The organism is Aeromonas allosaccharophila (assembly GCF_000819685.1).
Lineage (GTDB): Bacteria > Pseudomonadota > Gammaproteobacteria > Enterobacterales > Aeromonadaceae > Aeromonas > Aeromonas allosaccharophila.
The window spans coordinates 1-56,828 of sequence record NZ_CDBR01000095.1 but is presented as its reverse complement, the minus strand read 5'-3'; the positions used below and the strand labels follow the sequence as shown (position 1 = coordinate 56,828).

Annotated in this window: 48 protein-coding genes, 6 tRNA genes, 1 pseudogene and 1 riboswitch; of the genes and pseudogenes, 29 read left to right on the top strand and 26 right to left on the bottom strand. The window is 60.7% G+C overall.

Annotated features, from left to right (window positions below; genetic code table 11):
* The first annotated feature begins 49 nt into the window (after positions 1-49).
* Entirely contained in the window at positions 50-982 is a 933-nt protein-coding gene (locus BN1115_RS17015) for a LysR family transcriptional regulator (RefSeq protein WP_042658079.1), read from the top strand.
* Between the two features lie 63 nt (positions 983-1,045).
* Here BN1115_RS17015 and BN1115_RS17010 read toward each other — a convergent pair whose 3' ends face one another.
* The 4 genes from BN1115_RS17010 to BN1115_RS16995 all read right to left on the bottom strand — a co-directional run bounded on the left by BN1115_RS17010 (position 1,046) and on the right by BN1115_RS16995 (position 4,588).
* Positions 1,046-1,369 (bottom strand): DUF1820 family protein, encoded by a 324-nt coding sequence (locus BN1115_RS17010; RefSeq protein ID WP_042059647.1) that lies wholly within the window; start codon positions 1,367-1,369, stop codon positions 1,046-1,048.
* A 138-nt stretch (positions 1,370-1,507) separates the two neighbouring features.
* A complete protein-coding gene (locus BN1115_RS17005; RefSeq protein ID WP_042658078.1) occupies positions 1,508-2,410 on the bottom strand; it encodes a YjjW family glycine radical enzyme activase in 903 nt (300 codons plus the stop codon).
* A gap of 10 nt (positions 2,411-2,420) precedes the next feature.
* Entirely contained in the window at positions 2,421-3,947 is a 1,527-nt protein-coding gene (locus tag BN1115_RS17000; RefSeq protein WP_042658077.1) for a YjjI family glycine radical enzyme, read from the bottom strand.
* 164 nt (positions 3,948-4,111) lie between these two features.
* Entirely contained in the window at positions 4,112-4,588 is a 477-nt protein-coding gene (locus BN1115_RS16995; RefSeq protein WP_042059638.1) for a L,D-transpeptidase family protein, read from the bottom strand.
* 279 nt (positions 4,589-4,867) lie between these two features.
* Here BN1115_RS16995 and BN1115_RS16990 point away from each other — a divergent pair, with 279 nt between their 5' ends.
* Positions 4,868-8,050, top strand: coding sequence for a S41 family peptidase (locus BN1115_RS16990; protein ID WP_042658076.1), 3,183 nt, complete (start codon positions 4,868-4,870; stop codon positions 8,048-8,050).
* A 15-nt stretch (positions 8,051-8,065) separates the two neighbouring features.
* Here the strand turns inward: BN1115_RS16990 and BN1115_RS16985 are convergent, their stop codons facing one another.
* A complete protein-coding gene (locus BN1115_RS16985) occupies positions 8,066-9,364 on the bottom strand; it encodes a ferredoxin reductase family protein (RefSeq protein ID WP_042658075.1) in 1,299 nt (432 codons plus the stop codon).
* Positions 9,365-9,515: 151 nt separating this feature from the next.
* Here BN1115_RS16985 and BN1115_RS22815 point away from each other — a divergent pair, with 151 nt between their 5' ends.
* Entirely contained in the window at positions 9,516-9,905 is a 390-nt protein-coding gene (locus tag BN1115_RS22815) for a hypothetical protein (protein WP_244152293.1), read from the top strand.
* Between the two features lie 437 nt (positions 9,906-10,342).
* On the opposite strand, the gene BN1115_RS16975 is transcribed toward BN1115_RS22815, so the two are convergent.
* The 4 genes from BN1115_RS16975 to BN1115_RS16960 form a co-directional block, all read right to left on the bottom strand.
* Positions 10,343-11,392, bottom strand: coding sequence for an HlyD family secretion protein (locus BN1115_RS16975; RefSeq protein ID WP_042658073.1), 1,050 nt, complete (start codon positions 11,390-11,392; stop codon positions 10,343-10,345).
* On the bottom strand, positions 11,392-12,732 hold the full coding sequence (locus BN1115_RS16970; RefSeq protein ID WP_042658072.1) for a glycosyltransferase family 2 protein: 1,341 nt from the start codon (positions 12,730-12,732) through the stop codon (positions 11,392-11,394). The genes BN1115_RS16975 and BN1115_RS16970 overlap by 1 nt, the downstream gene beginning before the upstream one ends.
* Positions 12,725-14,068, bottom strand: coding sequence for a TackOD1 domain-containing metal-binding protein (locus tag BN1115_RS16965; RefSeq protein WP_042658071.1), 1,344 nt, complete (start codon positions 14,066-14,068; stop codon positions 12,725-12,727). The genes BN1115_RS16970 and BN1115_RS16965 overlap by 8 nt, the downstream gene beginning before the upstream one ends.
* A gap of 616 nt (positions 14,069-14,684) precedes the next feature.
* On the bottom strand, positions 14,685-16,529 hold the full coding sequence (locus BN1115_RS16960; RefSeq protein WP_042658070.1) for a M3 family metallopeptidase: 1,845 nt from the start codon (positions 16,527-16,529) through the stop codon (positions 14,685-14,687).
* Positions 16,530-16,813: 284 nt separating this feature from the next.
* Between BN1115_RS16960 and BN1115_RS16955 the strand changes: the two genes are divergently transcribed.
* Complete coding sequence (locus BN1115_RS16955; RefSeq protein ID WP_042658069.1) at positions 16,814-18,511, top strand: methyl-accepting chemotaxis protein; 1,698 nt, start codon at positions 16,814-16,816, stop codon at positions 18,509-18,511.
* A gap of 270 nt (positions 18,512-18,781) precedes the next feature.
* Positions 18,782-18,867: riboswitch (cyclic di-GMP riboswitch) on the top strand.
* A gap of 67 nt (positions 18,868-18,934) precedes the next feature.
* Positions 18,935-20,359, top strand: a complete 1,425-nt coding sequence (gene gbpA, locus BN1115_RS16950; RefSeq protein ID WP_042658068.1) for an N-acetylglucosamine-binding protein GbpA — start codon at positions 18,935-18,937, stop codon at positions 20,357-20,359.
* A gap of 60 nt (positions 20,360-20,419) precedes the next feature.
* Here the strand turns inward: gbpA and cbl are convergent, their stop codons facing one another.
* The 6 genes from cbl to BN1115_RS16920 form a co-directional block, all read right to left on the bottom strand.
* Positions 20,420-21,367, bottom strand: coding sequence for an HTH-type transcriptional regulator Cbl (cbl, locus tag BN1115_RS16945; RefSeq protein WP_042658067.1), 948 nt, complete (start codon positions 21,365-21,367; stop codon positions 20,420-20,422).
* A gap of 123 nt (positions 21,368-21,490) precedes the next feature.
* Entirely contained in the window at positions 21,491-22,558 is a 1,068-nt protein-coding gene (locus BN1115_RS16940; protein ID WP_042658066.1) for a sulfate/molybdate ABC transporter ATP-binding protein, read from the bottom strand.
* A 23-nt stretch (positions 22,559-22,581) separates the two neighbouring features.
* Entirely contained in the window at positions 22,582-23,472 is an 891-nt protein-coding gene (gene cysW / locus BN1115_RS16935) for a sulfate ABC transporter permease subunit CysW (RefSeq protein WP_042658065.1), read from the bottom strand.
* Entirely contained in the window at positions 23,469-24,308 is an 840-nt protein-coding gene (cysT, locus tag BN1115_RS16930; RefSeq protein WP_042658064.1) for a sulfate ABC transporter permease subunit CysT, read from the bottom strand. The genes cysW and cysT overlap by 4 nt, the downstream gene beginning before the upstream one ends.
* Before the next feature lie 272 nt (positions 24,309-24,580).
* Positions 24,581-25,156, bottom strand: a complete 576-nt coding sequence (locus BN1115_RS16925; protein ID WP_042658063.1) for an RBBP9/YdeN family alpha/beta hydrolase — start codon at positions 25,154-25,156, stop codon at positions 24,581-24,583.
* Between the two features lie 63 nt (positions 25,157-25,219).
* The gene (locus BN1115_RS16920; protein WP_042658062.1) at positions 25,220-26,221 is read right to left on the bottom strand and encodes a sulfate ABC transporter substrate-binding protein; all 1,002 of its coding nucleotides are present in this window, start codon (positions 26,219-26,221) and stop codon (positions 25,220-25,222) included.
* Positions 26,222-26,436: 215 nt separating this feature from the next.
* Here BN1115_RS16920 and BN1115_RS16915 point away from each other — a divergent pair, with 215 nt between their 5' ends.
* The 4 genes from BN1115_RS16915 to BN1115_RS16900 all read left to right on the top strand — a co-directional run bounded on the left by BN1115_RS16915 (position 26,437) and on the right by BN1115_RS16900 (position 29,088).
* Positions 26,437-27,699, top strand: coding sequence for an MgtC/SapB family protein (locus BN1115_RS16915; RefSeq protein ID WP_042658061.1), 1,263 nt, complete (start codon positions 26,437-26,439; stop codon positions 27,697-27,699).
* A gap of 86 nt (positions 27,700-27,785) precedes the next feature.
* A complete protein-coding gene (locus BN1115_RS16910; protein WP_042658060.1) occupies positions 27,786-28,376 on the top strand; it encodes a sugar O-acetyltransferase in 591 nt (196 codons plus the stop codon).
* The gene (locus tag BN1115_RS16905) at positions 28,373-28,711 is read left to right on the top strand and encodes a DUF1294 domain-containing protein (RefSeq protein ID WP_042658059.1); all 339 of its coding nucleotides are present in this window, start codon (positions 28,373-28,375) and stop codon (positions 28,709-28,711) included. Before BN1115_RS16910 ends, BN1115_RS16905 begins: the two co-directional genes overlap by 4 nt.
* Positions 28,712-28,875: 164 nt before the next feature.
* Positions 28,876-29,088 (top strand): hypothetical protein, encoded by a 213-nt coding sequence (locus BN1115_RS16900; protein ID WP_005348798.1) that lies wholly within the window; start codon positions 28,876-28,878, stop codon positions 29,086-29,088.
* A gap of 68 nt (positions 29,089-29,156) precedes the next feature.
* On the opposite strand, the gene yrfG is transcribed toward BN1115_RS16900, so the two are convergent.
* Positions 29,157-29,837 (bottom strand): GMP/IMP nucleotidase, encoded by a 681-nt coding sequence (gene yrfG / locus BN1115_RS16895; RefSeq protein ID WP_042658058.1) that lies wholly within the window; start codon positions 29,835-29,837, stop codon positions 29,157-29,159.
* A gap of 144 nt (positions 29,838-29,981) precedes the next feature.
* Between yrfG and nudE the strand changes: the two genes are divergently transcribed.
* From nudE to BN1115_RS16880, 3 genes are all read left to right on the top strand, one after another.
* Positions 29,982-30,590, top strand: coding sequence for an ADP compounds hydrolase NudE (gene nudE, locus BN1115_RS16890; protein WP_042059576.1), 609 nt, complete (start codon positions 29,982-29,984; stop codon positions 30,588-30,590).
* A 37-nt stretch (positions 30,591-30,627) separates the two neighbouring features.
* Positions 30,628-31,440: a 3'(2'),5'-bisphosphate nucleotidase CysQ gene (cysQ, locus tag BN1115_RS16885; protein WP_042658057.1), complete on the top strand. Its 813-nt coding sequence runs from the start codon at positions 30,628-30,630 to the stop codon at positions 31,438-31,440.
* 437 nt (positions 31,441-31,877) lie between these two features.
* Positions 31,878-33,149 (top strand): aromatic amino acid transport family protein, encoded by a 1,272-nt coding sequence (locus BN1115_RS16880; protein WP_042658056.1) that lies wholly within the window; start codon positions 31,878-31,880, stop codon positions 33,147-33,149.
* A 75-nt stretch (positions 33,150-33,224) separates the two neighbouring features.
* Here the strand turns inward: BN1115_RS16880 and metJ are convergent, their stop codons facing one another.
* Positions 33,225-33,548 carry a met regulon transcriptional regulator MetJ gene (metJ, locus tag BN1115_RS16875; RefSeq protein ID WP_005343046.1) on the bottom strand — a complete coding sequence of 108 codons (324 nt, stop codon included), beginning with the start codon at positions 33,546-33,548 and terminating at the stop codon, positions 33,225-33,227.
* A 210-nt stretch (positions 33,549-33,758) separates the two neighbouring features.
* Here metJ and metB point away from each other — a divergent pair, with 210 nt between their 5' ends.
* Both metB and BN1115_RS16865 read left to right on the top strand, forming a co-directional pair.
* Entirely contained in the window at positions 33,759-34,931 is a 1,173-nt protein-coding gene (metB, locus tag BN1115_RS16870) for a cystathionine gamma-synthase (RefSeq protein WP_042658055.1), read from the top strand.
* Complete coding sequence (locus BN1115_RS16865) at positions 34,931-37,387, top strand: bifunctional aspartate kinase/homoserine dehydrogenase II (protein WP_042658054.1); 2,457 nt, start codon at positions 34,931-34,933, stop codon at positions 37,385-37,387. The genes metB and BN1115_RS16865 overlap by 1 nt, the downstream gene beginning before the upstream one ends.
* A 91-nt stretch (positions 37,388-37,478) precedes the next feature.
* Here BN1115_RS16865 and BN1115_RS16860 read toward each other — a convergent pair whose 3' ends face one another.
* Positions 37,479-38,744 carry an inorganic phosphate transporter gene (locus tag BN1115_RS16860; protein ID WP_042658053.1) on the bottom strand — a complete coding sequence of 422 codons (1,266 nt, stop codon included), beginning with the start codon at positions 38,742-38,744 and terminating at the stop codon, positions 37,479-37,481.
* Between the two features lie 25 nt (positions 38,745-38,769).
* Positions 38,770-39,450 carry a TIGR00153 family protein gene (locus tag BN1115_RS16855; RefSeq protein WP_042059563.1) on the bottom strand — a complete coding sequence of 227 codons (681 nt, stop codon included), beginning with the start codon at positions 39,448-39,450 and terminating at the stop codon, positions 38,770-38,772.
* Positions 39,451-39,619: 169 nt separating this feature from the next.
* Between BN1115_RS16855 and BN1115_RS16850 the strand changes: the two genes are divergently transcribed.
* Positions 39,620-40,588, top strand: a complete 969-nt coding sequence (locus tag BN1115_RS16850) for a CYTH domain-containing protein (RefSeq protein WP_042658052.1) — start codon at positions 39,620-39,622, stop codon at positions 40,586-40,588.
* 78 nt (positions 40,589-40,666) lie between these two features.
* On the opposite strand, the gene dapA is transcribed toward BN1115_RS16850, so the two are convergent.
* On the bottom strand, positions 40,667-41,539 hold the full coding sequence (gene dapA / locus BN1115_RS16845) for a 4-hydroxy-tetrahydrodipicolinate synthase (RefSeq protein WP_042658051.1): 873 nt from the start codon (positions 41,537-41,539) through the stop codon (positions 40,667-40,669).
* 280 nt (positions 41,540-41,819) lie between these two features.
* On the opposite strand from dapA, the gene rsmC reads away from it, so the two are divergent.
* The 9 genes from rsmC to BN1115_RS16800 all read left to right on the top strand — a co-directional run bounded on the left by rsmC (position 41,820) and on the right by BN1115_RS16800 (position 46,821).
* Complete coding sequence (gene rsmC, locus BN1115_RS16840) at positions 41,820-42,848, top strand: 16S rRNA (guanine(1207)-N(2))-methyltransferase RsmC (protein WP_042658050.1); 1,029 nt, start codon at positions 41,820-41,822, stop codon at positions 42,846-42,848.
* Between the two features lie 151 nt (positions 42,849-42,999).
* Entirely contained in the window at positions 43,000-44,217 is a 1,218-nt protein-coding gene (glgC, locus tag BN1115_RS16835; protein ID WP_042059554.1) for a glucose-1-phosphate adenylyltransferase, read from the top strand.
* Complete coding sequence (gene glgA, locus BN1115_RS16830; RefSeq protein WP_042658049.1) at positions 44,207-45,667, top strand: glycogen synthase GlgA; 1,461 nt, start codon at positions 44,207-44,209, stop codon at positions 45,665-45,667. The genes glgC and glgA overlap by 11 nt, the downstream gene beginning before the upstream one ends.
* A gap of 128 nt (positions 45,668-45,795) precedes the next feature.
* A tRNA-Leu gene (locus BN1115_RS16825) sits at positions 45,796-45,881 on the top strand.
* A gap of 53 nt (positions 45,882-45,934) precedes the next feature.
* A tRNA-Leu gene (locus tag BN1115_RS16820) sits at positions 45,935-46,020 on the top strand.
* 44 nt (positions 46,021-46,064) lie between these two features.
* A tRNA-Leu gene (locus BN1115_RS16815) sits at positions 46,065-46,150 on the top strand.
* 46 nt (positions 46,151-46,196) lie between these two features.
* Positions 46,197-46,282: transfer RNA gene (locus tag BN1115_RS16810), tRNA-Leu, on the top strand.
* 71 nt (positions 46,283-46,353) lie between these two features.
* Positions 46,354-46,439 (top strand) — tRNA-Leu (locus tag BN1115_RS16805).
* Positions 46,440-46,548: 109 nt separating this feature from the next.
* A complete protein-coding gene (locus BN1115_RS16800) occupies positions 46,549-46,821 on the top strand; it encodes a late competence development ComFB family protein (RefSeq protein ID WP_042658048.1) in 273 nt (90 codons plus the stop codon).
* On the opposite strand, the gene BN1115_RS16795 is transcribed toward BN1115_RS16800, so the two are convergent.
* On the bottom strand, positions 46,816-47,025 hold the full coding sequence (locus tag BN1115_RS16795; protein WP_042658047.1) for a hypothetical protein: 210 nt from the start codon (positions 47,023-47,025) through the stop codon (positions 46,816-46,818). The two genes, BN1115_RS16800 and BN1115_RS16795, sit on opposite strands and share 6 nt — an antisense overlap.
* A 301-nt stretch (positions 47,026-47,326) precedes the next feature.
* On the opposite strand from BN1115_RS16795, the gene nhaC reads away from it, so the two are divergent.
* Positions 47,327-48,736, top strand: a complete 1,410-nt coding sequence (gene nhaC, locus BN1115_RS16790; RefSeq protein WP_042060692.1) for a Na+/H+ antiporter NhaC — start codon at positions 47,327-47,329, stop codon at positions 48,734-48,736.
* A 139-nt stretch (positions 48,737-48,875) separates the two neighbouring features.
* Here nhaC and erpA read toward each other — a convergent pair whose 3' ends face one another.
* The 3 genes from erpA to clcA form a co-directional block, all read right to left on the bottom strand.
* Positions 48,876-49,226, bottom strand: coding sequence for an iron-sulfur cluster insertion protein ErpA (erpA, locus tag BN1115_RS16785; RefSeq protein WP_005340225.1), 351 nt, complete (start codon positions 49,224-49,226; stop codon positions 48,876-48,878).
* 87 nt (positions 49,227-49,313) lie between these two features.
* Positions 49,314-50,009 (bottom strand): DUF6776 family protein, encoded by a 696-nt coding sequence (locus BN1115_RS16780; RefSeq protein ID WP_042658046.1) that lies wholly within the window; start codon positions 50,007-50,009, stop codon positions 49,314-49,316.
* A 91-nt stretch (positions 50,010-50,100) separates the two neighbouring features.
* Complete coding sequence (gene clcA / locus BN1115_RS16775) at positions 50,101-51,489, bottom strand: H(+)/Cl(-) exchange transporter ClcA (protein WP_042658045.1); 1,389 nt, start codon at positions 51,487-51,489, stop codon at positions 50,101-50,103.
* A gap of 244 nt (positions 51,490-51,733) precedes the next feature.
* Between clcA and hemL the strand changes: the two genes are divergently transcribed.
* Complete coding sequence (gene hemL / locus BN1115_RS16770; protein ID WP_042658044.1) at positions 51,734-53,020, top strand: glutamate-1-semialdehyde 2,1-aminomutase; 1,287 nt, start codon at positions 51,734-51,736, stop codon at positions 53,018-53,020.
* A 216-nt stretch (positions 53,021-53,236) separates the two neighbouring features.
* Entirely contained in the window at positions 53,237-54,052 is an 816-nt protein-coding gene (locus BN1115_RS16765; protein ID WP_042658090.1) for a hypothetical protein, read from the top strand.
* On the opposite strand, the gene BN1115_RS16760 is transcribed toward BN1115_RS16765, so the two are convergent.
* Both BN1115_RS16760 and BN1115_RS16755 read right to left on the bottom strand, forming a co-directional pair.
* A complete protein-coding gene (locus tag BN1115_RS16760) occupies positions 53,967-54,869 on the bottom strand; it encodes a sulfite exporter TauE/SafE family protein (protein WP_042658043.1) in 903 nt (300 codons plus the stop codon). The genes BN1115_RS16765 and BN1115_RS16760 overlap by 86 nt on opposite strands.
* Positions 54,870-55,166: 297 nt before the next feature.
* Positions 55,167-55,916, bottom strand: a complete 750-nt coding sequence (locus tag BN1115_RS16755) for a DsbA family protein (protein WP_042658042.1) — start codon at positions 55,914-55,916, stop codon at positions 55,167-55,169.
* Between the two features lie 197 nt (positions 55,917-56,113).
* On the opposite strand from BN1115_RS16755, the gene BN1115_RS16750 reads away from it, so the two are divergent.
* Both BN1115_RS16750 and BN1115_RS16745 read left to right on the top strand, forming a co-directional pair.
* A tRNA-Ser gene (locus BN1115_RS16750) sits at positions 56,114-56,201 on the top strand.
* A gap of 240 nt (positions 56,202-56,441) precedes the next feature.
* Positions 56,442-56,828, top strand: a pseudogene (locus BN1115_RS16745) (transposase); the annotation flags it as partial.

Here is a 56,828-nt window from a genome sequence, read left to right as displayed (position 1 = left end):
ATCTCCCTGATCCCGAGCCTGTTTATCTTCATCAATTTCAGGAGCCACCATGGATCTGATCGCTCTCTCTCGGCTGGGAGGTCGCCATCTGGTCACCCTGCATCTGCTGCTCGACAACCAGAGCGTCACCCGCACTGCCGAGCGGCTCTGCACCACTCCTTCCACCGTCAGCAAGACCCTCAACCAGCTGCGGGATCTGCTGGGGGATCAGCTGCTCTACCGCCAAGGCAACCAGCTGCTGCTCACCCCCATGGCCGAGCGACTGGCCCCGACCCTGCACCGGCTGCTGGGGGAGCTGAACGGCCTCACTCGCCAGAACGCCTTCAACCCGCAGCAGTGGCAGGGCACATTGCGGCTGGGATTGCGCGAGAGCGTGATGACCTGGCCGGTGGGCCCCATTCTGGGTCAGCTGATGAAAGAGGTACCAGGCATGGTGCCGGAGATCTGGAACAAGGATGAGCAGGGGCTGGAGGCACTGGCGGCGGGCAAACTCGACTTCGTGATTCTGCCTCATGACCAGAGCCAACCGTTGCCGCGCCAGCCGGGGCTGGTGTGGGAGACCCTGCGGGAAGAAAAACTGGTCTGCCTGCTGCGCAAAGATCACCCGGCGCTGGCCAAGCCCTGGGATCTCGATGCCTACCTGGGCTGGCGCCATATCGCCATCCGGGATCAGGAGCTGGCCAACCCCTTCTTCGAGCAGAGCCTGGCCCAGCAGCAGGTGCGTCGCCAGATTGGCGCCACCCTGCCCGATTTTGCCAGCGCGGCGGCCCTGCTGCCCCAGACCGACCTGATCCTCACCGCCATCGGTGGCTGGGCGGCCTGCATGGCCAATCAGCCGGATCTGGTGCTGCGCCCGGCACCGTTCGATTACGGCAAGGTGAGCCACAGTCTGGTCTGGTATGGCCCGGCCGGAGACGGTTCGGCCCGCCACTGGTTCCGCCAGCGGATCCTGCAACTGGGTCGCGAATTGATTGAGCCCTGAGCCGGGCGACAGCGAGAAGAAGTTGATGTTTCGCCGCAGCGAAACATCAACGGCAATGAGGGATCAGGGGCGTTTGGTATAGATGGGGCTGGGGAAGGAGGCGACGTTGCTGCCCAGCTCCGTGATGCGAGCCGCCCCCTGCTTTCTGACCTGATCGATGCGCAGCACCTGATGCATGGGGATCAGGGTGTGGCGCACATCGGCAAATTCGCTCTTTAGCTTCTCGTGGCCGGGATCGACGATAAGCGCCGTGTGGTTGTCCCAGACAAAGTCGGCAATCTCGATAAAACCGAACAGCGAGCCCTGATTGACTTCGCGCACATACACTTCGTAGCGCTCGCTGTGGCAAATAAACTGAACCCGATATAACGCCTTGCTTTCACTCATGATTATCTGTCATTGAGGGGGAAGAAGATGGCCATTATTCTAGCCGCCGTTCTCGCCCCCTCCAATAGACAGAAATCACAGTTACGGCCTTTCCATGCTGCTCCTCACGCCATAACGGTCACCGGATGACGCAGCCACTCAGCACATCAGGGCAGGCAGTGAGACCGGCCCCAATCCAGCTGCGCGCAAGCGGCTGGCCAGCAGTTCCAGCTCGGTTTGGCTAGCCTCTGACCATTGCGCCGCCTCCCCCCGCACCCCGTGGTGGCGAAAGCCGTTGAGGCGAATGGGCACAGGCCCAAGCTGCTGCAAAAACGCGGCGAGATCTGCGTCCAGCTCACCACTCGCATCCAGAAAATCGCTCTTGCCCGGCACGTGGAGCAACCGCAGTTCGGTCAGCTTGCCGTGGCGTGCCAACAGTTGCATCGATGCCAGAACCCGCTCGCGGCCATAGCCGGTCAGGGAGAGGTGCACCGAGTCGCGCCACCCCTTGAGATCGAGCATGGCGCCGTCGAGCACCGGCCGCAGCCGCTGCCAGCCGGTTTCGGCCAGCGAACCGTTGCTGTCGAGCAGACAGCCGAGATGGGCCAGATCCGGGGCGGCCTTGATGGCGGCAAACAGGGCAACCACAAAGGGGAGCTGGGTGGTCGCCTCGCCACCGGAGACGGTAATCCCGCTGAGCAAGGGGCCGTAGCGGCGCAGCAGGGCCAGCACCTCAGCCACCGTCATGGTGGTGGTCTTGGGATTGGCGCTGCGGGGGCAGGCATCCAGACAAGCATCACAATCGGTGCAGAGCGCCGCCTGCCAGCGCACGTTGCGTTTGCCAGGGGGGCCTTCATCCAGAGAGAGGGCGCCGCTCGGGCAGACCCCGAGGCAGTCACCGCAATCGTCGCACAGCCCTATGGTGTGCGGGTTGTGGCAGCCGGGGCAGCGAAAGTTGCAGCCCTGCAGAAACAGCACCAGCCGGTTGCCCGGCCCGTCGACACAGGAGAACGGCAGCACCCTGCTCACCAGGGCGCTGCGTGTTGGCAAAGCATCAGCCATCAGGACGAACTCAATACTCGCAGATGGTCGATTCGTGGGCGACCACTCGCGGTGCCCGCTGACGAATGGCGGTCACTTCACTCGCCTCGGCACCGAGACAGGTGGTCTGCAACCGCGACCCTTCTTCTGCAAAGCGTGCCACATCGCTCTTGCGGATCATGTAGCCGGTCACCCGTACCAGATCGCTGTCGGCCACGTTGGCGGTGAACTCGCGCATACCGATGGCGAGCGCACCCTTGCAGAGCTGCAACAGCGCCTGCGGGTTCTGGCGGATGGTGGGATCCAGCGTCAGGATCTCGCTGATCCCCGAGTGGTAATAAGTGTGGTGCGGCGCCAGCGCCAGCACATGGCTGGCCGGATCCGGCTCATGACCGTAGGGGATGCGCACCCCGGGGGTGACAGCCACATCGATGCTGAGACCACCCTGTGAGTGCAGCAGCGCATGACCACCCCAGGCGTGGGTCTGCGGGGTACTGGTCACATAGGCGGAAAGCTGGGCCGAAATGCGATAGCCAAGCTGGTTCGCCTCCTCGCCGTGGCCGTAGCGATCCGGCAGGTTCTCTTTATCCATCAGGATATTGACCGCTTCCGCCATGCCGTAGATGCCGAACATGGGGACGAAACGATCCTCATCCAGCAGCCCCTCTTTCACCAGGAAGCTGTCGAAGAAACCTGACTCATCATGGAGGAAAGCGGCGCGCGCTTCGATCAACTGGGAGGCTAGGCGGCAGTAGTGGGGCAACAGGCAACCGAGAAAATCATCGATCCCCTGACACTGCTCGGCGACCCGCTTGAGGGAGATGCGCACCAGGGTATTGGCACCACCGGCCTGCGGCAGGGCGTTGTAGCAGCTGACGATGCCAAAGCCACGGTTGTCGAAGGTATCGCGGTGGATCGGGTAGTTGGCGATGTGCGGCTTGCTGCACTCGGCGATGTTCTTCACCGCCTGCAACAGCAGACTGTCCGGGGTCTGCTCCGGATCGTGGAAGAAGGTGAGGTTCGGCGCCACCTGCTTGAGCTCGTTGTCGATGCGCAGGTTCAGGCGGCAGATACGGTTGTCATACGGCCCGATGTTGACGTGCATAAAGGCGTCCGGCAGCACCCGGTCCAGATAGACCCAGAATCCCTTCAGCTTGCGATAGAGGGCCTCGTCATCCAGCTCGCCGACAAACGGCAGCAGCAGATGGTCGAGCCGCCCCAGCCAGACCGGCATGCCGGTAACGGAGGGGACATGGTGATAGAGGATGCGCAGGGCGTTGAGCGCCTCGTCGAAATCCTGCGGCGCCGCCAGCTCCAGCCAGGCAGAGCCCTGAGTCAGAAATTTTTCATAGTCCGGCAGCACATAGCGCGGCTTGTAGGGGGCATGCCCTTCGAACATGTCGCAGATAAATCCCTGCTCCATCGCCTCGGCGACTGCGGCAGGCAGGTCGGGGTAGGGCAACGCATTCTCGGCGGCCAGCGCCAGCGCATGGCTCTTCTGGGCTGCGGAGAGATGGGGATCGCGCACGATGCGCTGACAGGTTTCGGTCAAAGACATGGGACACTCCTTCACGGACAGAGCCCATATCCTCACCGTTTGCAGGCTTTTTTTGAAGTGACATTCACAACAATACGAATGTCTCAAAAGGACATCCGCAAGAGACGATCACACCCCAAACACAACGGGGGCCTTGTCTGCCGACAATGCCCCCGTTGTGCGGATCAGGGCTCGATGATGATGGGCGTGCCCGGTTCGATGGCGCTCCACACCTCGTCCAGCTCGTGGTTGAGCATGGCGATGCAGCCGTTGGTCCAGTTGGAGGGCTGAACCCTGCGGTTGCCAATGCTGTTGCGCTGGCCGTGGATCATGATCATGCCACCCGGACGCACCCCCAGCTCATTGGCTCGCTTGATGTCATCCAGGTTCGGATAGTTGATATGGATGGCTTTGTAGTAGCCGGAATTGGTCTTCTTGTAGTCGAGGGTGTAGCGCCCTTCCGGCGTACGCTGATCCCCTTCCTGCTGCTTGTGCCCCTTGGGCGCCGGGCCCAGTGCAATCCAGTAGCGTTTCACCTCTTTGCCATCCTTCATCAGGGTCAGGCTATAGGTCGACTTCTTGACTATCACCATGTCGGCAGACAGGTTGGCAAAACTCAGTGCGGGCCAAAGCCCCAACAAACACAGTAATACGGCTCTCATTCCATCCCTCGACAAGCCTCTGGTGCGGGCTTTTCTTGTTACCAGATCATCTGAACTATGCCCGCCGAGCGGCGAGCGAGCGCCATGATATTGGATCGCCATCAATACTCAATATGCCCGGTAAAACATATCTTGCAACTGCGGCGACACCGGCCCTGAGCGCCGTCATCTGACATTGGTAATTAACAGTTAAAACAACAAGATACAAAACATTATCGCGCTGGCACCCGGGGCAATGATCGGCGAAGATAACACTCCACTCCCCGACAGGTTTATGCCATGCGCTCTTCGTGCCGCCTCGCCACCCTGCTGTTCTCTTCGCTACTGTGCTCGCCGCTGCTGCTCTGGCTGCCCGCCAGTGTTGCCGCCGATGCGCTCTGGCTGCGCGAGCCCGCCCTCTCCCCCGATGGCAAGCAGCTTGCCTTCACCTGGCAGGGGCGCATTTTTGTCGCCAGTGCCGAGGGCGGCCCCGCCACTGCGCTCACCGGCAGCGACTACCTGAGCCAGCGGCCAGTCTGGTCGCCGGATGGCAAACTGCTCGCCTTTGCCGCCAATCTCTACGGCAACGAGGATGTGTTCGTGGTACCCGCCAGCGGCGGCGAGATGGTGCGCCTCACCCGCGATTCGCGCACCGATCTGCCGCAAGCCTTCAGCGCCGATGGCAAACGGCTGCTGCTGAGCAGCCAGCGGCTGGGGTCCCCCGATGCCGACCATTTTGTCGCGGAAGGCTACCAATGGGGCGAGCTCTACTGGACTCCGATCAGCGGCGGCACCTTGCAGGCCGATCTGCCGCTGCCTGCGACCCTAGCTCGCCCGCACGGGGAGCGACTCGCCTACCAGATGCCCGCGGCGGATCAACCCTTTCGCAAGCATCAACACTCTTTTGCGGTGCCCCGCCTCTGGCTGTTTGATGGCAAGCAGCACAAGCAGCTGACCGAAGATCGGGTCGCCGCCACCGATCCGGTCTGGAGCGACCAGGGGGACACCCTCTTTTACCTGAGCGAGCGCAGCGGTGATTTCAACGTCTGGCGCCGGGATCTCGCCAGTGGCAAGGAGCAGCAGCTGACCCACTATCAGGGCCATCCGGTGCGGGGGCTCAGCGCCTCCCGCAATGGCGATCTGGTCTGGTCATGGCTGGGGGAGCTCTATCGCCTTGATGCCGGTAGCAGCGAGCCGCGCAAATTGACCCTCACCCCGCAAGTGGCCAGCGCGCCGGATGAGGCGAGCGAGGCCCTGACCCTGGCAGACGACGCACTGGTCAGCGAAGAGGCGGACGAGCTGATCCTGGTGAGCGAGGGCAACCTGTTTGCCGTCGACCCCGAGCGGGAGCGGGTGCGCCAGCTGACTCGTGACCCGAGCGAGCAATCCAGCCCTCTCTTTGCCGAGCAGGGGCGCGCCCTCATCTATCTGTCCGAGCAGCAGGGGCACGCCGCTCTCTATCGCCTGCGCAAGGGGGATCCGGATCTGCTGTTCAGCGATCCCGGCACTCTGACTGAGAGCCTGCTGCTGGCCATTCCCGGCAAGGGGATCAGCCGTCCGGTGCTCTCCCCCGACGGCAAGCAGCTCGCCTTCGTGGTGGATGGTCAGGCCATCCACCTGCTGGATCTGGCGAGCAATAAGCAGCGGGAGCTGGTGCCTGCCAGCTTCAACCCCTCACGCCACGAGGTGCGTCTCGCCTTTGCCCCCGACTCCCACCATCTGGCGCTCACCTTCCGCCCCGATGCGGCGGAGCAGGAGATCGCGGTGATCGATACGGCCAATCCCAAGGCCAAACCGGTCAATGTCAGCCTCAACGGCTATCAGGATGGGCAACCGGACTGGAGTCAGGATGGCGCCATCCTCTACTGGCAATCGACCCGGTTTGGCGCACTGGGGCCCGATGGCGAGCCCCTCGTCACCAACCTGCTCGGCATTTACAGCAGCCGAGCCGCCAGAGCCGATGCGATTGCCGAACTGGAGCCGCCGAAAGGGGGATACGGCTTTGAGAGCGATCGTCTCAACCATCGGGAAGCGCTGCTGCTGCAACCCACCGGTACCCTGCTCGCCAGCCGTATCATCGGCGACCAGCTGATCTATCTGGTGGAAGAGATGGGGGTCAACAGCGAGAGCGAGATCAAGGGCTACAGCCTGGATCTGCGCAAAGGCAAAACCAGCGAACTGTTTGGTGAACAACCTGGCCCCGCGCTGGCAAGCCTCAACCAGCAAGGCACCCTCGCCACCCTGGTGCGGGATGGGGAGATCACCCGCATCCACCTCGACTCCGGCGAAGCCACCAGCGCCCCCTTCGCCTTGCAGCCCACCGGCCGCTGGCAGGAACGCATGACCGCCGCCTTCGATCAGATCGCCCGGCTCACCCGGGATGAGTTCTATCTGGACAACATGAACGGGGTGAACTGGGACAGCTATGTCGCCGCTTACCGCCGCCTGCTGCCGGGCATCGGCAACCCGCGGGACTTTGGCAACCTGCTGGCGGAGCTGGCTGGTGAGCTCAATGTCTCCCACACCTGGGGCAACGGCCCCGCTCCCTTCCCGCGCATGGCGGACGAGACCGCCAGCCTCGGCGGATACTGGCAGGATGGCGAGCAAGGGGTGGAGCTCACCGCCCTGCTCTCTGGCGGCCCGCTGGATCAGGAGAGCGATATCGCCCCGGGCGCCCGCCTGCTCGCCATCAACGGCGTCCCGATTGCCAATCTGGCCGAGCTGGATCAGGCCCTCAACCATCAGGCTGGCGCCCGGCTTGCTCTCACCTTCCAGCAGGAGGGCAACAAGCAAACTGACGAGGTGGTGCTCACCGCCATCGACAAGCAGCAGGAGTACCAGCTGCAACAGGCTAGCTGGATTGAGAAACGGCGGGAGCAGGTGGCCAGGCTGAGCGGAGGACGGGTCGGCTACGTCTATCTGCCGGCGATGAATAGCGAGGTCTACGATGCGGTGGTGGCGGATGCCCTCGGCAGACAGCGCAATCGCGACGCGCTGATCGTCGATGTCCGCTTCAACAGCGGCGGCTATCTCGCCAATACCCTGGTGGAGTTTCTGACCGGCAACGGCAGCACCAAGGGGATGGGCAGCAGCTGGCCCCGTCAGGGCAAGGGTGAAACCGACGCCGCCACCCGACAGTGGACCAAGCCCTCGGTGGTGCTGGTGAACGCCGCCAGCTACTCGGAAGGCTCCGCCTTCCCCGAGTACTACCGCGCCCTCAAGGTCGGCCCCATCGTCGGCGATCCGGTGCCCGGCACCGGCACCATGGTATACAACCACGACTCCCGGCTGATCCCGGGGCTCGCCTACGGCATTCCGACCCTGGGGCTACGCAAACCGGACGGCACCTTCTACGAAAATCAGGAGCTGATCCCGGACGTTCAGGTGCCGCTCACCCCCGCCGACATGGTGGCCGGGCGTGACCCACAACTGGAGGCGGCGGTACAAGCCGCCCTCAAGCAGTTGCCAGCCAGCGCCAAATAACGGCCCCCGTCGAGCTCAACGAAAGCGAAACAGCTCGCGATGCAGATGCCCGTCCGGCAACAGCCGGGTCAGGGCATCTGCCATCCCCTCCGGCCCGCAAAACCATACCTGCTCGGGGGCATCCTGCGCGATACGGGTCAGATCCAGCCGCCCGGCAGCCTTGTCCAGATGCAGCTGATAGCGCACGCCGGTGCGATGACAGAGCTCGGCCAACCGCCGGTGGTAGACAGCTCCCGCCAGATCCGGCGCACACTGGATCAGGGTGATCCCCTCGCTGCGCTCGCCACGGGCAGCCAACCCCTCCAGCCAGGCCACAAATGGCGTGATACCGATCCCGGCCCCCAGCCAGAGGGCTCGCCCTCCTCTCTGCGGCGCGACAAAGGCGCCATAGGGCCCGGTCACCACCACCCCATCCCCGGCGCGCGCCTCTGCCACCAGCTGACGGGTATGATCCCCGAGCGCCCGTACCGCGATCACCAGCTGGCGCCGATCCGCTGACACCCGCACCAGGGTAAAGGGGTGCGGCCCCTCCTTGGCGTCAAACTCGAAGAAGGCAAACTGGCCCGGGCGATAATGGGCGAGCGGCCTCTCCAGCTGCATGGTCAGCTCGCAGGTCTGATCCGCCAGCGCCCGCACCGCAATGACCCGGCCCGGATGGCGATCCCGCGCCCCCACTTGCCCCAGCAGGGAGTAGAGGGCCCCGATAGCGCCGATCCCGCCAACCAGCCAGATTGATACCCCCACCGGGGTCATGGCCCCCACCTGAGGCAACAGGCAGAGCCCGTGACACCAGCCCGCCAGATAGATGAGCGGGGCCAATCGGTGGATCAGTCGAAAACGGCCATAACTCACCAGCGCCAGCAAACTCAGCACCACCAGCGCGATCAGCAGATAGAAACTCCATTCACCCAGGGTATTGCCAAGGGCATGGAGCGAGATGCCATTGCCTGCTCCGGCACTCACTTCGGCACCGCTGTCCCCACGCCGTGCGGGACGACTCAGCCAGCCTGCCGAGACCGCCCATTTGGGGGCCTCCACCAGCAGCCAATGCGCAGTGAGCGCCAATGCACCGCCGATGGCCGTCTGACGGTGCAATCGCAACATCCGATCCAGACCGCCACACCAGAGCTCCAGCTGCGGCAGGCGTAACGCCAGCAACAGCGAAATTGTCATATAGGTCATCCCCAGCAGGCCGGTCAGCAACAACATCTCATGGCGCCAGGGCCACACCCCGTTGGCATCCCCCGCATAACCGAGCCACCAGACCCCGACCGTCAGCAGTGGCAACAGCCACCAAACCCGTTTATCCGTCATAACATGCTCCCTGGTTCCATCGCTGCAGGGCCTCATCTCCCTGCTCATGGCGCCATTACACACCCGTCCGGTCACAAGACTTTGCCAGAGGGGGAAGGTTGTGTGGCAATGTGTGACAAACGGAAACAAAAGAGGGACCGACTGGTCCCTTATGATCACGCTTGCTGGCTCGCCTCTTTTCATAGGGGATGGCGCACAATCCACCTCCGCTGTGATTGACGACCTGCCAGAAAAAGGAATCAAATGGGGACATTACATATCTGCGGCGGAAAACCTGCAGCCCACTATTCCGGACAAGGAGCCCCCCTTGCTTTCATCCACCGAAAAACGCTTCTGCCCCCACTGTCAGAGCGAGACCAACCATGTCGTGGTGCTGGTCGACAAATCCTTTGGCAAACAGCCGACACCGGAGCAAAAGCGCAAAGCGTTTATCAAGGACTTCATTACCGGCTGGGCGGCGGGCCCCTTTCTGGCCAACATGGATCGCTTTGAACGCCACGCCATCTGTGAAAAATGCGGGAATAAAGTCATTGATGAATGACCAATCATGACCAAAAAAGACACGTTACCGTGTACTGCCCGCCTCGCAGTGAGTGACCGGTAATAAAACAGAAAGGGGCCAACCGGCCCCTTATGATGACTTTGTCGCGGTGGATCGCTTTCGCATCAAGCGATACAGCAGCTTGTTGTATTTCGCCCAGGAGTGGATCAGCAGGAAGATGCCGAACAGCAGGGCCAGAAAGAGTTGTCTCTTGCTTTCACTGAACAACACATCCGCAATCCACAGATGACAACATTACACGCCCGGAGATTCACAAATCTTTACCGGCAATCGCTCCCGGAGTGCTCGCTGAGCGCCACAAGGTAACGACATAAGAGGTAACGAGGGGAGACAATTGTCAGGCTTAATGTACCTGTCGCCTTCATGACCACAACCAAAAAGAAGGCGTTGTGACTCAGGATCACAACGCCATTATTTCAATCAAACAACACAGTCACCGGCAACCCTTCCACCTGCAGGTTCGGAGGTAATTTTTCATCCAGCGAGAGTGCGACCTTGAGAGTTGCCTTCTCGCCCTCGAACGGAGCGGCCAGCTGAGCAGGCAGCTTGTCTGCCAGCTCCACCGGTCTGGCTACTCTGGCCGCCAGACGCTCGCCACTGGGCAACTTGACGATGGCCTTATGACCCGGCTCCATCGAGGAGAGGTATTTTGGTAATACATAGGCAATGACCAGCGGGTCTTCCCGCTTGGCGATCAGTGCCAGAGGCGCGCCCGAGAAGACCCAGTCTCCCTCCTGCACCAGCACATCGGAGACCTTGCCGGTGGCCGGTGAGATAGGTTGTTGCTGTCTGGTGATGGCTTGCATCTCGGTCAGCTCCTGCTCCAGCTGGTGGCGAGCACTGGCCAGTGGTCCCGTGAGCTGATCCTCTTTGATCTGCAACTCTTGCTGCGTTTTTTCAGACCGTGCCTTCTGCAAATCGATACGGGACTGAGTCCAGCTCAACAAGGCGCTGGCATATTCGGCGCTGGAAACCAGCTTCTCCTTCCGGTACCCCGCGTACTCCTGATAGATCCCCTCCTGCTCACGAGTACCCCGCTCTGCAATGCTGATCTGCTCATCCAGGTTGCTCAATATCGCCTGTTCGGCAGCGCTCTTGTCCAGCTCGATCGCTTTCAGACGCGCTTTACGCCCCTCGATATTGGCCCGGAGCGTCGGCGACTCGAATCGCATCAGGGCATCTCCTTGCGAGACGGCTTGACCAGGAGACATATAGATGTTGCGAATGAAGCCATCGCCATTGGCCACCACCAGTTGAGGCTCAGTGGTGATGATGGCAGGCGCCTGGGTCAGCCACCACTCTCGTCCCAGATACCAGAGCAGTATGATGACGGGGCTGAATGCCAGCAGCAGGATCAGATACCAGCGAGCCCGAAATGCGATGCGCTTGGCGGGGGCATAGAGCACCCGGATCCCTTGATCAGAGGTAGCGTCCTGTTTCTTGGGGGGATTGAATGTGACTTTCATCAGAATTTGTTTCCTCGTTTTAATACCCACCAGGGAGCCATGCTGCTCTCCTCATGACCGCGACGGAAGATTTCGTTGAGCAGTGCCACGGCACACCATAGACGCATCAGCAGGGTATAGAGCGGATACAGCAACAACCATGGCAACATGAGCAGATCCGCTTTAGGCCGCTCGGAAATGGCTAGCAGAAACACCATAAAGTTGACCAGAGTAAGAAATAGATAGACCTGGTAGAGGCACAGCATCAGGGCCGTCACGAACGGACCTGGATAACTGAGCACCAGCCACCAGCTGTACCCCATGACCAAAAGCGGCAGCACCACGTTTTGTGCCACCCCGTAGATCAGAGTGAACAAAAAGGTCTTCCAGCCCAGGATGCGCGGAGTCAGCGATAGCTTGTGCTTGCGCAGGTAGAGAAACAGCAAATCCCCATCCCAGCGCAGACGCTGGTTTGCCAGGGTCACCAAATCAGCAGGGGCATCCGTGTGGCCTATTGCTCTGGGGGCAAAGCCGATCTTCAGATTGGGATGGCGTTTGAGGTAGTGCTTGATCCGCACCGTCAAATCCAGATCTTCTGCTGTGTGGGTATCCCACCCTCCAATCTGGCGCAGGAAATCGCGGCGAAAAGCCCCGAATGCCCCCGAAATATTGTTGATCAGGTTCCATTCGCTCAGACCCGTCTTGCCCCCCTGCATGGAGATCATGTACTCGATCCCCTGCATACGGGTCAGCACACCATCGCGCAAGTTGCGCACCCGCAACGCCCCACCAACGGCGGGCACGTTCGGATCATCGAAGCAGGCAACAATCTCGTCGATCATGTTGTTGTCGAAGGAAGTGTCCCCGTCGGCATTCATGACTATCTCGCCGGTGGCCGCCGACAAGCCGGCATTGAGGGTCGATACCCGCCCGCCACGCTGCCACTTGGGCAACAGTACCAAGGTGCGCCTCTCGCAACCCTGAAACTCGGCAACGCAGTTGAGGGCCGCCTGATAGGTATGGGCGTTGGCTTTGGCGCCATCTATCACCGCAATGATCTCCAGATGGCCGCGATAGAGCTGCTCCTTGAGGGTCAGAATTGTCGAACGAATCGCCTCTCCCTCGCCATAACAAGTGATGATGCAAGAAACTCTGGGACAACGGCGCGACAGGGGCAAATCAGATTTTTTTGGCAGCTGACGAGCAAACCACTTGAGGATCCCGGTCAGGGTCAGCGCCATCAGAGGCACCTCCATCAGCAGCAACATGGGCAGCAGCAGCAGGATCATCCTGGGCGAGAACTGCAGGCTGCCCAGGATCTCGGTCAGGATGTACTGAACCGTACTCATCCACTCAGGCATCCTGAAGGCTCCCGTCCAGCCAGCGGCTCAACCAGAGGCCGGTATCTTCACCCAGCGTGGTGGGGAGCGGCTCTACCTTCACATTCAGCGTCAAGGCATCCAGCCCCTCGACATTGTTGAGCGCCAGGATCCGCCCCTGCAAGATCTGCCAATCCTCCACATTGGTGTGCGGCAGCAACAACAGCAGTTGATCATCGGCATACTGGCAAACCACATCGGTATCCCGAAAGATCGCCCGCAGACGAGCCAGCAAGGCACCCAATCTCTGCTGAGTCTTCAACAGGCCCAATTCGGCGCGCAGCTCGGCGAGCTGCTCGATCTGGATAGCCAAAAGGGTATGGTTTCCGCCGTGGCGCTGCAGCAGCCGGTTGCTCCATTGCAGCAGCCAGGGGAAGTGATCCATCGCCATCGGCGCCCCCCAAGTCAGGGGCAGATGCAACTGCTGGGTACCCTCGCGAGCAATATGGCGCGCCAATTTGCCGATGCGGTACTCATAGATGGGAGACACCAGCAGATCATCGGGTTTGTGAGCCTGACCACACTCATGACATCTCGCCTGTACTGCCGCCTCCATGAAACGGGCATGACAGGAGAGACAGCGATACTTCTCCAGTGGCCGATCATAGTCGACCCCGATATGGCGCAGAGTCGTCACGCATTTGGGACAGCGCAGTACGCCCTGCTGCATGAAAGCATCCTGATCATCCACATGGCCGCAAGTGAAGCAGTGCACGGCAGGTTTGGCCTGAATGGCAATATGGGTACATTCAGGACACACATCAACGAAATTGAGATGAGCCGAGTTGCAACTGTTGCACAGGCGCACTCGATCGACCAGTTGTTCACTCTGCAACAGCCGTTCCGAGACCAATTGTGGCAAGGATGCAGCTGCATCGGCCCCCAGCAGACAATCCAGCAACGGGTAACTGTAGCCTTGGCGACAGCCCGCCTGCCAGCGGGGCAACAAACGAAAATGAGCCCTTGGCCAGCTGTACCAAGCCAGCTTCTCCATTTCGTCGGGGTGTTCACGCGGCGTCAGCAGTGACAGCCTCTCCAGCATGTCAGGCACTCGCTCATCCAACTGGGACAGAAGGCCATCGGACAACATTGGAGAGAGCGGACTCTGCGTCACGCAAAATACGGGATACAGGAAGCGAGAAGGATCGCGGCGGATCGCCAGCAAGATTCGATCCTGCTCTTCACTGGGCAAGTTAAGCAGCAATACCGGCAGCTCGGCTGGCTGCCACTGGGACAAGTCACTGAGAGACCGGGTGTTTCGCTCTACCGGCGCCCCCAGCAGGGAGACTAGGCCGAGTTGTTCAATTGTGCTCGTCATGGGGAGATCACCTCAATTCCACAGGCAAAAAATAGGGGATGGCCCGATGGGGCCGTTACCTCAGTATCAACCTGGATAGAAAAAGCGGAGAACAAGCTCCCCCAGTCAGGCAGATACCAGCGACACGGTCGATGCAAGTGACCGATGTTTGGGATATGGGAGGAGCAGGAGGAGAACCAACGATGACCAGCGCCATATTCCTATGTGCGGCCCAGCCATCTCCGGGCGGAGATCTGAGGCTTTCCGAACCCGATTCACATCGGGAGTGGCAAGACGGGCGATTCTGCCGTTGTGGACAATTTAGTCAATCCGGAAAAATGGGAATGGTTATCAAATGGATTGGTCTGCTTGATATTTATGCACAAAGATAGCGACAAAAAACACTATTGATAAATTAGGCAAAACCGTGTGGATTGTGGGCTCCATGACAGTGCCACCCACTATTCGTAGTCATGTTCATACGAATACATATCTGATGAAAAGATTGCGGGCCCAATCCACAAAGCGACAGGGCACGTCGCAACCTACCCGCAAAATGGCAACACCAGACGCTGTTGCGACAACAAATAGCCACTAAAAGCGGTGCTCCCGGCCTGATCGCCGGGAGCTCCGTGAATTACGCAGCTGACGCTCGTCGGTAATGGTTAACGATCCACGCTTCGAAATCGGCCAGCATGCGGGTTTCCGACTCGCTGTTGTCGGCGATAAGCTCGGCGCCGTGAACCACCCGGATATGGGCGTCGAGCGGGGAACCCTCACCGGCGGCGGGACGTTGCTGCGCGGCGGCCATGCAGGCTTGAGCCTGTTGCCACGCCTCGGCGGCGCTCAGGTTGCACGCATCCGCCAGCGGCACCGCGCTGAATCCTTCGCCGGTCAGGCTGCGCAGGGTCGCATCGTGGCTCATGCCGTTACCAGGCCCCCAGTAGTGGGCGGCCAGATCCGGTCCGATGCGCGGGTTGTCGGTGAGGTAACCATCACGCTTGAGGAAGTAGGCGCGGGTCTGCTCCACCGCCATCAGCGCCAGCAGGTAGCCGTGATAGGCGCAGGCCGACTCCTGATTAAGCAGGTGCGGGATGGCCAGCAGCGGGCGCGGGCTCTCCACTCCGACAATCTTGCGCTCCCACTGACGGGCCAGCGCCAGCACTGCCTCGGGGGTGCGTTTGGCCTCATCCATGGCGTAGAGATCCCGCTCGAAGTAGGCCACCAGCGCAATCTGGCGCTCGTTGAAGGCCCGAAATGGCTGGCGCGCGGCGATCATCTCCTTGATGAGGGCATCGGGAACTACCTCTCCCGCCGCATTTCTGGCGTAGCGTTTGAGCCAGTCGGCATCGTCCAGCAGGCTGTCGCAGAACATCGACTGGGTCTCGGCATAGGCCATGGAGGTGGGCGGAAACTCCTGTGAGAAGCAGGGGGCGTTGCCGGTGACATTGGCAAAATGCGCGGCATGCCCACCCTCGTGGAACAGGGTGTTGAGGCCGTTCCAGCCGCTGCCCACCTGCGCCGGATCGGCCAGGCTGGTGAAATTGACCACCGCCGGTACCCACTCACCCTGCTGGAAAAAGCTCGGCACCGGGCCGTGGCAGAAGCCGTTCTCGTATTTCCCCTCCCGGGTCAGCAGGTCCAGCGTCAGGGTCGCGCCGCGATACTGGATGCCGAGACGGCGGAAGCTCTCGACCCAATCCTGCAGCGCCCGCGAGAAGGGCACATAGGGGTCGAGCTGACGGGTCACATCGCCGCTGATGGCATAGCGCAGGTTGTGGGGCAGCAGTGCAGCCTCACCCTTGGTGGCCTTCAGCTCGGCGAGACTCTGCTGCAGCCGGGCGTCGGTGCGGGCAATGAAGTCGTCGAGGATGGTGAACAGCTGCGCCGGGCTCATCTGCTCGTTCTTGCGCACCTTGTAGTCGAAGTAGTCGCGATAGCCCATGGCGCGGGCAAAGCGGTTGCGGATTGCCACCACCTCGAGAAAACCGTTGCCGACCACCCACTGCTCCAGGGTGTGGAACATGGCGAGCGCGCTCTGGCGCACCGCCTCGTTCGGGCTGGCGGCGAGCGAAGTGCTGGCGGCGGGCAGACTGCCGGCGACCTGCTGACCCTGCTCATCCAGCAGGGTCAGTTTCAGCTCCTTGCGGCGGGCGAAGAGATCCGCCTCGGCCACCACCAGCTCATCCATCAGGGCGGCGGCGGCCGGATCCTCGATGACGTTGCACTCGAAGAAGGCGATCCAGCCTTGCAGGCCGTGCTTGAGATCATCCTGTTCGGCCCGGGCCAGCATCTCCCGCAGTTCGGGCAGTCGGGCCGGATTGGCGCAGAACGCCTTGTAGGCCTGCTCGGCCGCGGTGAAACCGGCCTGATCGTCGCTGGTGCCCATATAGGTGGACCAGAAGAGATCCTCCTTGCGTCTGTGTACCTGCAGGTAGTCGGCGTTGAGCTGGTTGAAGTAATTCCTGGCAATGGAACGCATAAATTCCCTCTTGTTATGGGGTCACCCGCAGTGGGGCCCACTCCTTTTTTTGATGAAATGCCAAACCATTCACACTCTTTGGCAAAAATTGCGCAGGGATGCGCATGAACACGCTACCAAAAAGTGGAGGCGGCTGTCTGCTGACTATACTGATTGTCAAAAAACTCAATTAGCCTTCACTCACCACAAGCCATTGAAAGTTAATCAAATGTTAATTTGAAAATAGTCAGGGCCATCGTCATGACTGGCCACAACAAGAGCCACAGGGAAATCAGGGAGACCTTATGTTCAAGCTTGGTGATATCACAGTGAACCGCAAATTGATGTTGCTGCTCTCGCTGGCGCTAGTCGGTTTTATCGCACTGCTGCTTATTTCGGCCAACGCGCTACAGCGCAATCTGATGAGTGAACGGGAGGCGCGGCTCAATGCGGTGCTGGGGCAGGCCATGAGCCAGATCCAGTTTCTGGCCAGCACCCTGCCGGCGGAGCAGGCCCAGCAGGAGGCCCGCAAACTGCTGACCAACATGCGCTTTGATGGCAACAACTACCTGTTTGTCATCGATGAGAACCGCACCATGCTGGTTCACCCCATCCGCCCCGAACTGGTCGGCCAGAAGATGGGGGAAGGTGGCGCCGCCACGGCAGGGCAGTTCTGGTTCCAGATGGTGGATATTGCCAAGGGGGGCAAACAGGGCACTCTGCAGTATGTCTGGGTCGGCTCGTCGGGCGAGACAGCTGACAAGCTCTCCATGGTCTCTGGCTATCAACCCTGGGGCTGGATCCTCGGCTCCGGCATGCTGCTGCAGGATATTCAGCAGACCATCTGGGCCCAATACATGAAGATGGGCACCGCCACCGCCATCGTGATCCTGCTGATGGGGTTGCTGGGCTGGCGCATCACCCACTCCATCGTCTCCCCCCTCAACCAGATCAACCAGGCCATGCAGCGGGTCGCCAAGGGGGATCTGGTGGTGAGTATCCCGGTACAGGGCAAGGATGAGTTGGGCGTGGTCGCGCGCTGCACCAATCAGGGTCTGGATGCCATCCGCCACGCCCTGCTGGAGGCCAGTCTGGGCGCCCGCAATGTGGCAGATGCCGCCCTGCGCATCGCCACCTCTGCCGAGCAGACCAATCAGGCGGTCACCAGCCAGCGAGATCAACTGGCTCAGCTCGCCACCGCCATGAACCAGATGAGCGCCACCATCTCCGATGTGGCGGGTCACGCCGACAATACCGCCCGCGATACTCAGGCAGCCACCGGTGAGGCCGGGCTCGGCAACCGGGACGTCCATGCCAGTGTCAATGGCATACAAGCGCTGGCCACCGAGGTAGAGCAGGCTACCCAGCAGGTCAATCAGCTCAAGGAGGGGGTGATGCAGATCGGCGAGGTGACCGCCGTCATCAGCGCCATCTCGGAGCAGACCAATCTGCTGGCCCTCAACGCCGCCATCGAGGCGGCCCGGGCCGGTGAGCAGGGTCGCGGCTTTGCCGTGGTGGCCGACGAGGTCCGCCAGCTGGCGAGCCGCACCCGCCAATCCACCGAGGAGATCCAGAGCACCATAGCCCAGCTGCAACAGCGGGCCGTCACCGCCGCCAGCGCCATGGATGCCAGCCGCAAACTGGCGGAGAGCAGCGTCAATCAGTCCCAGCAGGCGGGGCAGGATCTCACCCTGATCGTCAATCATATCCAGCATGTGAGCGACATGGCGACCCAGATTGCCACCGCCGCCGAGCAGCAGAGCATGGTGGCCGAGGATATGAACCGCAACGTCAGCGGCATCAACGACTCGGCGCTGGAGATGTCCCAGTCCGCCTCGCAGTTGGCACAGGAGAGCGAGCTGCTGGCCAGTCTCTCCCGCAGTCTGGATGAGCGGCTCGCGGTGTTCAAACTCGGCAGCCCCATCGATCAGCAGTTGGAACAGCGGCTGGCACCTCTGCATCAACAATCCCATCAGGCCGAACGCCCCCGCGCTCGCCACTGATCCGTCTTGCTCTGTCGCAGGTCACTCCCCCGTCAGCCCGGCTGACGGGGGAGTTTTTCATTGCAGAAAAGTGTCTATTTTTTGCATTTTTTTGACCTATTAGACGAGGAAACCTCAGTGGAAATGAGCAAATAGCCATTACAAAACAAATATTTAATTTTTTGCTCTACTCCGGCCAGGTCAAGCTGTAAAGATTGACACTTAACGATTTAATCAAAAATAGCCATGATTGAGTTGTCGCCAAACGCGACACCATGACCCTTCTTTGTTGTAGTCATTTGGCAAACTGGTTGAAAGGCCAGGACGCAAAGCCTCCGGTCTAAAGACACTGTGTCCAGGATAGCGGGGCTGCCACACTCAGGTGTGTATTGGGGGTACACCCCAGCCAATTTGACTGCCCACATCTGTCGAACAGAGGAATGTATGGCAGCAAAAATCCAACTCAATCACATCGCCGCGGTGCTGGCCCTGCTGGCCAGCGGCAGCGCCCTGGCGCATGGCTACATCAAGCAGCCCGAGAGCCGCAACTACCTGTGCAAGACCGGCGGTAATAGCCAGTGCGGCGCAGTGCAATGGGATGCCCAGAGCGTGGAAGGCCCTTCCGGCTTCCCGCAAGCAGGCCCGCCAGACGGCCACATCGCCTCGGCGGGCAACCCCAACTGGGGCGAGCTGAACGTCCAGACCAGCGACCGCTGGACCAAGCGCGACGTACAGGCTGGCCCCTTCGCCATTCACTGGACCTTCACCGCCAACCACGTCACCCGCAATTGGCGCTATTACCTCACCAAGCAGGATTGGAATCCGAACCAGCCCCTGAGCCGCGCCGCGTTCGATCTCACCCCCTTCTGCGTGGTGGATGGCAACATGGTGCAGCCGCCCAAGCAGGTCACCCACAACTGCACCCTGCCCCAGCGCACCGGCTATCAGTTGATCCTCGGCGTATGGGAGGTAGGCGACACCGCCAACAGCTTCTACAACATCATCGATGCCAAGTTCAAAGATGGCAGCCAGCCGCCGCTGGAGTGGAGCCAGGCAGGCACCATCTACCCCTCCCTCGATCTCGCCATCGGTGACAAGGCGATGACCCGGGTCTTCGATGCCAACGGCGAGCGCCCCGAGCTGCAGACCGTGCTGACCATCGCCAATGCCGAGCAGGGCCAGAAGAACAATTGGCCCCATGCCCTGGCCAGCAAGATCAATACAGAGCAGAACCAGCTACGCGCTGGCCAGCAGAGTGCCGATGGTCAGTTCAGCCCCGTCTACGGCCAGAACCCCATCTACCTCAAGACGGGCAGCGCTCTGGAACGGGTCGAGGTCCAGCTCGAACAGCTGCAACCACCGGTGGGCAATGACATCAGCGTGAGCGGTCTGGAGAGCGAATACCTGCTCGACAACGGCAAGGTGACCCTCCATTTCACCATCAACGCACAGGGGGATCTGACCGTCACCAACACCCTCTATGACCACGGCGGCGCAGCCAAGGGTCAGTCTGCCGCCGATATCAAGGACAGCAGCCAGAGCTTCACCATGCCGCTCGCCGGGCTCAGCGCCGGTCACCACCAGCTGGTGATCAAGGCCACGGCCAAAGCAGGGGGCGATACCCTGCAGCAGACCCTGGATCTGATGTTCAAGGAGGCGAACAGTGGCGGCGACTACCAGTTTGTCTTCCCGAGCGACATCAAGTCCTACACCGCCGGCACCAAGGTGCTGCAACCGAAAAACGGCAAGGTCTATCAGTGCAAGCCCTTCCCCTACAGCGGTTACTGCGTGCAGTGGAAGAGCAGTGCCACCCAGTATGAGCCGGGTATCGGCTCCCACTGGCAGAATGCCTGGACTGAGCTGAACTAAATCACACCACGAGAAACAACAAGGGGAGCTATTGGCTCCCCTTGTTGCATCCTTTCCGACTCAAATCTGGAAGTCGATGGCGGGCTCGCTGCCCATGGCACGGGCCTGAATCTCCGCCAGCGCAAGCTCGGGGTTGCAGAGCTGGATAAACTGCCAGGCAAAATTGTGATGGAACTGCCCCTGCTTGAGGCCGATCCAGGCGGTATGCGGCGCAAACAGATGGCTGCCATCGAGCTGCACCAGCCCCTGATCCCGTTGGGCATCGAACGCCATGTCGGCCAGAATGCCGACCCCCATCTCCAGCTCGACATAGGTCTTGATGACATCGGAGTCCTGCGCGGTCAGCAGGATCTGCGGCTCGATGCCCGCCTCGGCAAAGGCCTCATCCACCCGCACCCGCCCGGTCAGCCCCGCCTGATAGGTGATGATGGGCCAGTTGGCCAGCGCCGCCAGGGTCAGCTCCCGCTCGTCAGCCAGCGGATGCTGCTCGGGCACCACGATATTGTGGTGCCAGCGGTAGTAGGGAAATGCCACCACCCCTTCGCTCTTGTCGAGCTGCTCGCTGCTGATGCCGATATCCACCTCGCCGGTCTGCACCAGCCGCACTATCTCCTCTGGGCTGCCCTGACGCAGCTCCAGCTGCACCAGCGGGAACTGCTCGCGAAACGCCTTCACCACCCGCGGCAGCGCATAGCGCGCCTGGGTATGGGTGGTCGCCACCAGCAAGCGGCCAGAGTCGCGGTTGGCAAAGGTGCTGGCCAGTTTGCGGATGTTGTTGGCGTCATTGAGGATGCGCTCGACAATCACCAGCAGCTCCTTGCCGGGCTCGGTCATGCCGAGCAGCCGCTTGCCGTAGCGGATAAATAGCTCGACGCCAAGCTCCTCTTCCAGCTCGCGGATATGGCGGCTCACCCCGGATTGGGAAGTAAAGAGCGCGTTGGCCACCTCGGTCAGGTTGTAATCCCGCAGCGCCGCCTCCCGGATAATACGTAACTGCTGAAAGTTCACCTCATCGCCTCCTGCGAAGGGTGGCGACACTGCTTGGTCAACACCCTCATTTTTTGTTATATGGCAGGGATCATGCCCGGCTAACAGCCTGAACCGGGCGGCCACACCGCCCGCAACACAGCATCAAATCTGGTAGTCGGGATAGAACTGCGCCTGTCTGGCCACCAGCTTCACCCCCTGACCCGGCGCAAACAGCCTGGCCGCCTCCTTGGTCAGCTCCGCCTCATAGTGGGCCCCTTTGGTCTCGCCATCGCCACGCAGCTCCACCCGAATGCGCGGCCCCATGGGCAGCAGGCGGGTGATGGTGGCGCGGATCCCGCCGGGTGCATCGGCTGGCAGGATCTCCAGCTCATGAGGGCGGACATAGGCGATGGCGGCACTGCCGTTAGCAAGATGAGAGGCCGACGGCCCGCCGAGCAGCTGCTCGCCGATGCCGAATCCCTGCTCCGCCACCCGACCACGGAACTGGTTCACGCTGCCAAGGAAGCTGTGGACGAAAGAGCTGGCAGGCTGATCGTAAACCTCGGCTGGTGTGCCGATCTGCTCGACCCGGCCGGCATTCATCAGCACCACCCGATCCGCAACCTCCAGCGCCTCCTCCTGATCGTGGGTCACGAACAGGCTGGCGACATGCAGCTCGTCGTGCAGTTCGCGCAACCAGCGGCGCAGCTCCTTGCGCACCTGGGCATCGAGGGCGCCGAAGGGCTCGTCCAGCAGCAGCACCTTGGGCTGTACCGCCAGCGCGCGGGCCAACGCGACCCGCTGACGCTGACCGCCGGAGAGCTGGGTCGGGTAGCGCTCGGCCACATGGCTGAGCTGCACCAGATCCAGCAGCGCCTTGACCCGGGCGCGGATCGCCGCCTCGGCCGGGCGCTCACTGCGCGGTTTGACCCGCAGGCCAAAGGCTACGTTTTCGAACACCGTCATATGGCGAAACAGGGCGTAGTGCTGGAACACGAAGCCGACGTTGCGCTCGCGCACATGGAGATCCGAGGCGTCCTCACCCCGGGTGATGACGCTGCCACTGTCGGCCTGCTCCAGCCCGGCAATGATCCGCAGCAGCGTGGTCTTGCCGCAGCCAGAGGGGCCAAGCAGCGCCACCAGCTCACCGTCGTGAAAATCGAGGTTGATGTCTGCCAGCGCCGCGTACTGATTGAAATGCTTGTTGAGTTGTTGAACCTGAATGCTCATGGCTGCCTCTTTAAAACGGTGATTCAGTGAGATTTGGTGGGCTGGGCACGCAGCCGGGCCAACAGGGTTTCCCCCAGCAGGGTGAAGATCCCGAACAGGGCCAGCAGGCTGGCCACCGCGAAGGCGGCGCCGGTCTGGTACTCGTTGTAGAGGATCTCGATATGCAGCGGCAGGGTGTTGGTCTGGCCGCGAATATGGCCGGAGACCACCGACACGGCGCCAAACTCCCCCACCGCCCGAGCGGTACAGAGCAGCAGGCCATACATCAGGCTCCAGCGGATGCCGGGCAGGGTGACGCGCCAGAACATCTGCAAACCGCTCGCCCCCAGCATGATGGCGGCCTCCTCCTCTTCCGGGCCGCGCGCCTCCATCTGGGGCAGCAGCTCGCGCACCACGAACGGCACGGTAATGAAGATGGTGGCCAGAATGATCCCCGGCGTCGCGAAGATGATCTTGATATCGTGCTCGCTCAGCCAGTCGCCAAACCAGCCGCGGCTGCCAAACAGCAGCACCAGCATCAGACCGGCGATCACCGGCGACACCGAGAACGGCAGATCGATGAGGGTGATCAGCAGCTGACGACCGGGGAAGCGGAAACGGGCGATGGCCCATGCAGCGGCAATCCCGAACAGCAGGTTGAGGGGCACGGCAAACAGGGTCACCAGTGCGGTGAGGCCAAGGGCACTCAGGGCATCCGGTTCACTGATGGCGTGCCAGAAGAAGGCGAGCCCAGGGCTCAGCGCCTGAATAAAGACGGTGGCCAACGGCAGCAACAGCAGGGCGGCAAACCAACCGAGACCCACCGAGATCAGCAGCCATTTGACCCACTGGGGTTCACGGATCACGACCGGCGCCTTGCGAACGGAGGCGGCCGCCACCGGGGCCACCTCAATGGCGATAGCAGATGAACTCATATCCGGCTCCCTCCGATGCGAGACCAGCTCCAGGCCTGCAACTTGTTGATTAGCAGTAACAAAATGAACGAAATCAGCAGCATCACCACGGCGATGGCGGAGGCACCGGCGTAGTCGTACTCCTCCAGATGGCTCATGATCATCAGCGGGGCGATTTCGGAGACCATCGGCAAGTTGCCGGCGATAAAGATGACGGAGCCGTACTCCCCCACCCCGCGGGCGAATGCCAGCGCAAAGCCGGTGAGCAGGGCCGGGATCAGGGTCGGCCACAGCACCCGCAGGAAGGTCTGCCAGCGATCGGCGCCGAGGCTGGCTGCTGCCTCTTCCTGCTCGCTCTCGGCTTCGCGCAGTACCGGTTGCAGGGTACGCACCACAAAGGGCAGGCCGATAAAGGTGAGCGCAATCACTACGCCGATGGGGTTGTAGGCGAGCTGGATGCCGAACGGCGCCAGGAGCTGGCCGATCCAGCCGTTGGGAGCGAAGATGGCGCACAGGGCGATGCCGGAGACGGCGGTCGGCATGGCAAACGGCAGGTCGATCAGCGCATCCACCAACCGACGACCAGGGAAGGTATAGCGCACCAGGATCCAGGCCAGGATCAGGCCAAACAGGCTGTTGAGCAGTGCCGCGATAAAGGCCGCGCCGAAGCTCAGGCGAAAGGAGGCGAGCACCCGGGGTGAACCGATCACCTGCCAGAACTCGGCGGCGGTGAGGTTGTTGACCGCAAACAGCACCAGTGCCGAGAGCGGCAACAGCACCAGCAGGCCCAGATAGAGCAGGCTGAACCCCAACGTGGGGCCAAAACCGGGCAGGACAGAATAAGAACCAAATCGCATAACACATCCATCTGTTATGAAGAAGTTTCGATATGGTGATTCTGCGCACTCTTCCAATCAGCAACAAACATCGTTTGCGACTTTGCTAATCACTTTTTTGTCTAACAACGGTAGGACAAGGCTTTTAGAGCGATCCAAATAAAAAAAGGTCTTTTATATAAATAAAAGACCTAAGAAATGGAGCAATACGGAGCGGAGCATTCAAAGAACGGGAGGCGTGGAGCCGCCAACGAACAGCGTGTTCGCCAACCCTCCAACCACGTCACAGATAACTAGCGAAAACCGAGCTCGACCGGCCGGGGCGAAGCCACCTTGACCGGCGTCACCACCAGCTCGCCACGGCGATAGAGAGCACCCAGCAAATGCAGCCCCTGATGCCAATCCCCATGACCGGACTGGGCATTGATATGGCCCGCCTCACCGGCATCGAACAGCGGCACCTGCCACTGACGACTCCAGTATTCGGCCCGTTCATAGCTCATCCAGGGATCATTGCGGCTGGCCACCAGCTGGGCCGATACCTGCAGCGGCCCGGCCAATACCTCATCCGCAATGCCAAAACGGGCGGGATCGGCGGGCGCCACCAGAAAGATCGAGGCGACTTTCTCCGGCTGCAAGCGGGCCGCCGCGATGGCGGTCAGCGCACCGAAGGAGTGGGCCACCAGATGGACCCGGCTACGGCGACTCTTCAGCTTGCTCGCCAGTTTGGCACTCCAGACCCTGAGGTCCGGCTTGTCCCACGGCAGCCCGGTCATCCGCTGCCAGTGGGGAAAGTGATCGTGCCAGCGGCTCTGCCAGTGATCCGGCCCGCTGTTGTGCAGACCGGGAACCAGGAGGATCTTGTTCATCTTGGTGCTCCTATCGGCTGGCACAGGGGCCAGTGCTAAAGATGGGATAAGTGCTGGTCAGCCTCAGCCACCCGGTTGATAGATCAGGTCAAACAGACCGCCCTGGGCGAAGTGTTTCTTCTGGGCCTTCTCCCAATCCCCTTCCAGATCCTTGACGGTAAAGAGGGCAAGTTTCGGGAACTGCGCCGCCGTCTCCTTCAGGATCGCCGGGTTGCTGGGGCGATAGTGATGCTTGGCGACAATATGCTGCCCCTCGTCAGAGTAGAGATAATCGAGATAGGCCTTGGAGACCGCCTCGGTACCGTGCTTCCTGGCCACCTTGTCCACCACCGCAACCGGCGGCTCCGCCAGAATGGAGACCGAAGGCACCACCAGCTCGAACTTGTCGCTGGCACCCGCCTGACCGAGCACCAGCAGGGCTTCGTTCTCCCACGCCAGCAGCACGTCACCAAGACCGCGCTCGGTAAAACTGGTGGTGGCGCCGCGAGCGCCGGAGTCCAGCACTTTCACGTTCTTGAAGAGATCGCCAACAAACTGCTTGGCCCCCTCTTCACTGCCACTCTTCTTCAGGGCGTAACCCCAGGCGGCCAGATAGTTCCAGCGGGCACCGCCGGAGGTCTTGGGGTTGGGGGTGACGATGGCGACATCCTTGCGCACCAGATCGTCCCAATCCTTGATCTGCTTGGGATTACCCTTGCGCACCAGGAAGACGATGGTGGAGGTATAGGGCGCCGCATTGTTGTCAAGGCGGCTCTGCCAGTCGGCGGCGGTCAATCCCGCCTTAGCGACGGCATTGACGTCGTAGGCCAGCGCCAGCGACACCACGTCGGCCTCCAGTCCATCCACCACGGCGCGGGCCTGTTTGCCGGAGCCACCGTGAGACTGGCTCACCACCACGTCGTCGCCGGTCTTCGCCTTCCACTCCTTGGCAAAGGCGGCGTTGTACTCCTGAAACAGCTCGCGGGTCGGATCGTAAGAGACGTTGAGCAAACGGATCTCGGCGGCATTGGCCTGGCCAAATGCCAGCAGGGAGAGCAGGGTCAGTGCGGTCATTCGCAGTTTCATGGTGATTCTCCATATCTTGTTGGGTTGAGAACAGCATGCCGTGGAGTTGTTATGCCCAGAAGGAAGAAATAACTCTTTGCTTATCTCTTTTGCTCATATCTACCACTCACCCGCACCGGGAGCCGGACGCAGACTCTGTGAGCCATGCCCCTCTGCCTCCTTACGCCCTGTGCCATCATGGGATCAGGCAGCAACAACGCGAAAAGGAATCCGCCATGTGGATCAATGCCGAACCCGTCAACGGAGCCCTGGTCTCGCTGGCCATCGGTCTTATCATCGGGCTGGAGCGGGGCTGGCAGGTGCGCCAGCTGGGGGATAACCAGCGCATCGCCGGGATGCGGACCTACGGCCTCATCGGCCTGCTCGGCGGGGTATGCGGTTTGCTGTTGCCGACTCTGGGCCCCTGGCTGCCGCTGCTCGGCTTGCTGGCGGTGGTGACCGGCTGCGGCCTCTCGGTCTGGCTGGCCCAGCGCTGGCAAGGGGAGTTCGGCCTCACCAGCTCGGTGGCCATGCTGCTCACCTACCTGCTAGGCCTGATGTCAGTGCTGCTCAGCCCGAGCGAAGCGGTCGCCTGCGCCGTGCTGGCCGCCCTGTTGATGGGCTTGAAGGGGCAGATCCAGCAGGGGATGCTGTTTCTGAGCGAAACCGAGTTCCACGCTACTCTGCGTTTTCTGCTTATCTCGCTGGTGCTGCTGCCGGTGCTGCCCAACGAGGAGATGGGGCCCCTCGATGCCTTTAACCCCTTCAAGATCTGGCTGATGGTGGTGGTGATCGCCGGCATCTCGTTTTGTGGCCACTTCGCAGTGCGGCTGCTCGGCACCCGCTCCGGGCTGGTGCTCACCAGCATACTAGCCGGGCTGGCCTCCTCCACCGCCCTCACATTGCAGTTTGCCCGCCTCAACAAGGAGCAGGGCGGGCTGGAGCGGCTGCTGGCCACCGGCATCCTGCTGGCAGGGGCCACCATGTGGTTGCGGTTGCTGGTGCTGGTGCTGCTCATTCACAGCGAACTGGCTATGCGCCTCGTCGTCCCCCTGCTACTGCTGGCCACCACTGTCTACGGCTTTGCCTTCTGGTTCTGGCGTCAGCGCGAGGAGCTGACCGATGGCCCGGTGAAACCGGAAACCAGCAACCCGCTCGATCTCGCCACCGCCATCAAGTTCGGCCTGCTGCTGGCGCTGATCGGCTTTATGGCCACCCTGCTGCAAGACAAGGTGGGCAACTCCGGGGTCTATCTGCTGGCGCTGGTGTCGGGGATCACCGACGTGGACGCCATCACGCTGTCGCTCTCCCAGCTCTCCCACAAGGAGCTGGCGCTGGAGGTGGCGGCCCGCGGCATCCTGCTGGCCGGGCTGGTCAACTCGCTGGTGAAGGGGTTGCTGGCCCTCGGCATTGGCGGCCGTAGTCTCGGGCTGCGGGTGCTGCTGCCCTACTTCGTCTCGGCCCTGCTGATCCTGCCCCTTATCTGGCCCGCAGATTGACCGGGATCACCTGCCAGAAGTGACAGACTGACGCCTCTCGCGCTTGTCACGTATACTGCCCCCTCTTGCAGCATGAGGAGGTAGCAATGGCGAGCGACTGGGACAAGGTACTGGCTGGCGGGGCACTGGATAGCCAGAGCGAGGAGATAGCCAACGACCGGATCCGCGGTCAGGCGCTGCTGGCCCGGCTCAATGGTTCATCGGCGGGCGATGGCCCTCTGCGCCAGCAGATCTGCCGCGAGCTGTTCGGCCACTGCCCCGATTCCTGCTGGATCAGCACGCCCTTCACCTGCGAATTCGGCCGCAACATTCATATCGGCGAGAAGACCTTCTTCAACTTCAACGTCACCATTCTCGACGTGGGAGAAGTGCACATCGGCAGCCATGTGCTGCTGGCCCCCAACGTGCAGATCTACACCGCCACCCACACCATGAACTATCTGGAACGACGCAACTGGACTGCCTACAACAAGCCGGTACGGATCGGCGATGACTGCTGGATTGGCGGCGGCGCCATCATCTGCCCCGGCGTCACCATAGGGCCTCGCTCCATCATTGGCGCCGGCGCCGTGGTCACCCGCGACATCCCGGCCGACTCGGTGGCGGTGGGCAATCCGGCCAGGGTGATCCGCACCCTCAAGCAGGACGAGGAGCGCTGCTGGGAGCTGGCCCAGTGATGGCGCTGGCACTGCTGCCACTGGGCGCCGCCCTCTGGCTCGGCCTCGGCGAACAGCAGTGGTGGCCGCTGGCCGTGTTGCTCTTCATGAGTCTGCTCACGGTCGCCGCCTACGCCTGGGACAAGCGGCAGGCGGTACGGGGTGAGTGGCGCATTCCCGAATCGAGGCTCCATCTGCTGGAGCTGTGCGGCGGCTGGCCGGGGGCGCTGGTTGCCCGCCAGTGGCTGCGCCACAAGACCCAGAAGCGCAGCTACCGGCTGGTCTTCTGGTTTATCGTGCTGCTGCACCTCACCCTGTGGGCGCTCTGGCTTGGCCGCCCCCTCTGGCAACAATAGCCACCCGAGTAACAAAATTGTGGCTTGGCCGCCCCCTCTGGCAGCAATAGCCAACTGCATCACAAAGGCGAAACGGGCCCCATTGCGGCCAATTGGCGGCTGTGAGAAAACAGAACGGATCCCATCAGCGTTTTTGCCGTTTATAGACGACAAGGAGTCGTGACATGACCATGTGGACAGGCATAGTCCTGATCGTATTTATCAGCGTATTGTTCGGATATCTCGGCAAGCGGGCCCGCTATCAGATGGGGGATGCCCGCATCACCGACCGCCTCGGAAAGCAGGATCTGGTCATTCGGGAGCTGCAGGAGCGGGTCGCCAATCTGGAGGCGATCGTCATCGAAGAGGAGAAGCGGCGCCCGTTTCGGGAGCTGTGATTTTTTCACCGCCAGGTTTCAGATACTGAGAGGGCTGCACGATGCAGCCCTCTCTCGTTTCAGCAGACTCAGATTGCCAGCGGCAGCAACTCGGCATAGTCGCGGATCGCCGGAAAAGCGGTGATGCTCTGCTCCGGCTTGCAGCTATCCGGATTCTGGATCGCCAGCTGATAGCCGATACCATAGTCGGCGGCGGCCCGCAGGATCCGCTCGCTGTCATCCACAAATAGGGTGCGGGCCGGATCGAACGCCAGCCGCTCGGCCAGCGCCTGCCAGCAGTGCTGGCTCTCCTTCGACCAGCCCAGTTCGTGGGTACTCACCATCAGATCCAGATGCTCGGCAAGGCCAAGCTGCGCATCCTTCACCGACAGGCTGGCGGGGTGGGCGTTGGTGAAAAGCACCAGCTGCTTGCCCGCGGCACGCAACTCGGCCAGAAAAGGGATGGCATGGGGACGCCACTGGATCTTCGCCAGCAGCTCCTGCTTGAGAGCACGAATGTCGAGCCCCAGGGTCTCGCTCCAGTAATCCACGCAGTACCAGTTGAGGGTGCCGTTGACGGCGTGATAGTGGACGTCGATCTGCGCTTTGGCTTCATCCAGCGGCAGACCGAGCCGCTCGGCGTAACGCTCCGGCACCAGCTGCTGCCAGAGGTGGTTGTCAAAATGCAGATCGATCAGGGTGCCATCCATATCGAGCAAGACGGTATTTATCTGGTGCCAGGGCAAGGTGATGGAGCGGGAGTGTGGCATCGGGCCTCTTGATCGCGGATCTCGGAAAACGGGGCGGCAGTATAACGGATTTTTCCTCCCCCTTTGCCATCCCTGGCCCGTGGTGTTCGGTGTGAGAGTCGTTTACTCTTGAAGCACGATTTTTTAACGAGCAGCCAGCGTCCGATGAGCGACCCCCACAAGAGCAAACCCGAGCACATCTCAGCCGACCAACTGGATCACCCCAAGAGCAAACCGGAGATCCTCAAGGCCGATATCGTGGCCGAGAGCCGACTGTTCAAGGTGGAATCGCTACACCTCAAATTCTCTAACGGCGAAGAGCGGGTCTACGAGCGGATGCGCGGCGGCAACCGGGGCGCCGTCATGGTGGTGCCGCTGTTCGATGCCCACACCCTGCTGCTGGTGCGCGAATACGCGGCGGGCACCCACTCCTATGAGCTGGGCTTTCCCAAGGGGCTGATCGACCCGGGCGAGAATGCCTTCGAGGCGGGCAACCGGGAGCTGATGGAAGAAGCGGGCTTTGGCGCCAATAACCTGACCCTGCTCAAGCAGGTGTCGCTGGCGCCCGGTTACTTCTCCAGCCGGATGGATATCCTGCTGGCCCGGGATCTCTTCCCCGAGCAGCGGATCGGCGACGAGCCGGAGCCCCTCGAGGTGATCCCCTGGCCGCTGAACCGGATCGACGAATTGCTGGCACGGCCCGACTTCACCGAGTCGCGCAGCATCAGTGCCCTGCTCTTGGCCCAGAAGTGGCTGGCGGAGCAGGCAGAGTAGCCCGCAGACGGGCAGTTAACAGACAGAGGATAACGAGATGCAGGAGTTGTTGGCCTGGGTGCCGGGGGTCAAGGAGATTGCCCGCGAAGCCGGAAGGATCCTTCACGACATCTATCACGGCGGTCAGTTCGAGCGTCAGCTGAAGGAGGATGCGACCCCGGTCACCAGTGCCGATCTTGCTGCCGATGCCTACCTCAAGCAGGCGCTCTCGGCGCTCACCCCCCATGTGCCGGTGCTGACCGAAGAGGCGGCCGACATCCCCTTCAGCCAGCGCGCCAACTGGCGGCAGTACTGGCTGGTGGATCCCCTCGACGGCACTGGCGAATTTATCGCGGGCAGCGGCGACTTCGCCACCCTGATCGCCCTGGTGCGGGACAATGTGCCGGTGCTCGGGGTCATCTACGCCCCCGAGTCCAACGTGCTCTACTGGGCGGTGCGCGGCTACGGCGCCTTCAAGGAGGTAAATGGTGAGGTATTGCCCATCAGCGCCACGCACCACGAGCATGACCAACCCGACTCGCTGGTGGTGGCCATCAGCCGCCGCCAGAAGCTGGAGAACCTCACCCGCCGCCTCAACCCGGCCATCAACTACGAGCTGATCCCGCTGGGTTCCAGCTCCCTCAAATCCTGTCTGGTGGCGGAAGGGGCAGCCGATTGCTACGTGCGGCTCGGCCCCACCGGCGAGTGGGATACCGCCGCCGCCCAGTGCATCGTCGAGGCGGCCGGTGGCCGCATCCTCAGCCTGGCGTTGCAGCCGCTCAGTTACAACGAAACCGAGTCGCTGGAGAACCCGGACTTTATCGTGATGGGAGATCCGGATCTCGCCTGGGGCAGCATTCTGGCTCACTAGACGGATAGCGATGTCACCACACCAGACAAGCAGGCGGCCCGATGGCCGCCTGCTTTTTCAGAGTCGTTGTCCGGGGTGATGACTGGTGTGATCCGCTACCTGAGGCGCTTTTGAACAGCGTGATACGCTGGCAAAGCAGCAAAATGATAGTGAAACATCACAATCGGTCGGTGAGAAATGGTGCTATTTTTCATGTAATCCTGAAAACACCTAATTAGCCAAAATAAAAAAATGAGACCAGATCAAATTTTGGTTTTATATTTTGCAAAATAGATGAATTTCAGTTTTGTTGCATTCCGTGTTCCAGATTCCATTCCCAATCTCACTGGCTAAAGCCTGCAATGGCAGTGATATGTTTCAGTCTCGCTTTTTGAGAATTAAATCCCGATAAACCACAATGAACTCAGATTAAAACACTGACAAAAAGTGAATTAGTAATGAGTTTATCTGTAGAGGCGACCAAGGAGCTATCCGGTTCCTGCTCCACCACGGCCAGCACCACCCGCTGGCGCCGTCACGACACCCACTGGGTTATCAGTCTGTTTGGTACCGCCGTTGGCGCTGGCATCCTGTTCCTGCCCATCAATCTGGGTCTGGGCGGGATCTGGCCCCTCGTCATCGTCGCGGTACTGGCGGGCCCCATGACCTTCCTCGCCCACCGCGGGCTGGCGCGCTTCGTGCTCTCCTCTTCACGTCCCCACGCCGACTTCACCGAAGTGGCGGAGGAGCATTTCGGCAAGATGGCCGGTCGCCTCATCTCGGCGCTCTACTTCCTTTCCATCTTCCCGATCCTGCTCATCTACGGGGTCGGACTGACCAACACGGTGGAGAGCTTCATGGTCAACCAGCTCGGCATGGCGGCTCCGGATCGGGTGATGCTCTCCGGCGTGCTGGTGTTCGCCATGATCGCCGTGATGCTGGCGGGTGAGAAAGCGATGCTGCGCGCCTTCGCCTTTATGGTCTATCCGCTGGCGGCCATTCTGGCGGCGCTCTCCTGCTACCTCATTCCCCAGTGGCAGTGGCCGGAAGTGACCGCGTTTGAAGGGGTCAGCTTCCTCAATACCGTCTGGCTGGCGCTGCCGGTCACCGTGTTCGCCTTCAGCCACGCCGCCGCCATCTCCGGCTTTGCCAACGTGCAGCGCCGTGAATATGGCGAGCAGGCAGAAGCCAAGAGCGGCCTGATCCTGCGCAACACCACAGTGATGCTGGTGGGATTCGTGCTGTTCTTCGTCTTCTCCTGCGTGCTGAGCCTCTCGCCAGCCCAGCTGGCTGAAGCCAAGGCGCAGAACGTCTCGGTACTCTCCTATCTCGCCAACATCACCGACAACCCGGTGATCGTGACTCTGGGGCCGCTGATCGCCTTTATCGCCATCAGCTCCTCCTTCCTCGGCCACTTCCTCGGTGCCCGCGAAAGCCTGAAAAGCCTGATCGCCAAGCCCAACGGCCTGCCGCAGGCAAAGGCGGACAAGCTGGGCATCGCCCTGATGTTCTTCGCCATCTGGGGCGCCGCCGTGATCAACCCGGGGATCCTCGGCCTGATGGAGACCCTCTCCGGCCCGGTCATTGCCATGATCCTGTTCATCATGCCGGTCATTGCGATCTACAAGGTGGAGGCGCTGGCCCGCTTCCGTCATGGCTGGACCAACGGCTTTATCCTGCTGACCGGTTCGCTGGCGGTATCGGCGCTGATCTTCAGCCTGCTGAAATAACCACAGCCCCGTAAACGGGGCTGCTGAAACGACAAGAGGCGACCCCAGGGTCGCCTCTTGTGCATGGCAAATAGCTTACTCTTTGTCGAAATCTTCGATCTCTTTGCCCAGCGCTTCCATGATGGCGCGCGCTTCGGCGGGGACGCTGTCCGGATGATCCTTGCGCAAGTCTTCGTCGCAAGGGAGCGGCTGACCGGTGAAAGCGTGCAGGAAGGCTTCACAGAGCAGCTCGCTGTTGGTCGCATGACGCAGGTTGTTCACCTGACGGCGGGTGCGCTCATCGGTCAACACTTTCAACACCTTGAGCGGGATCGAGACGGTAATCTTCTTGACCTGTTCGCTCTTCTTACCGTGTTCCGCGTAGGGGCTGACGTAGTCGCCGTTCCACTCTGTTCCCATGACTCACCTGTTCTCATTTAGCCGTGAGCGCGGATTTTAACCCTTAAGGAAATTAATGGCAATCCAACAGCAAAGCCATTTAGACGTCTGGAAGTGTTGACGGCTTTTTTGTGCTGGCGTAAGGTGGTTCACCATAGGCCAGTAATGGCAGGATCGCCGTGGCGCAGGCAACGCAGCCATCGCCCAGAGACAGTTCAAGGAGAGAGTGATATGACCCACAAGGCCACCCTGGCGGTTCGCACCGGGATTGAGACAGACCAGCAGCACGGTGCCGTGGTGCCCCCCATCTACCTCTCCAGCAACTACACCTTTGCCGACTTTGGCGAGCCCCGTCAATACGATTATGCCCGCTCCGGCAATCCGACCCGCACCAATCTGGCGGATGCGCTGGCGGCACTGGAAGGGGGCGCAGGCGCCGTGGTCACCGGCACCGGCATGGGCGCCGTCCATCTGGTCACTACCGCCCTGCTCAAGGCGGGGGATCTGCTGATCGCCCCCCACGACTGCTACGGCGGCACCTGGCGTCTGTTCGAGTATCTGGCGGCCAAGGGACACTACCGGGTGCAGTTTGTCGATCAGGGGGATGAGGCCGCTCTGGCCGCCGCGCTGGCGCAAAAGCCTGCGCTGGTATGGGTGGAGACCCCCTCCAACCCGCTGCTGCGGGTGGTGGATATCAGCGCCATCGCCAACGCCGCCCACGAGGTAGGTGCGCAGGTGGTGGTGGACAACACCTTCCTCTCCCCCCTGCTGCAACAACCGCTGGCGCTGGGTGCCGATGTGGTGGTGCACTCCACCACCAAGTACATCAACGGTCACTCCGACGTGGTGGGCGGAGTGGCGATCGCCAAAGAGGCGGCACTGGCCGAGTCGCTGGTGTGGTGGGCCAACTGTCTTGGGCTCACCTCCGGGGCGTTCGACTCCTACCTCACCCTGCGCGGCCTGCGCACTCTGGCCCCCAGATTGCGCACCCATCAGGAGAACACCGATCGCATCCTCGCCTTCCTGCAACAGCAGCCGCTGGTGAAACGCATCTATCACCCCAGCCTGCCGAGCCATCCGGGCCACGATATTGCGCGCCGTCAACAGTCCGGCTTCGGCGCCATGCTAAGTTTTGAACTCGATTGCAGCGAGGCAGGCATTCGCGCCTTCCTTGCTGCCCTCGCCCTCTTCTCGGTGGCCGAGTCCCTCGGCGGGGTGGAGAGTCTGGTGGCCCATCCGGCCAGCATGACCCACAGGGCCATGACCCCGGCGGCGCAGCAGGCAGCAGGCATCAGCGCCCAGCTGCTGCGGTTGTCGGTCGGTATTGAACACGGTGAAGACCTGGTGGCCGATCTGGCTCAGGCTTTTGAACAGGCGCAGCAGGCAGAGCAGGTAGCAAAGTAATGGAACAGCAGCAACAAGGAGAGATCGCGGTGGCAGCAGAAGCAGGGTTGAAGCGACGTCACGTCCACAAATTTGGTGGCAGCAGTCTGGCGGATCCGGTCTGTTATCGCCGGGTCGCCAGCATCGTTGAACAACAGGTGGGCGGGGATGAACTGATCGTGGTCTCTGCCGCAGGCAAGACCACCAACCGGCTGATCCAGCTGGTGGAGCTGGCCGAAGCGGGGGACGAAGCCGCCGGTGAAGCCATCTCCGCCCTGCAGGCCTATCAGCAGAGCCTGATCGACGGCCTGCTGGAAGGGGAACTGCAGCTCGACCTGAGCAAACAGCTGGCCGACGACATGCAACTGATCGCCAAGACGCTGGAGGGGCAGTTTGACCGCTTCGCCCGCAACGGCCTGCTCGCCTTTGGCGAGGTGTGGTCGGCGCGCCTGCTGGCGGCTCTGCTCACCAGCCGCGGCGACAAGGCCATCTGGCTCGATGCCCGCAGCTTCCTGCGCGCCGAGGATGGCGCTCTGGTCAAGGTGGATACCGCCCTCTCCAGCGAGCTGCTCAAGGCGCGACTGGCGGAGCATGCCGGTCGCATCGTGGTGACCGGCTTTATCGCCGCCGACATGGAGGGCCGCTCCCTGCTGCTCGGTCGCAACGGCTCCGACTACAGCGCCAGTCTGCTGGCGCTACTGGCGGACGGCGAATCCACCACCATCTGGAGCGACGTGGCAGGTGTCTACAGCGCCGACCCGCGCCGGGTGAAGGAGGCACGTCTGCTGGAGCGCCTGAGCCTCGCCGAAGCGAACGAGCTGGCCCGTCTTGGCTCCTCGGTACTCCACTCGCGAACTCTGCAACCAGTAGCCGACAGCCGCCAGCGCCTCACCCTGCGCTGCAGCTACAACCCGGATGAGGGCTGCACTCATATTCTGCGCCGCGCGCCGCGCTCCGGTGGCGCCCGCATAGTCTCTTCGGTGGATCAGATCGCCCTGATCGAGCTGAAGGTGCTGCCGCAGACCAACTACGAGCAAACCATGGCCACCATCGAGGCTTATCTCGCCCGCCATCGCCTCAACCCGCTCACCCTGCAGCGCCAGCCGGATCGCCGGATCCTGCGCCTCGCCTACACCCTCGAGGTGGCACAGGGAGCGTTCGAGCTGCTGCGCGACTTCCAGCTGCAAGGGAGCTTCACCGGCCTCATCCAGAAAGAGGGGTACAGTCTGGTGGCGCTGGTGGGGGCCGGAGTCACCGACAACGCCGAGCAGTGTCACCGCTTCTATCAGCTGCTGGCAGATCAGCCGCTGGAGTTTGTACAGGTGGCTAGAGATGGCCTGAGTCTGGTGGCCGTGCTGCGTCAGGTGGTGCTGGAACCGCTGCTGATCGCCCTGCACAGTGCCCTGTTCAGCCGCCCGACCCGGGTCGGACTGGTGCTGTTCGGCAAGGGCAATATCGGCGGCCACTGGCTGAGCCTCTACGCCCGTGAAAAGTCACGGCTGGAACATGAACTCAATCTGGCGCTCACCCTCTACGGGGTGTTCAGCTCGGAAGGGGGCCTGCTGGATGAAGAGGGGCTTAACCCCCTCAAGGTGCAGGACAACTTCGCCCCCAAACCGCTGATCTGGCCGGAGCTGCTCTCCCAGCTTGAGCAGCACGGCTTCGATGCGCTGATTGCGCTGGACATGACCGCCAGCGAGACGGTGAGCCGCTACTACCCGGACTTTGCCCAGCTCGGCATTCACATCATCGCCGCCAACAAGTTTGCCGGTGCCGCCGACAGCGAGTTCTACCTGCGCATCAAGCAGACCTGCCGCGACCATCAGGTGCAGTGGCGCTACAACGCCACCGTGGGCGCCGGGCTGCCGATCCAGTCCAGCATCCAGATGCTGCGCCAGAGCGGCGACCGCATTCAGGGGGTCTCCGGCATCTTCTCCGGCACCCTCTCCTGGCTGTTCCAGCAGTATGACGGCACCCGCCCCTTCTCCGAGCTGGTGGATGAGGCGTGGCAACATGGCCTGACCGAGCCGGATCCCCGCGAAGATCTCTCCGGTCAGGATGTGCGCCGCAAGCTGCTCATTCTGGCGCGGGAGGCGGGCTTCGAGCTCGACTCCGCCGATATCGAGCTGGAGAATCTGGTGCCCGTCCCGCTGCGTAAGGTGAGCGCCGATCAGTTCATGGACCGGCTGAAAGAGCTGGATGGCCCGATCCAGACCGCCTTCGAAGGGGCCAAGCGGCTCGGCAAGGTGCTGCGCTACGTGGCCCGTTTTGAACATGACGGCAAGGCACGGGTCGGACTGGAGGCGCTGGAGCCGCACCACCCGTTCGCGAACCTCTTGCCCTGCGACAACATCTTCGCCATCGAGAGCGACAGCTACCGCACCAACCCGCTGGTGATCCAGGGGCCGGGGGCGGGTCGCGAAGTGACCGCCGCCGCTATCCAGTACGATCTCTGGCAGATCTGCGCCAGCCTCTAAGGCAGATAATGCAAAGGGAGCAGCTCAGCTTCCGCGCACAATAAAAAAGCCCGAGTCGATGACTCTGGCTTTTTGCTGAATGGCGCTTCGATTAGGAGAAGCAGGCCTGTAGCACGTAGAAGATGACGATGGCCAGAATGGCGCCGGCCGGCAGGGTGATGACCCAGGAGACCACGATGTTGCGCAGTACACCCAGATTCAGCGCCGCAATACCGCGCGCCAGACCAACACCCATGACCGCACCGACCAGGGTCTGGGTGGTGGAGATGGGCAGACCGGTGCCGGAGGCAATCACCACGGTCGCGGCAGTCGCCAGCTGAGCGGCGAAACCACGGCTCGGGGTCAGGTGAGTGATACCGGTACCGACCGTTGCCATCACCTTCTCGCCCATGGTCGCCAGACCGATCACGATACCGATACCGCCGAGCGGCAGGATCCACCAGGCGATGTGGGAGCTGCCGCCGATTTCGCCGCCGGAAGCCACGATAGAGGCCACCGCAGAGAGCGGGCCAATGGCGTTGGCCACGTCGTTGGAACCGTGGGCAAAGGCCATGGCACAGGCGGTGATCACCATCAGGATGCCGAACACCTTCTCCACGTTGGCGAAGTGCATCTTGCTGTCATCCTGCGGGTTGTACTTCTGACCGCGAATATAGATCCAGCCGGCAAAGGCTACTGCGATGGAGATGGCAACAGAGAGCAGAATGCCCTCGCCATCGGTCAGGTGCAGACCAACGTGGGTCAGCCCCTTCTTGATGGTCACCAGACAGATCACCAGCGCAGTCAGGAACATGTAAAACGGCACATAGCGCTTGGCATTGTTCAGCGGATCATCGGTGTTGAAGATAAGCTTCTGCACGCTGATGAACATGAAGTAGGCGATGACACCGGAGATGGCCGGGGTGATGACCCAGGAGCCCACGATGCCGCCAAACTTGCTCCACTGCACCGCTTCCGGGCCAATGCTCACCACCGCAAAACCGACGATGGCGCCGATGATGGAGTGAGTGGTCGAGACCGGCCAGCCGAAGTAGGAGGCCAGGATCAACCAGGCGCCCGCCGCCAGCAGGGAGGCGATCATACCGAGCACCAGCAGATCCGGGCTGTCGACAAACGCATTGCTGTCGATGATGCCGTTACGGATGGTGGCCGTCACTTCGCCACCGGCCAGATAGGCACCGGCAAACTCGAAGATCATTGCAATGATGATCGCCTGACGGATGGTCAGGGATTTGGTGCCGACCGATGTGCCCATGGCGTTGGCAACGTCATTCGCGCCAATACCCCAGGCCATCAAAAAGCCGAACAAGGCCGCCACGAGCACCAGAGTGGTGCCGTAATTCGCGATAATGTCCATTAATAGTGTTTACCCAGTCAGTCGATTACGAACGAGCCAGCATCAGTTCCAGACGGGCGCCTACACGCTCGGCCTGATCTGCCAGGTCACCTACCCATTCGAGGATCTTGTAAAGGAACATCACATCAATCGGATTGTACTTCTGCTCAACCGCTTGCAGCTGTTGGCGCAGACCGATCTGCATGGTGTCTGTATCGTCCTCGATCAGATCCAGCTGGTGGATCATCTCGGCAACCATTTCCACTTCCCGTCCTTTGAAGCCGGTCTCGAGCAGCTCGTCGAGCTCCCCGATCGCTTTCTCGGCCTGAGCGGTCGCATCAATACAACGTTTGAGGTAAGCCATGAAATCCGCCCGCATTTCTGAGGGGAATTCCATGCGACGGCCAAGCATGCGACCGGAGATATCCTTGGCACGGTTGGCAATCTTGTCTTGCTGGGTCAACAGCTCCAGCAGGTCGGTACGCGCAACCGGCAGAAACAGGCCGCGAGGCAGTTTCAGACGGATTTCACGCTTGAGGATGTCCGCCTCTTTTTCCAATTGGGCGATCTGCTGCCGGATCTGCTCGGCATCTTCCCAACGGTCTTCGGCAACGGCATCAAAGAAAGGGACCAACTGCTGGGAGCACTGGTGAACCTTGACGATATGCTTCTGCAGCGGCTTGATGGGGGACTTGGCAAAAAGCCCCAAAATAGTATTTACTGGCATGGCCAAACCTGTGTCGGTGAAAAAACACTCGATACGATTTTATGAGGCGCGCAGGATAACCGAACTGCGCACTCAATTAAACCGCGAATTAATCTGGTTGTATCGCGGGCATTATATCCCCGCGACCCGAATCCTGCCCCCCAAAGTTGCCTGCCAGCCCGGAATGACTATGCAAACTGAGATCGAGATAAAGTTTTTTGTCGCCAGCGACATTCAAACCGCGTTATCCAACCTGCTGAATTCTCTTGAAATTAAGGAATCGTCCCGACAGCAGCTCGGCAACGTCTATTTCGATACGCCGACCCTTGCCCTGCGCCAGCTGGAGATGGGGCTGCGGATCCGTCGCTGCGATGCCTTCGCCGAACAGACCATCAAATGCCGCGGTCAGGTGGTAGGCGGCCTGCACGCCAGACCCGAGTACAACGCCCCCGTCAGCGGCGATCTGCCGACCCTCTCGGCCTTTCCCGATGAGATTTGGCCGACCCTGACCGAGCGCGACCACATCCAGCAGCAGCTGGTCGCCCAGTTTCGCACCGACTTCCTGCGTCGCCACTGGTTGATCGCCTTCGAGAACGCCGAGATTGAGCTGGCCTGGGATCAGGGAGAGATAGTCGGCAGTCAGGGCAGCACCACCATCAACGAACTGGAACTGGAGCTCAAATCCGGCGACACCACAGCCCTGTTTGCACTGGCCCAACGCCTCGCCAGGATCAGCGGGCTGCGCCTCGGCGCCCAATCCAAGGCACAACGTGGCTATCGACTGGCCGGGCTCGGCAAACCGCTGGCACTGCAGGCGCAGGTCGAGCATAAAGGTATGGATGGCATAACGGGGGTAAGCGAGGGGCTGCGCCACTGGCAGCATCATGAACAGCTCTGGCTGGAGCATCTGCAGGATAAAGGCGTTCAACAGCAGGCGTTCGACGCCTTGCGTCAGGGAGTTGATCTGATTGTCCGCAGTGCGGCCACGCTGCCACAAGCCGCACCCTGGCAGCCCGCCCTGACCAGCCTGCACGCCCATCTGCAAGCCCAATCGGGCGAGCATGACCAGTGGCCTGCCGAGCTGGCCGATCTCTTCCTCTATCCGGCGTATGTCGAGTTGCAGCTGGCCATCGCCGCTTGGCTGCATCACGCCGCCTGAACGGGGCTATGTCGGAACCCAAGGTCGGAAATAAAGACTGGAAACAAAACGGGTGAGCCTTGGCTCACCCGTTTTGCATTACAGCAGGTTGAGCTGCTGCATGGCGCTGCGAATGCGCTCGCGGGTCGCGTCCGACAGCGGCATCACCGGCAGGCGGCACTCCTCGCTACAGAAGCCGAGCAGGGAGGCGGCATATTTGGCACCGGCCGGGCTCGGCTCGGCAAACATTGCCTGATGGAGCGGAATGAGCTGGTCTTGCAGTTCACGCGCGGCTTGCCACTTGCCCGCCAGCGTGAGGTTCTGCACCTCGGCCACCAGCTTGGGGGCCACGTTGGCGGTCACCGAGATACAGCCCTGACCACCGCCGATGTTGTAGGCCACGGCCGTGGCATCTTCACCGGAGAGCCAGGCGAAGGGCTTTTTGATCAGCTGGCGCTCGGTCCACGGGCGGGCCAGATCGCCAGTAGCATCTTTCACCCCGGCAATGCGCGGCAGTTCGGCCAGACGGGCCAGGGTCGCGGGTTGCACGTCAACGATGGCGCGCGGCGGAATGTTGTAGATGATGATCGGCTTGGCGGTAGCGTCGTGGACGGCCTTGAAGTGGTGGTAGAGCCCCTCCTGATTGGGACGGTTATAGTAACCGGCCACATGCAGGGTAGCGTCGGCGCCGACCCGCTCGGCATGGAGGGTGTACTCGATGGCCTCGACCGGGTTGTTGGAACCGGCCCCGGCGATGACCGGAACGCGCCCCGCCACCTGCTTGACCACCAGCTCCACCACCCGGCAGTGTTCGTCATGAGTCAGGGTCGGACTTTCACCCGTGGTGCCGACCGGCACAATGCCGTGGGTGCCCTGCTCGATATGCCACTCCACCAGACGCAGCAGCGCCTCTTCATCCAGCTTTCCCTGTCGAAACGGGGTGATCAACGCAACGATTGAACCTTGAAACATGGGATCTCCTTCTCCTAAATGACGCGCATATGGCAATAAAAAACCCCGGTACGATGTGCGCAACCGGGGTTTGAAGCTTCTCAGGGATGAGAGGTTACGCGCGAACGTCGGCAGGCCCGAATGTCAGGCTTTTTTTGTGCTTTCGTTTCAACCCGTTGAACCGCATTTCGTCATCTCTGGTCAAAAAATGGTGTCTGGGCATATTTCGGGAACACGGCATAAATGTCAAGGCGAAAGGGGCTATGTATAATGGCCGCCCAAAATTGCGTGGAGAGACCCGATGAGCAGCCCTATCAGTGCCGTCAGCCAGATGCTGGAACGAAACCAAGCCCTCTTTGTCGGCAAGCGGCTACTTGTCTGTGGCGCGCTGGAGGATGACTCCCCCCGCCAGCTGGCGACCCTGGCCCAGACTCTGACCGTCTTTACCACCGATTACTGCTACTACCGCAGCCAGCAGGCCGCCCTCGGTGAGGCTATCCTGTTCGACCACCAGCTCGGTGGCGCCCCCCGCTTCGATGCTCTGCTGCTGCTGATGCCCAAGGCCAAGGCCGAGGCGCAATATCTGCTGGCCATGATGACCCCCTTGCTGGAGGCTGGTGCCGACCTGTTCCTGGCCGGTGACAACCGCGGCGGCATCAATGGCGCCGACAAGCTGCTGGCCCCCTATGGCGAAAAGCCGATCAAGCGCGATTCGGCCCGCCGCTGCTCTCTCTATCACGGTGAGCTCTGCAAGCCGGTTGCCCCGTTCGAGCTGGATAACTGGTTTGGCCGCTACCAGTGCAAGGCCGGTGATACCGAGCTGACCGTGCTGGCACTGCCCGGCGTTTTCAGCGCCGCCGAGCTGGATCTCGGCACCCAGATGCTGCTGGCCGCGGTGCCACCGATGAAGGGCGAGCTGCTCGATTTCGGCTGCGGCGCCGGGGTGATTGGATCTGTGCTGGCCAAGCGCAATCCGGATCTCAAGGTCAACATGGTGGATATCAGTGCGCTGGCGCTGGAGTCGAGCCGCCGCACACTGGCGATCAATGGGTTAGAGGGCAAGGTGTACCCTTCCGATGTCTATTCCGATGTCGCCACCCGTTTCCAGCACATCGTCTCCAACCCGCCATTCCATGCGGGTCTCAAAACCTTCTATGCGGCGACCGAGCAGTTCCTGGCAAAGGCGCCGGAATTTTTGCTGCCAACTGGCTCGCTGACCATTGTTGCCAACGCCTTCTTGCGCTACCAGCCTATACTGGAGACACACTTCAAACGGACTGAAGTGATCAGCAGTGATGCCAAATTCAAGGTCTATCTGAGCAAAGTGTAAATAAGTGTAAGCCGCACAATAAAACAGCTAGAGAGCGCCATACGGGATCTGATAAGGTACTAAGAGCACTATAAAAACCACCCCTTAAGGGGTGTTTTTATACCGGATGTTGAAAACCTTTTCATGTGGTTCATTCAGGGAGAGAAATACGATGGCAGGCATTTTGACCATGATCCTGGCTGGTGGCGAAGGTACTCGCCTGCAGCCTCTGACCACCACCCGCAGCAAGCCTTCCGTCCCCTTCGGTGGCAGCTACCGGCTGATCGACTTTGTCCTCAACAACTTCGTCAACGCAGACTTTCTGCGCATCTATGTACTGACCCAATTCAAATCCCAATCCCTCTATCTGCACATGAAGAAGGGCTGGAATATCGTCGGCATCACCGACCGCTTCATCGACCCCATCCCGGCCCAGATGCGGATGGGCAAACGCTGGTATGACGGCACCGCCGACGCCATCTACCAGAACCTCGGCTTTATCGAGCGGGCCGAACCGGATCACGTCTGCATCTTCGGCTCCGACCACATCTACAAGATGGATGTGAGTCAGATGGTCACCTTCCATAAGCAGAAGAACGCCGCCATGACGGTCGCCGCCCTGCGCATGCCCATCGAAGAGGCGAGCGCCTTCGGGGTGATCGAGGTGGATACCGAAGGACGGATGATCGGTTTTCAGGAAAAGCCGAAGCAGCCCAAGCACATCCCCGGCGATCCGACCCAGGCGCTGGTCTCCATGGGCAACTACATCTTCGAGACCGATGCCCTCTGCCGTGAGCTGAAGCGGGATGCCGCCGAGGAGAACTCCAGCCACGACTTTGGCAAGGATGTGATCCCGAGCCTCTACCCGCGCGCCCCTGTCTATGTCTACGACTACAGCACCAACGTCATCCCCGGTGAAAGACCGAGCGTCTACTGGCGGGATGTGGGGACTCTGGACTCCTACTGGCAGGCACACATGGATTTGGTAGCCGACAATCCCCCCTTCTCCCTCTATAACCGCAAGTGGCCGCTGCACACCCACTATCCGGCGCTGCCGCCCGCCACCTTCATCGACAGCGACGAGTGCAAGGTGAAGATCGCCAACTCCCTGATCTCCGCCGGTTGCTTCATTCAGGGCAGCCAGATCCAGCGCTCCATTCTCGGTTTCCGCTGCAATATCGGCCCCTGCAGCCACATCAGTGAATCCGTGCTGCTGGGGGATGTGAAGATTGGTGAAGGGTGCTCCATCCGGCGCGCGATCATAGATAAAAACGTTGAAATTGCGCCCGGCACCGTTATCGGTGAAAATCTCGACCACGATAGAGAGCGATTTACCGTATCCGAAGGCGGTATCGTGGTGGTACCTAAGGGAGCAAGAGTTGGCTATTAACCCACTGAAAATCCTGTTTGTTGCCTCGGAAGTTGAGGGGCTGGTCAAGACCGGGGGCCTGGCAGACGTTGCCAGAGCCCTGCCGATGTACCTGGCCCAGAAGGGACATGATGTCAGGATCATGCTGCCCTTCTACAAGACGATAAAGCGACGGGATGAGGCCAAACTGGTCGCGTCCCGCTGGCTGCCCACCCATCCGGGACTGCCGGATATCGGTTATCGCATTTACCAGATGGAGCTGGATGGCGTCTGCGTCTATCTGCTCGACTGCCCGCAATATTTCGATCGTCCCCAGCTCTACGCCGAGAACAATCAGGCCTATCCGGATAACGGCGAGCGCTTTGCCTTCTTCTCGGCGGCAGCCCTCCATGCCTGCGAGCAGCTCGGCTTCGCCCCGGACATCGTCCACTGCAACGACTGGCACACCGGCCTGCTGCCGCTGCTGCTGAAAACCCGCCATGCTCAGAACCCCTTCTTCCAGCAGACCCGCAGCGTGATCAGTATTCACAACGCGGCGTTTCAGGGAGTGTTCGGCCGCGAGCAGTTCTGGGCCATGCCCGAGATCGCCGATTACGAACGCCGCATCAACTACGACTACGGCCACGTCAACCTGCTCAAATGCGGGGTGCTCTACGCCGACAAGATCAATGCGGTCAGCCCCAACTATGCCCAGGAGCTGCTGACTCACCTCGGCGCCCACGGCATGGCCAGCATCTTCCAGCAGCGGGCGGCCGATCTCTGCGGCATCCTCAACGGCTGCGACTACAAGGACTGGGATCCTGAGTTCGACGAGTTCCTGCCTGCGACCTACAGCATCGACAACATGGCTGGCAAACAGATCTGCAAGCAGAGCCTGCAGCAGGAAGCGGGACTGGCCGTGGCGGATCTGCCGATCTACGGCATGGTTTGCCGCCTGACCGAGCAGAAGGGTGTTCCCCTGCTGCTCCCTGCGCTGGAGAAATTCCTCCACCATCAGGTGCAAGTGGTGATCGTCGGCTCTGGCGATCCTGCGCTCGCCACACAACTGCAAACCATGGCCCGGGATTACCCGGACAAGCTCGCCTTCATCAACACCTATGACGATCGGCTGGCTCATCTGGTCGAAGCCGGTGCCGACTTCTTCCTGATGCCCTCGCTGTTCGAGCCTTGCGGCCTCAACCAGATGTACAGCCTCGCCTACGGCACCCTGCCGCTGGTGCGCGCCGTGGGGGGTCTCAAAGATACCGTGGTGGATTGGGATGCCGATCCCGAGCGGGCCACCGGTTTCTGCTTCAACGATCCGACGGCCGCCATCCTGCTCGATACCATGCGCCGCAGCTTGCTCTATTTCCTGCAGGACAAGGAGCGTTTTGCCAAGGTGCAGCGCAATGCCATGAAGACCCGCTTCAACTGGCCTGACTCGGTCACCCAGTACGAGCTGATGTATCAGAGCGCATTGGGCCGTTACTGAGCACCAAACGTCAGCTAATTGCTGAAGTTTTGTACCCTTGGCGCCACTTTGGGCGTCAACAGCGAAAAAAGTCCCCTTTGGCTGTTGACGCTCCCCCAAAACTCTATAGAATCCCCCTCCGCAGTGATGCGAAGGTGGCGGAATTGGTAGACGCGCTAGCTTCAGGTGTTAGTGTCCCACGGATGTGAGGGTTCGAGTCCCTCTCTTCGCACCAATACTGCCATGCTGATTCAGCAGCATGTAAATCCAACTAGAAAACCCGAATGTGCGAAGGTGGCGGAATTGGTAGACGCGCTAGCTTCAGGTGTTAGTGCCCCCCGGGTGTGAGGGTTCGAGTCCCTCTCTTCGCACCATGCTTCTCCAGACAGCATGTAAATCAAAACTGGTAACACAATGTGCGAAGGTGGCGGAATTGGTAGACGCGCTAGCTTCAGGTGTTAGTGTCCCACGGATGTGAGGGTTCGAGTCCCTCTCTTCGCACCATGCTTTATCCAGACAGCATGTAAATCCAGACTGGAAACCCGAATGTGCGAAGGTGGCGGAATTGGTAGACGCGCTAGCTTCAGGTGTTAGTGCCCCCCGGGTGTGAGGGTTCGAGTCCCTCTCTTCGCACCATGATTCTGACATGTAAAAACAGAGCAATGCGCTCCAACCGCATTTAAAAACCAGCTGGAGAAAATCAGTGTGCGAAGGTGGCGGAATTGGTAGACGCGCTAGCTTCAGGTGTTAGTGTCCCACGGATGTGAGGGTTCGAGTCCCTCTCTTCGCACCATTCATTACGCAAAAGGCCCATCACGAAAGTGACGGGCCTTTTGTTTTTACTCCTTGTTATGGCTATGCTTTTGACGACTCCCCGCTCATCGTCATGCCAAGGAACGCATATGATACTGGATACCGACATTCACAACTTTTACGAACATCTGGTGCTCAAGGAGATTGAGAAACAGGATCTGCAACAGAAGCTCACCGGCGACCAGATGGCCGACCTCTGCTGCCTGACCCTCAACCAGCTCCCTTCCCACTATATTCGCCACGATGTCGACATGATCTACTTCCTGACTGATGCCAAGCGCACCGAAATGGAAAAGCTGGTCGTCACCTCCCTGAAACAAGCGCTACAGAAGATCGAGCAGGCTCCCGTCAAAACCTCATAACCAGGGCTGCTGCCAGAGCAGGGTGGCGATACCGGTCAAGCCAGCGACTGGCAGCAGAATCAAGGCAGGCCGCAATCCGGGCTCCAGCATCACCCAGGCAGCCAGCAGAAAACCGGCACTCCAGGTGCCGTACTCTTTATCCTGACCCCATGCGAGTACGGCCACCGCCACCAGCAACATCATCCCCCGCAATATCCAGCGCATTGTTTTCTCCCCAATCAACAATTGATAATAATTATCATCTTCATCTATCAAGGATGCAAGTCGCGTCGCAAGCAGGCTTCGTATGTGGCCTTGCATGTCAACAGGGCGCTCAAAAACGGGTTATGAGATCAACTAATTTGTGATTTTTTCAATCAAGTGTGCATTTTTACCAATTTGATGGGGCTTTAACCCATCAGGTTTGTGGTAGATTGCGGCCTCTTTTTGGGTTGGCCCCTCGGGATACGTGTATCCACAGGACGAGAGGGACTGACTTTGGCGAGCAAGAGTTTAGGAAGTATCTATGCAAAACCAACAAAACCACATCCGACTACCGGGCATGGCGCAGGTGTTCATCTGTCTGGCCATTTTCCTGGCCCTGGCATTCTCGTTCACCAGCGTGCTCGACCTGCCGATCCAGCTGGCGCTGTTCATCGCCTGGTTCGTTATCATGGGGCTCGGCATCAAGCTCGGCCACGATTACAAATCCCTGGAGCAGGCGGCCGTTGACGGCGTCGCCAAGGGAATGGGGGCCATCCTGATCCTGGTCTCCGTCGGTGCCCTGGTAGGCACCTGGATTGCCGGCGGCATTGTCCCCAGCATCATCTACTTCGGCCTCAAGGTGATCCATCCGTCCATCTTCCTGCTGGCAACCCTGATCATCTGCTCCCTGACCTCGCTGGCTACCGGCACCTCCTGGGGCTCTGCCGCCACCGCCGGTATCGCCATGATGGGGATCGGCCACAGTCTCGGCGTGCCTGCGCCGCTGGTAGCCGGTGCCGTGCTCTCCGGCGTCTACTTCGGCGACAAGCTCTCCCCGCTCTCCGACTCTGTGGTGCTGGCCTCGACCATGTCCAACGTCGACGTGGTGGAACATATCAAGGGGATGCTGCCCATCAGCCTGCTCTCCTATGTCATCACCGCCGTGCTGTTCACCGTGGTAGGCATGCAGTATTCGGGCAACGTCAGCCTGGAGCAGGTCAATCTGGTGATGGAGGCCCTCGACAACCAGTTCAACATCACTCCGCTGGCCATCGTGCCGGTGGTACTGGTGCTAGGCCTGTTGGCCAATCGCAAGCCCGCCTTCCCGGTGATCAGCTTCGGCGCCCTGTTGGGCCTGATCTGGGCCATCGCCTTCCAGGGCATGGATCCGGTCAAGGCAATGCACTCAGCCTACAGCCCGTTTGCCATCACCTCCGGCATCGACTTTATCGACAACATTCTCGGTCGCGGCGGCATGGAATCCATGCTGGGCTCGGTCGCGGTCATCATCTTCGGTCTCGGGTTTGGCGGCCTGCTGGAGAAGGTCGGCATTCTGGAAGTGATCGCCAGCGCCTTCGAGAAGCGCATCAACAGCGTCGGCAGCCTGACCAGCCACACCATAGCCACCGCGTTTCTGGCCAACGTGTTTGGCTCGGCCATGTATGTGTCGCTGATCCTGACCCCCAAGATCATGGCCAAAAACTACGATCGGCTGGGACTGGCACGCAAGAACCTCTCTCGCAACGCCGAGTTTGGTGGCACCCTCACCTGCGGCATGGTGCCCTGGAGCGACAACGGCATCTTCATGGCCGGGGTACTGGGGGTCGCGACCCTCGACTACCTGCCCTACATGTGGCTGAGCTTCACCTGCATCATTGTGACCATCACCCTCGCCTACATGGGCAAGGCAGTGAACCGGATCCCGCTGGTCGCGGCGGCAAGCTCCCGCTAAGCCATCCTGCAAACAACAAAGGCGCCATCACGGCGCCTTTGTTGTTTTAGAGAAATGCTGTTTGATGGCGTTCACTGATCACCACAAACAAAAACAGCCCTCGTCGCCGAGAGCCGTTTCATCAGACCGATAACGCCGATCAGATGGAGAAGCTGGAGCCACAGCCACAGGTCGTGGTGGCATTGGGGTTGGTCACGGTGAAGCGTGAACCTTCCAGACCCTCGGTGTAATCCACACTGCCGCCTACCAGATATTGCAGGCTCATGGGATCGATCACCATGGTGACGCCGTTCTTCTCGACCACGGTGTCCCCGTCGTTGATCTTCTCATCAAAGGTAAAGCCATACTGGAAACCGGAGCAGCCCCCACCCGTGATGTACACCCGCAGCTTCAGCTCGGGATTCTCTTCCTCGGTGATCAGGTTCTTCACCTTGTTGGCCGCCGCATCCGTCATCTGGATGGGCAGCGGGGCTTCTGCTACTGCACTCATTACTGACCTCACAACCATTAGATCCACAAACATGGAAACCGCGAAATTATCCAATACCCGACCATTCAGTTCAAGTATTCACCACGTTTAACCGGCAGCGGGAACCGGAGCAGGCGGCGCGGCGACCAGCGGCTTGATCACCTCGCCCCATTCAACCAGCAGCTCTTGTGCCGGCTGCCTGCCGTCCTTGTTGATGGTGACACGGATCCGATCCGGCACAAAGCCTTCCGGCAACTGCCAGTTCCCTTCCAGCAGCTGGAAATAACGCAGGGCATAGCGCCACTCGCTCACCTTCATCCCGAGATCGCGACCGGTCAGCGTCTTCGGCTTGTCGGCCAGACTCCCCTCGACCCGGATCTGCACCTGACCACGAAACAGCTCCCGCTTCTTGGCGGGCTGAGTCAGGGCAAGACGGTAGTGGTAACGACCGGGAATGCTGGTCTCCTGCAGGGTCAGGTTGTCGATCACCACCCCCACCTGTTCGCCGGTGGGGCGCATGATCCGCTCGAAAAAGGCCAACTGGCGCTTGAGCTCCTGCACCTGCGCCTCCTGACTCTTCAAGGTGGTCTGCAATTGTTCGAAGGCTGCCCGCTGGGTCGCCAGCTGGGTATCTTTCACCCCCAGCTCGGTCTTGAGTTGGCCGATGGCCTTGCCCTGGCGATCCAGCGTCTCCTGCTGCACCACCAACAGACTGCTCTGGGCCAGCTCCTGACGGTTACCGGCAAAGTAACCGATGAGCCCGCCAACGGCTAACACGACCAATAACTTCAATAGATTGGACATAGCCCCTCATCCCGTTATCACGCCATTTACGGCAGCGCCTCTCCCTTCACTATACCGCCCGGACCGGAGCCAAAGGCGATAAAGGGAAAAATTAACTGGCCGTGGCGCTGCCATCACCCCGCTTTTGACGCGCGGCGAGCCGTAAAGTTCGCTCCAGGATCTGGGAATAGATAGGTCGGCCACCCAGCCACTGGGCAACCAGGGTTGCCCCGACCGTGGTGATCATCATCGGCAGGATCAGCTGATAGTTGTCAGTCATCTCGGTGACCAACACGATACCGGTGATGGGGGCACGCACTGTGGCAGCAAACAGCGCCCCCATCCCTGCGATGGCAAAGGCGCCGGGCTCGATACCCAGCTCGGGAAACGCCGCATGAAACAGATGGCCGAACACAACGCCAAACAGGGTGCCCAGCGCCAAAGTCGGCGCAAACACCCCGCCCGGCGCACCGGAGCAGAAGCAGATAAGGGTCGCGACCAGCCGCACCGAGAAGATGAGGAACAGGGTCGCCATCGCATACTCGCCCCCCATCAAATGGGGAATAAGCTCGGTGCCGCCGCCTGTCACCGAGGGGGCGAACAGCGACAGCACACCAAACATTCCGGCGACCAGCATGCCGATGGCTACAAAACGGTGGCGCTTGTTCTGATGCAGCGCCAGATAGCCATCCTGACAGGCCAGCACCAACTTGTTGAAGACAAAACCGAGCACCCCGAAGGTGGCCCCCATAAAGAGGAACAGCCAGAGTGCCTTTAGGGCTGGCGCATCATAATGGGGCAGGGTGATCACCGCCCCCTGACCTTTCATGTTCTGCAACATCAGGGTCGCCATGATGGCGGAGATCCCCACCGCCTTGATGGCCAGAAAGGAGTAGCGAAACTGCGGCCGCATCTCCTCCATCACGAACAGGATCCCTGCCAGCGGCGCATTGAAGGCGGCCGCCAGACCGCCCGCCGCACCAGCCGCCAGCAGGGCGTGGCCATGCTCCTTGGGTAGCCGGAATATATCCGCCACCATCTTGCCGAGGTTGCCGCCGATCTGTACCGAGGGCCCCTCCCGCCCCAGCACCATGCCGGAACTCAGGGTGCAGATGCCGCCGAAGAACTTGACCGGCAACACCCGCCACCACCGTACCGGGCGCAGATCGTCCATCGCCCCCTCGATCTCGGGAATGCCGGAGCCCCCCGCTTCCGGGGCAAAGGTATGGGTGAGGAAGTAACCGACAAATCCCAACAAGGCGCTGAAGCCAAAGCCGAGCAGACCGAGCTGCCACCAGGGACGATCGGCCAGCAAGGCGATGCGTTGTTCTGCCAGCCAGTGGACACCCGATTCGAACAGGCCGCACACCAGCCCGGCCAGGGTGCCGACCAGCGCTGCCAGCAGTAGCACCAACAAGGGCATCTTGTCTTGCCGGATAATGCGGGAAAGCGGCCCCCGCGAAGAGGTTTCGGGTTCAGAGGAGAGAGCTTGTTGCGCCATCTTGTTACACCAACCTGGAAAAACCATATCGTCAGCTAGCTGAGATCAGGATCACCCGGCACGTTGCTCGGCTGCCCAGGGCTGGGGCTTTCTGCTATAGTCGGCCCGTTAAATTTTTGTCACGGGAGCAGACCGAGAGTCCGGGTGGCGAGAGCGCAAAGCATACTCCTCATGCCCCGGCCTGCCGAGTCTCAATCGGCTGCAATCCCTTGTGTGACGCCCAAAATCCCATTAAGGATGATCCATGTCAAAATCAGATCAGCTGTTTGAACAGGCCCGCCAGACCATTCCGGGTGGCGTCAACTCACCGGTCCGCGCCTTCAATGGGGTCGGCGGCACGCCCCGCTTCATCGATCACGCCGATGGCGCCTATCTCTATGATGTGGATGGTCAGGCCTACGTGGATTACATCGGCTCCTGGGGCCCCATGCTGCTGGGTCACAACCACCCGGCCATCAAGGCTGCCGTCATCAAGGCGGTAGAGAAGGGGCTGAGCTACGGCGCGCCGACCGAGATCGAAGTGCTGATGGCCGAGAAAGTCCGCCAAATCGTCCCCTCCATGGAGCAGGTGCGGATGGTCAACTCCGGCACCGAAGCGACCATGAGCGCCATCCGGCTGGCCCGCGGCTATACCGGCCGCGACAAGATCGTCAAATTCGAGGGCTGCTACCACGGCCACGCCGACTCCCTGCTGGTCAAAGCCGGTTCCGGCGCCCTGACCTTGGGTCAGCCCAACAGCCCGGGCGTACCGGCCGATTTCGCCAAGCACACCCTGACCTGCGTCTTCAACGACTTGGAGTCGGTACGTGAAGCCTTCACCCAGTACGGCAGCGAGATTGCCTGCATCATCGTCGAGCCGGTCGCTGGCAACATGAACTGTATCCCGCCAGTGCCGGGCTTCCTGGAAGGACTGCGCACCATCTGTGACGAGTTCGGCGCCCTGCTGATCTTGGACGAGGTGATGACCGGTTTCCGCGTCTCCCTGCGCGGCGCTCAGGGTCACTACAACATCGACCCGGATCTCACCACCCTCGGCAAGATCATCGGTGCCGGCATGCCGGTCGGTGCCTTCGGCGGCAAGAAGAAGGTGATGCAATACATTGCTCCGACTGGCCCCGTCTATCAGGCCGGCACTCTCTCCGGCAACCCGGTGGCCATGGCGGCCGGCCTCACCATGCTGGATCTGCTGCTGGAGCCGGGCCTCTATGAGCAGCTGAGCGCCAAGACTGCCCGGGTTGCAGAAGGGCTGAAAGCGGCCGCGGCCAAGCATGGCATTCCGCTCGCCATCAACTATGTGGGCGGCATGTTCGGCTTCTTCTTCACCGACGAACCCGAGATCACCCGCTACGAGCAGGTCACCCGCTGCGACATGGAACGCTTCAAGCGCTTCTACCACCTGATGCTGGAAGAGGGCGTCTATCTGGCGCCGAGTGCCTACGAGGCGGGCTTCCTGTCACTGGCTCACGGTGACAAGGAAATTGAACACACCCTGGCTGCCGCCGAGCGCAGCTTCGCCAAGCTGGCTGGCTAAATCGCCGCCGGTTGTCGCAAAGGGCCCGTCATGGGCCCTTTTCTATTGCAGTGCCGCCATTACCACACAGAACAGCAATACGCCCATTTCTGGTGCATTCCCCCCTCGTCATCCGTCGTTTTGTCATCCTCTGGTGCAACTTGCCCCGCCATCCCTGTCATAAAGCAGGCCCACTATTTGCACATCCGCAACAGAGCCCACGTCACCGAGGTCCATATGGCAGAGATGAGCCCCATCGATGTGCTGCGGCGCTATCAGGAGTATCAGGAAGAGCTGACCCCGCTACTGCAGGGGCTGCTCAGCGCCCCCCTTGCCTCGCTCAAGCGGTATCCCTTTGTTGTCAGCATTGACCACTATCAGGGGCCTGTGTGCATCCAGCCTGCGGCACCGGCGGCCCATAACCGGCTGCATCTTATCGTGCAGGGGCAGGGACGGGAGATCACCGTCTGTCTGAATCAGCTGATTGGCTGGTTGATGGGGGACAGGGATCGCCGCCGCGCCATGCCCTGGTTCAAGGCCGTCTATGTGGTGCTCAGCATGGCGCTGTTTCTCATCGTCGCCACCCTGATCTGGCACGGGCTGGAGCAGCTCTACCAGCTGTTGTGCGGCGAGCAGCAGAACCGGCTCGGCGCCTTTAGTGCCATCATCTTCCTGACCCTGGCACTGGCGGTGTTCGATCTGGGCAAGACCATTCTGGAAGAGGAGGTACTGCTGCATAAGGATATCTTCCGCCACAGCGCCATTCGCCGCACCATCACCCGCTTTATCGCCGCAATTCTGATCGCGGTCTCCATCGAGGGGCTGTTGCTGCTGTTCAAGGGGTCGCTTGGCCAGAGCGAGCTGCTCTGGCCTGCGGTAGGGGTGATGGCGTGTGCGGTGGGGTTGCTGCTGGCGCTTGGCCTCTATGTCTTTCTGGGGGCCAAGGCCGAAGCGGCACTGGTACAGGCTAGCCTGCGCGCTCCACCGCCAGTTGCACAGGGGAGCGACGCGCCGCCCGCCAGGAGGCGTACATGGTCCAGGAGGTATAGATGACGATAAAGGCAACCAGCCACTTCAACATCTCCATATCCATGGACTTGACCAGCATGGCGGCCAGCACCACACCGATGGGACCGAAGATGGCCACCGCCAGCACCGCCTTGGCATCGAAGGCCCCTTTGCGGATAAAGGTGCCTGCAGAGAAGACGCTAAGCACGGCGGTGGAGCCCATCATGATGGGGAATGCTGCCAGCGGATTCATCCCCAGCAAATAGACCAGCGTCATGCAGGGGGCAAACAGGCCGATACCGACATTCATCAGTACCCCGAAGATGAAGTTGCCAAGCAGGGCGATCGCCAGCTTGTAGCCACCGAGCCCCATCGCATCGCCACCTACAGGGAAAAGGCCCAGCAGACCGGCAAAGATCAACCCGGCGACGACCAGCAGGGAGATGGCCATCACCAGCCGGATGGTCTGCCGATCAAACGAGGCCACATGGCGAGCGCCCCAAGCCGCGCCCGCTGCGGCGGCAGTCATCATGCAGATCAGCGTCAGCGGCTCCACCGCTACTGCGCCGATGAAGATCAGCGACTGGGTCACGGTCGGCAGCACGCACTGCCCATTGAGGGTGCCCGGCAGCACTCGATCATCGATCAGCTTGAACTGCTTGTAGCAGGCGGTCTTTACCGCAAAACTGCCCACCCCCAGGGTGTCGAGGAAGTTGGCAACCCCACCGATCAACGCCACTGGCCAGAAGGGAGTAGATTCGAGCGTGCCGTTGCACCTCTTCTGCCAGCAGGCCTGCACCAGCATAAAGACAAATGCCAGGCCACCGGCTATAAAAATAATCCGCAAAATATCAACTAACATATGGGTTTCTCCTGCACCGGGCGGCGATTCTAAGGCAGGGCGCAGAAAAAGTCTTGGCTGTAATTAAGCAAGCTTCGCAGCCAGCCAAGATGAGTTGAAACTTTTCCAGATGGAAGTCGAACGACTCTGCTAATACTTGTTACTGAGGCCAACAGGCCGGGTCCTGAGCACGTTGTTATGGTCCTTTCGCGACGACCACCTGTGCCAAGGGACATAATGAAAAAGAGGGGCGGTAGCGATACCGACCCTCTTTCTGTATCTGGACGTAGGGACTGAGCCCCTGACCATAACAACCGCTTATTGAATGCTCTTGCCGGCGCGCACGTCCTTGATAAACCCCTTCAGGCTGGCCAGATCACGGGGCGCACCGCGCAGGATCTGATCACCGATGATGAAGGCCGGGGTACCGGAAATACCGAGCGCTTCAGCCAGCGCACGGTTGGTACCGAGGTTCTGGTCAATGCTGCCATCCTTGATCTTGGCTTCCACCTTGCTCCAGTCAACACCGGCCGCCAGCGCCAGCTGCTTGACCTGAGCCTCATCAGAGAGCGGGCCCTGATGGGTATAGAGCTTTTCGTGGAACGCCTGATACTTGTCAGGTTGGCCCAGTTGAACCGCCAGCGCAGCACGGGCAGCGAAGTAGGAGGATTCGCTCAGAATGGGGAACTGCTTGTAAATGTAACGGATGTCTTTATCTTCCGCCATCAACTGCTTGACCAGCGGATGGGCCCGTTTGCAGTAACCGCAGTTGTAATCGAAAAACTCCACAATGGTCAGCGATGCCTTCGGATTTCCCATCTCGGGATCCTGATTGGCATAAAGCTGCTTGGAGTGAGCCTTGATCAGCGCCTTGTCACTCTCGGCCTGCTGACTCTCCTGCTTGGCACGCAGGGCATTGGACATCTCGACCAGGATCTCGGGATTCTTGACCAGATAGTCGCGAACGATTTGCTCGACATCGCTTTTGGTCAGCTCGCTCGCATGTACCGGCGTAGCCAACAGGGTCACGCCAGCCAGCGCGCAAAACAGGGCATTTTTAATAGTCATAACGTTATCTTGCAGAGGATATGATAGAGGGCACTATAGTGGTTGAGTCTGTTTTCAAGTCAAGTTATCTGGCCAAAAAAGCGCTTGATGTGCCCTGATTGCCACTTTTTCATGTCATTTCGCGCAATTAACCAGCAATCGAACCGAGCAGGGATTTACAAGCCGGATCAGCATGGTAATATTCGCCGCACTGCTGCGGAGGGGTGGCAGAGCGGCTGAATGCACCGGTCTTGAAAACCGGCGATGGGCGACCATCCGTGGGTTCAAATCCCACCTCCTCCGCCATTCATACCGAGCCCATGCAACCATGTTGCGTGGGCTTTTTTAGTGCTGTGTTGAAAGGCCAATCTTGAAGTAGGCCATCACCTTGATGGTCTACTATCATGGATCCCCCAGCCGTTCAACACCTGTTGTCCCTCTTTCCCCAGTTAACCCTGCGCCAGCGTCGTGCTGCCCTGCAGGTGGATCGCCCCCAGTTCCTTAGACACCTCACAGCCTTAAAATGAGGCAACTATTGGAGGTGTTATGACCCGTCAGCGTTATCCAGAAACATTCAAAATCGAAGCCGTTAAACAAATCACCGAGCGCGGACGGCCGGTGGTTAACGTTGCACGAGCCCTCGGGGTATCCAGCCACAGTCTGTATGCCTGGCTCAAGCAGTACGGCAAGCCTGCTGACCAGCAGCTCGAAGAGTCTGCCTTGCAAGCCGAGATACGCCGCCTGAAAGCCGAACTGCGCCTGGTCACCGAGGAGCGCAACATCCTAAAGGAGGCCGCCGCGTACTTTGCCAGCGAGTCAAGGAAAGGTACGCGTTCATAACCTCCCGACTCGACCGGTACAGTGTCGTTACCCTGTGCCAGACCCTGGGGGTTCACCGAAGTGGCTTCTACGCGTGGTTGAAACAGCCCGCCT

Excerpts from the sequence above, each read along its gene's own strand:
- metB (WP_042658055.1), top strand. The coding sequence starts at position 33,759 with ATGACCCACAAGGCCACCCTGGCGGTTCGCACCGGGATTGAGACAGAC.
- BN1115_RS16960 (WP_042658070.1), bottom strand. The coding sequence starts at position 16,529 with ATGCGTTCCATTGCCAGGAATTACTTCAACCAGCTCAACGCCGACTAC.
- BN1115_RS16780 (WP_042658046.1), bottom strand. The coding sequence starts at position 50,009 with ATGTCCAATCTATTGAAGTTATTGGTCGTGTTAGCCGTTGGCGGGCTC.
- BN1115_RS16900 (WP_005348798.1), top strand. The coding sequence starts at position 28,876 with ATGACCATGTGGACAGGCATAGTCCTGATCGTATTTATCAGCGTATTG.
- rsmC (WP_042658050.1), top strand. The coding sequence starts at position 41,820 with ATGAGCAGCCCTATCAGTGCCGTCAGCCAGATGCTGGAACGAAACCAA.
- nudE (WP_042059576.1), top strand. The coding sequence starts at position 29,982 with ATGAGCGACCCCCACAAGAGCAAACCCGAGCACATCTCAGCCGACCAA.
- BN1115_RS16970 (WP_042658072.1), bottom strand. The coding sequence starts at position 12,732 with ATGCCTGAGTGGATGAGTACGGTTCAGTACATCCTGACCGAGATCCTG.
- BN1115_RS16995 (WP_042059638.1), bottom strand. The coding sequence starts at position 4,588 with ATGAGAGCCGTATTACTGTGTTTGTTGGGGCTTTGGCCCGCACTGAGT.
- yrfG (WP_042658058.1), bottom strand. The coding sequence starts at position 29,837 with ATGCCACACTCCCGCTCCATCACCTTGCCCTGGCACCAGATAAATACC.
- BN1115_RS16915 (WP_042658061.1), top strand. The coding sequence starts at position 26,437 with ATGTGGATCAATGCCGAACCCGTCAACGGAGCCCTGGTCTCGCTGGCC.
- BN1115_RS22815 (WP_244152293.1), top strand. The coding sequence starts at position 9,516 with ATGATCACGCTTGCTGGCTCGCCTCTTTTCATAGGGGATGGCGCACAA.
- dapA (WP_042658051.1), bottom strand. The coding sequence starts at position 41,539 with ATGTTTCAAGGTTCAATCGTTGCGTTGATCACCCCGTTTCGACAGGGA.
- BN1115_RS16910 (WP_042658060.1), top strand. The coding sequence starts at position 27,786 with ATGGCGAGCGACTGGGACAAGGTACTGGCTGGCGGGGCACTGGATAGC.
- BN1115_RS16985 (WP_042658075.1), bottom strand. The coding sequence starts at position 9,364 with ATGACGGATAAACGGGTTTGGTGGCTGTTGCCACTGCTGACGGTCGGG.
- BN1115_RS16955 (WP_042658069.1), top strand. The coding sequence starts at position 16,814 with ATGTTCAAGCTTGGTGATATCACAGTGAACCGCAAATTGATGTTGCTG.
- BN1115_RS16925 (WP_042658063.1), bottom strand. The coding sequence starts at position 25,156 with ATGAACAAGATCCTCCTGGTTCCCGGTCTGCACAACAGCGGGCCGGAT.
- BN1115_RS16865 (WP_042658054.1), top strand. The coding sequence starts at position 34,931 with ATGGAACAGCAGCAACAAGGAGAGATCGCGGTGGCAGCAGAAGCAGGG.
- hemL (WP_042658044.1), top strand. The coding sequence starts at position 51,734 with ATGTCAAAATCAGATCAGCTGTTTGAACAGGCCCGCCAGACCATTCCG.
- gbpA (WP_042658068.1), top strand. The coding sequence starts at position 18,935 with ATGGCAGCAAAAATCCAACTCAATCACATCGCCGCGGTGCTGGCCCTG.
- BN1115_RS17005 (WP_042658078.1), bottom strand. The coding sequence starts at position 2,410 with ATGGCTGATGCTTTGCCAACACGCAGCGCCCTGGTGAGCAGGGTGCTG.
- BN1115_RS17000 (WP_042658077.1), bottom strand. The coding sequence starts at position 3,947 with ATGTCTTTGACCGAAACCTGTCAGCGCATCGTGCGCGATCCCCATCTC.
- BN1115_RS16800 (WP_042658048.1), top strand. The coding sequence starts at position 46,549 with ATGATACTGGATACCGACATTCACAACTTTTACGAACATCTGGTGCTC.
- BN1115_RS17015 (WP_042658079.1), top strand. The coding sequence starts at position 50 with ATGGATCTGATCGCTCTCTCTCGGCTGGGAGGTCGCCATCTGGTCACC.
- cysT (WP_042658064.1), bottom strand. The coding sequence starts at position 24,308 with ATGCGATTTGGTTCTTATTCTGTCCTGCCCGGTTTTGGCCCCACGTTG.
- BN1115_RS16850 (WP_042658052.1), top strand. The coding sequence starts at position 39,620 with ATGCAAACTGAGATCGAGATAAAGTTTTTTGTCGCCAGCGACATTCAA.
- nhaC (WP_042060692.1), top strand. The coding sequence starts at position 47,327 with ATGCAAAACCAACAAAACCACATCCGACTACCGGGCATGGCGCAGGTG.
- BN1115_RS16765 (WP_042658090.1), top strand. The coding sequence starts at position 53,237 with ATGGCAGAGATGAGCCCCATCGATGTGCTGCGGCGCTATCAGGAGTAT.
- BN1115_RS16940 (WP_042658066.1), bottom strand. The coding sequence starts at position 22,558 with ATGAGCATTCAGGTTCAACAACTCAACAAGCATTTCAATCAGTACGCG.
- BN1115_RS17010 (WP_042059647.1), bottom strand. The coding sequence starts at position 1,369 with ATGAGTGAAAGCAAGGCGTTATATCGGGTTCAGTTTATTTGCCACAGC.
- BN1115_RS16920 (WP_042658062.1), bottom strand. The coding sequence starts at position 26,221 with ATGAAACTGCGAATGACCGCACTGACCCTGCTCTCCCTGCTGGCATTT.
- BN1115_RS16990 (WP_042658076.1), top strand. The coding sequence starts at position 4,868 with ATGCGCTCTTCGTGCCGCCTCGCCACCCTGCTGTTCTCTTCGCTACTG.
- BN1115_RS16880 (WP_042658056.1), top strand. The coding sequence starts at position 31,878 with ATGAGTTTATCTGTAGAGGCGACCAAGGAGCTATCCGGTTCCTGCTCC.
- BN1115_RS16975 (WP_042658073.1), bottom strand. The coding sequence starts at position 11,392 with ATGAAAGTCACATTCAATCCCCCCAAGAAACAGGACGCTACCTCTGAT.
- glgC (WP_042059554.1), top strand. The coding sequence starts at position 43,000 with ATGGCAGGCATTTTGACCATGATCCTGGCTGGTGGCGAAGGTACTCGC.
- metJ (WP_005343046.1), bottom strand. The coding sequence starts at position 33,548 with ATGGGAACAGAGTGGAACGGCGACTACGTCAGCCCCTACGCGGAACAC.
- cysW (WP_042658065.1), bottom strand. The coding sequence starts at position 23,472 with ATGAGTTCATCTGCTATCGCCATTGAGGTGGCCCCGGTGGCGGCCGCC.
- BN1115_RS16965 (WP_042658071.1), bottom strand. The coding sequence starts at position 14,068 with ATGACGAGCACAATTGAACAACTCGGCCTAGTCTCCCTGCTGGGGGCG.
- BN1115_RS16760 (WP_042658043.1), bottom strand. The coding sequence starts at position 54,869 with ATGTTAGTTGATATTTTGCGGATTATTTTTATAGCCGGTGGCCTGGCA.
- erpA (WP_005340225.1), bottom strand. The coding sequence starts at position 49,226 with ATGAGTGCAGTAGCAGAAGCCCCGCTGCCCATCCAGATGACGGATGCG.
- BN1115_RS16795 (WP_042658047.1), bottom strand. The coding sequence starts at position 47,025 with ATGCGCTGGATATTGCGGGGGATGATGTTGCTGGTGGCGGTGGCCGTA.
- cysQ (WP_042658057.1), top strand. The coding sequence starts at position 30,628 with ATGCAGGAGTTGTTGGCCTGGGTGCCGGGGGTCAAGGAGATTGCCCGC.
- clcA (WP_042658045.1), bottom strand. The coding sequence starts at position 51,489 with ATGGCGCAACAAGCTCTCTCCTCTGAACCCGAAACCTCTTCGCGGGGG.
- BN1115_RS16860 (WP_042658053.1), bottom strand. The coding sequence starts at position 38,744 with ATGGACATTATCGCGAATTACGGCACCACTCTGGTGCTCGTGGCGGCC.
- BN1115_RS16855 (WP_042059563.1), bottom strand. The coding sequence starts at position 39,450 with ATGCCAGTAAATACTATTTTGGGGCTTTTTGCCAAGTCCCCCATCAAG.
- BN1115_RS16755 (WP_042658042.1), bottom strand. The coding sequence starts at position 55,916 with ATGACTATTAAAAATGCCCTGTTTTGCGCGCTGGCTGGCGTGACCCTG.